49 protein-coding genes and 1 pseudogene (1 of these 50 running past the window's edge) are annotated in these 57671 nt (G+C 55.8%); 34 read left to right on the plus strand and 16 right to left on the minus strand.

From position 1 onward, the window contains the following. The 4 genes from WCS52_15920 to WCS52_15935 all read left to right on the plus strand — a co-directional run. A partial coding sequence (locus WCS52_15920; GenBank protein ID MEI6168669.1) for a hypothetical protein occupies positions 1–281 on the plus strand: 281 nt, incomplete at its 5' end. A gap of 83 nt (positions 282–364) precedes the next feature. Continuing rightward, positions 365–565: a hypothetical protein gene (locus tag WCS52_15925; GenBank protein MEI6168670.1), complete on the plus strand. Its 201-nt coding sequence runs from the start codon at positions 365–367 to the stop codon at positions 563–565. Beyond that, positions 565–1323, plus strand: a complete 759-nt coding sequence (locus WCS52_15930) for a PIG-L deacetylase family protein (protein ID MEI6168671.1) — start codon at positions 565–567, stop codon at positions 1321–1323. Before WCS52_15925 ends, WCS52_15930 begins: the two co-directional genes overlap by 1 nt. A 16-nt stretch (positions 1324–1339) precedes the next feature. After that, complete coding sequence (locus WCS52_15935; GenBank protein MEI6168672.1) at positions 1340–2383, plus strand: hypothetical protein; 1044 nt, start codon at positions 1340–1342, stop codon at positions 2381–2383. Between the two features lie 32 nt (positions 2384–2415). Here the strand turns inward: WCS52_15935 and WCS52_15940 are convergent, their stop codons facing one another. Continuing rightward, complete coding sequence (locus WCS52_15940) at positions 2416–3270, minus strand: AraC family transcriptional regulator (protein MEI6168673.1); 855 nt, start codon at positions 3268–3270, stop codon at positions 2416–2418. A 108-nt stretch (positions 3271–3378) separates the two neighbouring features. On the opposite strand from WCS52_15940, the gene WCS52_15945 reads away from it, so the two are divergent. Genes WCS52_15945 through WCS52_15955 form a run of 3 tightly spaced genes read left to right on the plus strand, consistent with a single transcriptional unit; the run spans position 3379 to position 6807 of the window. Next, the gene (locus WCS52_15945; protein ID MEI6168674.1) at positions 3379–4569 is read left to right on the plus strand and encodes an aminotransferase class I/II-fold pyridoxal phosphate-dependent enzyme; all 1191 of its coding nucleotides are present in this window, start codon (positions 3379–3381) and stop codon (positions 4567–4569) included. Between the two features lie 31 nt (positions 4570–4600). Then, on the plus strand, positions 4601–5644 hold the full coding sequence (locus WCS52_15950) for a TIM barrel protein (GenBank protein MEI6168675.1): 1044 nt from the start codon (positions 4601–4603) through the stop codon (positions 5642–5644). Continuing rightward, entirely contained in the window at positions 5641–6807 is a 1167-nt protein-coding gene (locus tag WCS52_15955; protein ID MEI6168676.1) for a Gfo/Idh/MocA family oxidoreductase, read from the plus strand. The genes WCS52_15950 and WCS52_15955 overlap by 4 nt, the downstream gene beginning before the upstream one ends. Here the strand turns inward: WCS52_15955 and WCS52_15960 are convergent. Then, positions 6773–8170: an AAA family ATPase gene (locus tag WCS52_15960; protein MEI6168677.1), complete on the minus strand. Its 1398-nt coding sequence runs from the start codon at positions 8168–8170 to the stop codon at positions 6773–6775. The genes WCS52_15955 and WCS52_15960 overlap by 35 nt on opposite strands. A gap of 70 nt (positions 8171–8240) precedes the next feature. Here WCS52_15960 and WCS52_15965 point away from each other — a divergent pair, with 70 nt between their 5' ends. Next, on the plus strand, positions 8241–8366 hold the full coding sequence (locus WCS52_15965; protein ID MEI6168678.1) for a hypothetical protein: 126 nt from the start codon (positions 8241–8243) through the stop codon (positions 8364–8366). Positions 8367–8369: 3 nt separating this feature from the next. Here WCS52_15965 and WCS52_15970 read toward each other — a convergent pair whose 3' ends face one another. The 8 genes from WCS52_15970 to WCS52_16005 all read right to left on the minus strand — a co-directional run bounded on the left by WCS52_15970 (position 8370) and on the right by WCS52_16005 (position 18316). Next, the gene (locus WCS52_15970; protein ID MEI6168679.1) at positions 8370–10595 is read right to left on the minus strand and encodes a protein kinase; all 2226 of its coding nucleotides are present in this window, start codon (positions 10593–10595) and stop codon (positions 8370–8372) included. A 28-nt stretch (positions 10596–10623) separates the two neighbouring features. Continuing rightward, positions 10624–10812 (minus strand): ferredoxin, encoded by a 189-nt coding sequence (locus tag WCS52_15975; protein MEI6168680.1) that lies wholly within the window; start codon positions 10810–10812, stop codon positions 10624–10626. A gap of 85 nt (positions 10813–10897) precedes the next feature. After that, the gene (locus WCS52_15980) at positions 10898–11431 is read right to left on the minus strand and encodes a YkgJ family cysteine cluster protein (protein ID MEI6168681.1); all 534 of its coding nucleotides are present in this window, start codon (positions 11429–11431) and stop codon (positions 10898–10900) included. A gap of 307 nt (positions 11432–11738) precedes the next feature. Then, entirely contained in the window at positions 11739–12365 is a 627-nt protein-coding gene (locus WCS52_15985) for an exonuclease domain-containing protein (GenBank protein ID MEI6168682.1), read from the minus strand. 115 nt (positions 12366–12480) lie between these two features. Further along, a complete protein-coding gene (locus tag WCS52_15990) occupies positions 12481–15684 on the minus strand; it encodes an SNF2-related protein (GenBank protein ID MEI6168683.1) in 3204 nt (1067 codons plus the stop codon). A 48-nt stretch (positions 15685–15732) separates the two neighbouring features. Further along, the gene (gene prmA, locus WCS52_15995; GenBank protein ID MEI6168684.1) at positions 15733–16647 is read right to left on the minus strand and encodes a 50S ribosomal protein L11 methyltransferase; all 915 of its coding nucleotides are present in this window, start codon (positions 16645–16647) and stop codon (positions 15733–15735) included. Further along, complete coding sequence (gene rnhC, locus WCS52_16000) at positions 16644–17663, minus strand: ribonuclease HIII (GenBank protein ID MEI6168685.1); 1020 nt, start codon at positions 17661–17663, stop codon at positions 16644–16646. Before rnhC ends, prmA begins: the two co-directional genes overlap by 4 nt. 260 nt (positions 17664–17923) lie before the next feature. Next, complete coding sequence (locus WCS52_16005) at positions 17924–18316, minus strand: hypothetical protein (GenBank protein MEI6168686.1); 393 nt, start codon at positions 18314–18316, stop codon at positions 17924–17926. 381 nt (positions 18317–18697) lie between these two features. Here WCS52_16005 and WCS52_16010 point away from each other — a divergent pair, with 381 nt between their 5' ends. Then, positions 18698–19249 (plus strand): four helix bundle protein, encoded by a 552-nt coding sequence (locus tag WCS52_16010; protein ID MEI6168687.1) that lies wholly within the window; start codon positions 18698–18700, stop codon positions 19247–19249. A gap of 12 nt (positions 19250–19261) precedes the next feature. Here WCS52_16010 and pyk read toward each other — a convergent pair whose 3' ends face one another. Continuing rightward, the gene (gene pyk / locus WCS52_16015; GenBank protein MEI6168688.1) at positions 19262–20692 is read right to left on the minus strand and encodes a pyruvate kinase; all 1431 of its coding nucleotides are present in this window, start codon (positions 20690–20692) and stop codon (positions 19262–19264) included. Between the two features lie 57 nt (positions 20693–20749). After that, positions 20750–21622: a radical SAM/SPASM domain-containing protein gene (locus tag WCS52_16020; protein ID MEI6168689.1), complete on the minus strand. Its 873-nt coding sequence runs from the start codon at positions 21620–21622 to the stop codon at positions 20750–20752. Positions 21623–21715: 93 nt separating this feature from the next. Between WCS52_16020 and WCS52_16025 the strand changes: the two genes are divergently transcribed. Beyond that, positions 21716–23050, plus strand: coding sequence for a dehydrogenase (locus WCS52_16025; GenBank protein MEI6168690.1), 1335 nt, complete (start codon positions 21716–21718; stop codon positions 23048–23050). 28 nt (positions 23051–23078) lie between these two features. On the opposite strand, the gene WCS52_16030 is transcribed toward WCS52_16025, so the two are convergent. Continuing rightward, positions 23079–24356, minus strand: a complete 1278-nt coding sequence (locus tag WCS52_16030) for an Nramp family divalent metal transporter (protein MEI6168691.1) — start codon at positions 24354–24356, stop codon at positions 23079–23081. 192 nt (positions 24357–24548) lie between these two features. On the opposite strand from WCS52_16030, the gene pheS reads away from it, so the two are divergent. From pheS to dtd, 3 genes are read left to right on the plus strand one after another with little or no spacing between them, the layout of a single operon-like run. After that, positions 24549–25568, plus strand: coding sequence for a phenylalanine--tRNA ligase subunit alpha (gene pheS / locus WCS52_16035; protein ID MEI6168692.1), 1020 nt, complete (start codon positions 24549–24551; stop codon positions 25566–25568). Between the two features lie 11 nt (positions 25569–25579). Further along, positions 25580–28015: a phenylalanine--tRNA ligase subunit beta gene (gene pheT / locus WCS52_16040; protein ID MEI6168693.1), complete on the plus strand. Its 2436-nt coding sequence runs from the start codon at positions 25580–25582 to the stop codon at positions 28013–28015. Then, entirely contained in the window at positions 28012–28473 is a 462-nt protein-coding gene (dtd, locus tag WCS52_16045; protein ID MEI6168694.1) for a D-aminoacyl-tRNA deacylase, read from the plus strand. The genes pheT and dtd overlap by 4 nt, the downstream gene beginning before the upstream one ends. Before the next feature lie 341 nt (positions 28474–28814). Here the strand turns inward: dtd and WCS52_16050 are convergent, their stop codons facing one another. Then, positions 28815–30197, minus strand: a complete 1383-nt coding sequence (locus tag WCS52_16050; GenBank protein MEI6168695.1) for a LacI family DNA-binding transcriptional regulator — start codon at positions 30195–30197, stop codon at positions 28815–28817. 294 nt (positions 30198–30491) lie between these two features. Between WCS52_16050 and WCS52_16055 the strand changes: the two genes are divergently transcribed. From WCS52_16055 to WCS52_16130, 16 genes and pseudogenes are all read left to right on the plus strand, one after another. After that, a complete protein-coding gene (locus WCS52_16055) occupies positions 30492–31268 on the plus strand; it encodes a hypothetical protein (GenBank protein MEI6168696.1) in 777 nt (258 codons plus the stop codon). Between the two features lie 3 nt (positions 31269–31271). Next, positions 31272–31784, plus strand: a complete 513-nt coding sequence (locus tag WCS52_16060; GenBank protein ID MEI6168697.1) for a hypothetical protein — start codon at positions 31272–31274, stop codon at positions 31782–31784. 168 nt (positions 31785–31952) lie between these two features. Continuing rightward, positions 31953–32165: a hypothetical protein gene (locus tag WCS52_16065; GenBank protein ID MEI6168698.1), complete on the plus strand. Its 213-nt coding sequence runs from the start codon at positions 31953–31955 to the stop codon at positions 32163–32165. Further along, a complete protein-coding gene (locus tag WCS52_16070) occupies positions 32162–33448 on the plus strand; it encodes a DUF2130 domain-containing protein (protein ID MEI6168699.1) in 1287 nt (428 codons plus the stop codon). Before WCS52_16065 ends, WCS52_16070 begins: the two co-directional genes overlap by 4 nt. A gap of 19 nt (positions 33449–33467) precedes the next feature. Then, positions 33468–34508: an SIR2 family protein gene (locus tag WCS52_16075; GenBank protein MEI6168700.1), complete on the plus strand. Its 1041-nt coding sequence runs from the start codon at positions 33468–33470 to the stop codon at positions 34506–34508. 1 nt (position 34509) lies between these two features. Next, positions 34510–36279, plus strand: coding sequence for an ATP-binding protein (locus WCS52_16080; protein ID MEI6168701.1), 1770 nt, complete (start codon positions 34510–34512; stop codon positions 36277–36279). Positions 36280–36310: 31 nt separating this feature from the next. Further along, complete coding sequence (locus tag WCS52_16085; protein MEI6168702.1) at positions 36311–37933, plus strand: site-specific DNA-methyltransferase; 1623 nt, start codon at positions 36311–36313, stop codon at positions 37931–37933. Continuing rightward, on the plus strand, positions 37930–39132 hold the full coding sequence (locus WCS52_16090) for a PDDEXK nuclease domain-containing protein (protein MEI6168703.1): 1203 nt from the start codon (positions 37930–37932) through the stop codon (positions 39130–39132). The genes WCS52_16085 and WCS52_16090 overlap by 4 nt, the downstream gene beginning before the upstream one ends. Next, positions 39129–39431, plus strand: coding sequence for a hypothetical protein (locus WCS52_16095; protein ID MEI6168704.1), 303 nt, complete (start codon positions 39129–39131; stop codon positions 39429–39431). The genes WCS52_16090 and WCS52_16095 overlap by 4 nt, the downstream gene beginning before the upstream one ends. Next, positions 39431–39610, plus strand: a pseudogene (locus WCS52_16100) (hypothetical protein). Before WCS52_16095 ends, WCS52_16100 begins: the two are co-directional and overlap by 1 nt. 23 nt (positions 39611–39633) lie before the next feature. After that, the gene (locus WCS52_16105) at positions 39634–42312 is read left to right on the plus strand and encodes a DEAD/DEAH box helicase family protein (protein ID MEI6168705.1); all 2679 of its coding nucleotides are present in this window, start codon (positions 39634–39636) and stop codon (positions 42310–42312) included. Positions 42313–42394: 82 nt separating this feature from the next. Continuing rightward, positions 42395–43462, plus strand: coding sequence for a uroporphyrinogen decarboxylase family protein (locus WCS52_16110; protein ID MEI6168706.1), 1068 nt, complete (start codon positions 42395–42397; stop codon positions 43460–43462). A gap of 315 nt (positions 43463–43777) precedes the next feature. Continuing rightward, positions 43778–44506: a MotA/TolQ/ExbB proton channel family protein gene (locus tag WCS52_16115; GenBank protein ID MEI6168707.1), complete on the plus strand. Its 729-nt coding sequence runs from the start codon at positions 43778–43780 to the stop codon at positions 44504–44506. Beyond that, positions 44503–44928: a biopolymer transporter ExbD gene (locus WCS52_16120; GenBank protein ID MEI6168708.1), complete on the plus strand. Its 426-nt coding sequence runs from the start codon at positions 44503–44505 to the stop codon at positions 44926–44928. The genes WCS52_16115 and WCS52_16120 overlap by 4 nt, the downstream gene beginning before the upstream one ends. Before the next feature lie 143 nt (positions 44929–45071). Continuing rightward, positions 45072–47363 (plus strand): tetratricopeptide repeat protein, encoded by a 2292-nt coding sequence (locus WCS52_16125; protein MEI6168709.1) that lies wholly within the window; start codon positions 45072–45074, stop codon positions 47361–47363. A gap of 4 nt (positions 47364–47367) precedes the next feature. Beyond that, positions 47368–49185 carry a VWA domain-containing protein gene (locus WCS52_16130; protein MEI6168710.1) on the plus strand — a complete coding sequence of 606 codons (1818 nt, stop codon included), beginning with the start codon at positions 47368–47370 and terminating at the stop codon, positions 49183–49185. A gap of 105 nt (positions 49186–49290) precedes the next feature. Here the strand turns inward: WCS52_16130 and WCS52_16135 are convergent, their stop codons facing one another. Beyond that, positions 49291–50514, minus strand: a complete 1224-nt coding sequence (locus WCS52_16135) for an MFS transporter (GenBank protein ID MEI6168711.1) — start codon at positions 50512–50514, stop codon at positions 49291–49293. Positions 50515–50650: 136 nt separating this feature from the next. Here WCS52_16135 and alaS point away from each other — a divergent pair, with 136 nt between their 5' ends. Next, the gene (gene alaS, locus WCS52_16140) at positions 50651–53296 is read left to right on the plus strand and encodes an alanine--tRNA ligase (protein MEI6168712.1); all 2646 of its coding nucleotides are present in this window, start codon (positions 50651–50653) and stop codon (positions 53294–53296) included. A 30-nt stretch (positions 53297–53326) separates the two neighbouring features. After that, positions 53327–53701, plus strand: coding sequence for a hypothetical protein (locus WCS52_16145; protein ID MEI6168713.1), 375 nt, complete (start codon positions 53327–53329; stop codon positions 53699–53701). Here WCS52_16145 and WCS52_16150 read toward each other — a convergent pair. Continuing rightward, positions 53667–54812, minus strand: a complete 1146-nt coding sequence (locus WCS52_16150) for a uroporphyrinogen decarboxylase family protein (protein ID MEI6168714.1) — start codon at positions 54810–54812, stop codon at positions 53667–53669. The two genes, WCS52_16145 and WCS52_16150, sit on opposite strands and share 35 nt — an antisense overlap. Before the next feature lie 127 nt (positions 54813–54939). On the opposite strand from WCS52_16150, the gene WCS52_16155 reads away from it, so the two are divergent. The 3 genes in view from WCS52_16155 to murJ are tightly spaced (at most 35 nt apart) and all read left to right on the plus strand, a layout consistent with a single transcriptional unit that may run on beyond the window. After that, positions 54940–55758: an AraC family transcriptional regulator gene (locus WCS52_16155; protein MEI6168715.1), complete on the plus strand. Its 819-nt coding sequence runs from the start codon at positions 54940–54942 to the stop codon at positions 55756–55758. Positions 55759–55788: 30 nt separating this feature from the next. Further along, the gene (locus tag WCS52_16160; protein MEI6168716.1) at positions 55789–56376 is read left to right on the plus strand and encodes a MarC family protein; all 588 of its coding nucleotides are present in this window, start codon (positions 55789–55791) and stop codon (positions 56374–56376) included. A 35-nt stretch (positions 56377–56411) separates the two neighbouring features. Further along, positions 56412–57671, plus strand: the 5' portion of a protein-coding gene (gene murJ, locus WCS52_16165; GenBank protein ID MEI6168717.1) for a murein biosynthesis integral membrane protein MurJ. 339 nt of this gene lie beyond the right edge of the window; 1260 of the gene's 1599 nt are visible here — the first part of the coding sequence; its start codon is at positions 56412–56414; its stop codon lies off the right edge, out of view.

Here is a 57671-nt window from a genome sequence, read left to right on the forward strand (position 1 = left end):
GAGGCAAACTGCCTGTGCTTATCCAGACCACTGCCCCGGTGATGGTCGTTCCCCGTGTTAATGCGCAGGGCCATCTCGTCAGCGTTTTCTTGCTAAATGCCTGTATCGATGCTTCCCTCTCGCTGGAACTACGTCTGCGTGGCGCTGGTGCTGCGATAACGGCGCGCTGGCTTGTTCCGGAAGGAAGAAAGGAGCATCTTACTTTGGTAAAAAGTGGAGGTGACAAACTCTTGAAGACCCCGCCGATGGCGGCTTGGTCAGTGGCCTGTGTGGCACTATGATGAATATCGCGAAATATGACAAGAATATGGAAGTCAAACCGGCCGTTCATAACGGCGCGCAGGATCGTGAACAATGCAAGACCATGCAGCGGAAACTTGTTGCCAGGCTTCAGAAAGCAGGAGATCGGCATATTTACTTTTTGGATGGGTCGTGCCTGCTTGGCAAGGATTTTTGGGAATGTTCCGTTGATGGTGTTCATCCAACCGATTTGGGGTTCTTTCGGATAGCTACCGGAATTGAGTGGGCGATCAAACGGATACTTCAGTCAAGGAAGGTGGCGTGATGAAAAAAGTTTTGGCATTTGGTTGTCATCCGGATGACATTGAATTCATGGCCGCCGGTACGCTGGCGCTATTGGCGGAGCGGGGCTATGAAGTTCATCTGGCCACCATGACAGGGGGTGAGGTCGGTTCCCCGACGCTTTCCCGCGAGGCGATCAAAGCGAAGCGCCTGGGGGAGGCGGCGGCCGCCGCCAAGGTGTTGAACGGGAAATATCATTATGCCGGTGGTTGCGATCTGGAGGTTGAGTACAACGCCTTCTATCGCCGGGCGGCCACGAAGATCATGCGCGAAGTCGATCCCGAGATTGTTTTCACGCTACCGCCAACGGATTACATGGCGGATCATGAGCTGACTTCACGGCTGGTCCGGAACGCGGCCTATATCGCGCCTGTTCCACTTTATGATTGCGGGACTGCGGCGCCCCCCACGGCCCGTGCCCCGCACCTCTATTACTGGAATGCCATCGGTCTCAAAGATATTTTCGGGCGCCCGCTACCGATGAGTCTAGGTGTTGATATCACCTCGGTCGTGGGCATGAAGGAGAAAATGCTGGCCTGCCACGAATCACAGCGTGAATGGCTGGCGGCGCTGGGGTGGGACTCCTACTTGAAGGTGATGCAGAACTGGTCACGCGAGCAGGGTTGTTTGATCGGTTGCGAATTCGGGGAGTGTTTTATCCAGCATCGCGGCGCCGGCTTCCCCCAGGACAACCGTCTGGTGGAAGTGTTGGGCGACCTTTGTTTCACTTGCAAAGCCTGAACAGGGGACGCCTGCCATGCAGATACGTAATATCATCTTCAAGGGCCGCCGGGGTTGGGAATTGGATAATGACACACTTCAACTGGTGATCCTTCAAGGGGGCGGCCATCTGGCTTCCCTGATCGTCAAGAATGGACTCCGGGTGAATCCGTTCTGGGAACCCATTTGGAAGGGGATAGACCCCTGGGGTTACAGGAAGCGCGATACGAAACGGTTTGGGAACAAGATGCTGGCCACCATCGCCGGACACAATGTTTGTGTGGGGTGGTTCGGTTCAGCGTCCCCGGAGGAAGAGCGTCAAGGGTTGGGAGCGCATGGCGAAGCCACGGTGGCACGCTGGCGTGTCATTCGAAAATCTGTGACCCGAACCGGGCTTTCCCTGGTGATTGAATGTGACCTGCCGGTCTTCCTGATGCGGTTGAGGCGGACAATCCGAATGGCCAAAGGACAAACCCGCGTCGCGGTGCGTGAGGTCCTGATCAACCGGTCTCGTCGTGACCAACCTTTTACCCTGTGCGAACATGTCACGTTCGGGCCACCATTCCTGAAGAAAGGGGTGACGCGGTTCGATATGTCGGCGACCCGGGGGCATACCTATCCCGGTTATTTTGACAAGCCGCCCCGCTTGAAATCGGACACGGCCTTTACCTGGCCGATGGGCCCTGGGGTGGATGGCAAACTGGTGGATTTGCGGGTCATGGATCGCGCCAGGAAGAGAAATGCGGATTTCTCCACCCAACTCATGGATCCTGCGGAGGAGAAAGCTTGGTTCAGTGCGTGTAATCCCGAACTTGGCTTGATGGTGACGTATCGGTGGAAGCGCGACGATTTCCCGTGGGTGGGGAACTGGGAAGAAAATTTTGCGAAGACCTATCCCCCATGGGAGGGGAAGACATTGACACGGGGGATGGAATTTACCAATACACCCTTTCCGGATGGCTTCAGGAAGGCGTTAGAGCGAGGGAAGATGCATGGGGTTCCGACATACCGTTGGATCTCCGCCCGGGGACGGGTCACCATGGGTTTTGAGATTATGATTAAACAGGACGGCCAAGCCTGATTCACTGAGGATAAGCATTCATGCCAAAACTTCTAGATGTTTTTCTGCGCTTTCATCCAGCGGAGAAACGTTGAGAGATGGGTAAACCCGAGCGCTTCTGATATCTCGGTTTTTGTGCGCCGTTCCTGAAGCATGGCGGTTACTTTCTGAAGTCGACAGTCATTTACATACTTGTGGAAAGTCTGGCCGGTTTCACGTTTAAACAATTTCAGGAAGTGGTGCTTGCTGTAGCCAGCTAAACGCGCGGCTTCGGAGAGCGGGACATCGCGCCCCGCCGTTTTCGCAACGTGATGGCGAATCGTCTTGATGACCTGACTTTGGAAATTTGATTCAGCATGGCCGTCACTGTTTTCATACCCGTATTCAACGATACGTAAGAGCAAAGATGCGAGAGCGGCAAGCAATTGCGCGCGCCGGACTGTCGCGTGTGAAGTGGCGTTCGCCAGTTTATCCCATGTGCTGGTCAAGAGGCAGGCGGCAGGATCTCCGCTGAGAACGAGTGAACTCACCAGGTTGTGTATTTTCCCCTCCCGGGTTAACAGGATTTTCGCGACCACGTCATGTTCAAAAAGCGATAGCCACAAATGGAGCATTTCCGGGCAGGAGGCTGGATAATAATTGTCATGCGATTCGTAGGAGTTGAAAAGAAAAACCGAGCCAGGCTGGCAGGGATAGATTTTGCCTTTGTAGCCATAGACCCCATTCCCTTTCAAGCTGAATAGAATCTCACGGGCGGGGTGGCTCTCAGTATGGTTACGCAGCCATTTCAGGTGAGTAGGCTGGTGGACGAAGTCCACTTCTTCGTCGAATAATGAACTAACTATCCGCCAGTTTGTTTGATTCAGGATGACAGCCAGGGAAGGGGCATCAAATAACTCATTATTCATAAAGGGAACTCCAGTAAATCGCGATAAATGTTTAGTATTCGCAATTCCTGTCTATTGTCAATATTGGCTATGCGGAGGACAATGGCATTCAACTATAGGAGATCAATTATGTATCGTGCTGGACAAAAAGAAATTGATGAGGTGTCTAAGGTTATTTTATCCAAACAGTGGTTCCGGGTTGGGGACGTCACTGCGGGCCATTTGCAGGAAGTTCAGCGTTTTGAACAGGAGTGGGCTGCGAAAATGGGTGTCCCCTATGCCCTGCTCATGAGTGGTGGCGGTACGGCGGGTTTGGTGTGCGCCTTGGCGGGACTTGGCATTGGGCCGGGTGACGAGGTGATTGTGCCCGCGTATACCTGGTTGGCGACTGCCACTTCGGTACTGACGGTTGGCGCTATTCCGGTGCTGGCAGAAGTGGATGAAACCCTGGGGCTCGATCCCGCCGACTTTGAGCGAAAGATAGGGCCTCATGTCAAGGCGGTCATTCCCGTCCACATGAGTGGTCGACCTGCTAATTTGGAGGCCATCCTGGCAATTGCCCGGAAGCGAGGGATTAAAGTGATTGAAGATTCCTGCCAGATGGATGGCGGTTCCTATAAGGGGCGGCGGACAGGGACATGGGGAGATGCCGGGGTCTATAGTTTTAACTTTTTCAAAATTATTTCGGCCGGTGGTGAAGGCGGATGCTTGGTGACGAATGACCGGCGTGTTTATGAACGCGCCTTGATCTATCATGATTCCGGCGCGGTGTTCCGCCCGAAAGCGGGAGAACTGAGCGAACCAATTTTTGTGGCCCAACAATATCGTGCGGATGAGGTTATGGGGGCCATTGCGCGTGTGCAGCTGGAACGTATGGATGGGATCATTGCTGACCTGCGCCGGAACCGTAAGGCGCTCGTCGGTGCTGTGGAGCTCCAGAACAAGGTGACGGTGGCTCCTAGCAATGACCAGGAAGGTGATTGTGGGGTGATGTTGACCCTCCAGTTCAAGGATGAGGCGATGGCTCGTACCTTTGCCTCTGCGCTAGGGGTGGGGGGGCTGGTGCTGATCGATCATCATAAGCACGTTTACACCAATTGGGGCCCATTGCGTGAAAAACGCAGTTCCCACCACCCGGATATGAATCCATTCTTTTTCCCCAAGAACATAGGGTTAAGGGCTGATTATAGCGATACGGCCTGTCCGCGCACGTTGGACATACTGCGCCGGACGGTATATGTGTCCGTCGATCCGGATTGGACTGACGAACAAGTTACAGCGAAATACGAAGCAATAAAGAGAGCAACTCAGGCTCTTTAATTTCTAAAAACAAACAGAAAGGGTGGGTTTTATGCAGGGAACTTTCAGATTTTCGTTCGGGCCGTGGAACATTCATGAAGGCGCGGATCCGTTTGGCCCGCAGGTGCGCGGCAGTTTGCCGTTTGCCAAAAAACTGGACTACTATAAGAAACTCGGGTTTGACGGGGTTCAATTCCACGATGACGATGTAGTGCCAAACATGAACGAGCTGACGCCTGCCGCCATCATCACCGAGGCAGGCAAAGTCAAGACGCTGCTCGACCAGCATGGTCTTGTACCCGAGTTTGTCGCCCCCCGGTTATGGGAGGATGCGCGGACAACGGATGGGGGATACACCTCCAACAGTGCCGCAGAGCGCCAGTTTGCCCTCGACCGATCCCTGCGCACAATTGATATCGCCCGGGCCCTAGGCACGAAGAACATCGTCCTCTGGCTCGCCCGGGAAGGAACCTACATCCGGGAATCCAAGGATTCCGTCACCTCCGCCTTGCGCATTGCCGAGGCGGTTCAGAAAATGCTCGACTATGATAAGACCATTCGCGTGATGATCGAGTCGAAGCCCAATGAGCCCATGGATCATACCTATATCCCGACCATTGGCCATGCGATCGGACTTGGGTTGCTAACGAATGATCCCGCCCGGGTCGGTTGCCTGATTGAGAGTGCCCACGCCATCCTGGCCGGGCTCGATCCTTCCGATGAAATGGGCTATGCGCTGGCACATAAGAAGTTGTGGAGCGTTCACCTGAACGACCAGAACGGCTTGAAGTTTGACCAGGACAAGACCTTTGGGTCGGTCGATTTACGCCGCGCCTTCAATCAGGTTCGTATCCTCGACCGCCATGGGTTCGGGAATAACGGCGAGTGGGTCGGTCTGGATGTCAAGGCGATGCGAACCCAGAAAGTTCCCGCCGTCAGCCATCTGTCCAATAGCCGGGAGATCTTCATGAATCTGCTTGAGGTGTCGCGCTCACTGGACGAGAAGCAGATCGAGGCCTTAATTGCAGAGCGGGATTATGAAGGGTTGGACCTGCTGATTATGCAGTCCCTGCTTGGGAAAAGAGGCCGGAAATGATTAACGTCGGGGTGATTGGAACCGGTTATATCGGCCCGATCCATCTGGAGGCCCTGCGCCGGGTGGAAGGGGTCCGGATCAAGTCGGTCTGCGACATTAATCTGGAATTGGCCCGGCAGGCTGCCCGGAAATACGACATTCCTAATGCCTATGATAACCCCGAGAGTATCTTGAATGACGCCGGGATCGACGTCATCCATAATTGCACGCCGAACAAGTTCCATTACCCCATCAATAAGCTGGCATTGGAACGGGGTAAGCATGTGCTGTCGGAGAAACCGTTGGCCATGAACCTCTCTGAAGCGGCGGAATTGGTGGAGCTCGCGGAGAAGAAGGGGTTGGTGAATGGCGTCAATTTCTGTTACCGCTACTATCCCGTGGTTCAGGAAATGGCGGTCAGGGTGAGGCGTGGTGACCTGGGGACCGTGCGGATGGTCAGCGGCTCCTATTATCAGGACTGGCTCTCCCGTGCGATCGATTATTCCTGGCGTCTGGAACGCTCTGAAAGCGGGGACTCGAACATCACGGCCGATCTGGGCAGTCATTGGTTTGATCTGGTCCAGTTCGTTACCGGACTTTCCGTGGAACAGGTAATGGCCGATTTCGCCTCGATCATTCCCAAGCGGCAAAAGCCCCGCAAACAGGTGTTGGCCTTTGCCCAGGCGGCTGATTCGGCAACTGAAGAAGTTAACGTCGAATTGGAAGACTACTCGGCCACCTTGTTCCGTCTTTCGAATGGGGCACCGGGTTCGTTTTCCACCTGTGAGGCCTGTGCCGGCCGCAAATCGGACACGGAGTTCCAGATTTATGGCAGCGAATGTTCCATGGCCTGGAACCATAAACATTCGACGGAACTGTGGATTGGCCACCGGGAAAAGCCCAACGAGATCCTGACCGAAGCGCCAGCCTTGCTGGACAAAAGTATCGCGCGGTACGCGACACTGCCGGGCGGGCATCCGCTGGGGTATCACGATGCGGAAGTGAATCTCTTCAGGGATTTCTACAATGCCGTTAAAGGCGATCCGCTGGTGTCGCCTGTTTCCCGTCCGGATTTCAAGACCGGCTATGACGAGATGAAAATATTGGCGGCCCTAGTCGAGAGCAATCGGACGCGGCAGTGGAAGAAGATCAACTCTCGGATGTCGGCAAACACAGGGGTTTAAGGAAATCAACATTAGCATAGTCAAGTTTCTCAATGAGATAGAAGGGGAGATTAAGGATCTGACTGTTGTAAGTTCTCCCGTCCGGCATTTTGCCGAGAGCCTTAACCAGCGAAGGCCTTTCCGAGCAGATCTTGATCGCGAAATGGAGGCCTTTTTCAATAGTGAATTGATGGAGGGAGCGAAGGTTACCAGTCTTCCCGGCTTTCACTTCAACGGGAATGATTTGAGATCCAAGGGCAATCACATAATCCACCTCGGCATTGGATGAAGGTTTTTCACGCAGCCAGTAGTGAAGTTCCGGCTGCTTGTACAACTCCTGTCTATACAGAAGCTGCTGCCCGACAAACTGTTCGCAGATCTGCCCCGAGTTCACCATCATGAGCGCCGCCGCGCTTTTGATGTCGGTCATGGACAGTCCGCACGCGCTCAGTAACAGGCCGACATCAAGAAAAAGAGGTTTGAACGTATTTCTATCGGTCTCGGCCCCCAGCGGAATGCCATTGCATGAAGAATGATATACCAGGTGGCATACCCGGGCCAACGCCAGCATCTGCAGGGCGCGAGACAGGTCCCTGGCCCGGATGTCCCGGGAGATGTTTACATACTTGACCTTTCGTCCGACAAGGTTCGGGAGTGCTTCATAGACCGTGAGGAGGTGTTGTAGATTGACCCTCTCGCCGTATTTGCTGAAATCATCCTTGTAGGTGGCGAGGATGGTGTTCTTGATAAAGTCGCATTCCCGATATGATTGGCGTTGTGCAAAAGCGCTTACGCTCTCGGGCATTCCTCCCACCACGATATAGGAGACCAGCAAATCGGAAAATTTGTTGTGTAAGGGTTCCGGGATGTCGTCTCCGATTTTGAATCCTTTGATAAAGGCGCAGGACTGTTCATGTCCTGTGGCGAGGAGAAATTCGGAGAAACTCATCGGGCCGAGATGCAGATATTCAATTCTGCCCACCGGCATGGAGAAGTCATGCTGTTCCAGAGTGAAATCCAGGAGTGAACCAGCGGCGATGACGTGAAGGGCGGGGAGTTTCTCGTAGAAATATCGAAACTTTGCGAGCAGATGGGGGGCTGCTTGAATTTCATCAATGAACAGAAGGGTGTTTTCCGGCTCAAGTGTTGTTTCAAAGTGGAGTTCGAGCAGACGCAGAGTTTCCATTGGATCTGGCTTGTCAAAGTATGGGACAACGCGCAGGTCTTCATCGAGATTGACTTCGACGAACGTCTTAAATTCAAGTTTTGCAAAGTCCCTGACCAGATGAGACTTGCCGACCTGGCGTGCGCCGCGAATGATAAGAGGCTTTCGATTGCTCCTTGTCTTCCATTCTTTCAGGTATTCCATGGCATAACGATACATCGTAGGCCTCCTTTAATTGGCGTAAATATATCGCAATACCGTATCCAATGCAATTGAAAAGGTTTATACTATGGATAATAAAAGCATTGTAGTGGTTATTATTATGGGTAATAATATTTCGCTCTGTTTCAACCCGGTGCATGTAGCTCTGGGGGCCAAAGAAGCCATTTGGGGACAGGAGAAAAAAGACGGGTGATGGCTACCGTGTCTCGAAAATGGTGGGATCCCAGTGGTTGGCGTATTGCTCCAAAGGGACTTTAAATAACGTGTGGGCCTGCAGCCAGTAAACGGGCTGATAAATGGTGCGCAGCGTGTCCCGGGTGGTGACTGACGCAGGGGGGCCGCTCAGCATCAAGTGGAATACGGGGCCGATGCTGAACACATAGAGGGTGGCGGCGACCGCGGTGCCGATCGCCCATACCCTGGCCGTGCGGTGCCGCTGGTCCTTCCGGATCTGGCCGAGGAGGCGGCGTGCGGGGAGTGAGTCCTGTTTGAACCGGTCGAGTACGTCCCGAGTGGTGCGTTCGGCCGATTTCAAGTCACCCTTTCTCAGGGCATCTTCAGCTCGTGTCAGAAGCCTGTCCATCTGTTCGTTCTGGCGTTTGGCTTTTTCCGCCAGGGCATCGGCGGGTGACGGGTCTGTGGAGAGCCCATTCAGTTCTGCACAGATTTTAAGGCATCCGTCATAGTCCTGAGCTTGCAGTGCCAGTGTGGCCGACTGGACGAGGCGTTCGATGGATTGGCGAATGCGGTCCAGTTCCGATTTCAATTGGCTGATATCGGAGGCGAGGGCGGTGACGGCCTTGGCGTAGGAGCCCGGTTCAACGTCCGGTTGACGGCTGTCGTGGATCAGTGCCCCTTTGAGTGAGGGAAACTGGGATTCCAATTGGCCGAGGGAGAGGAGCCGGTTTTCAATATCCGTGAGCTGGGTCCGCGCCTGGCCGGGCTGTTTCTCAATGATCATCTGCCGGGTCTGCTCCAGCTCCGTTCTGAGCGCGATAATCTTGCGCTCGGCGATACGCCAAGGGAGTTCGCCGCGCAGGTCCCTGTATTCGGGCCCATCATCGAGTACGCCGTATTCATTAAGGCGTTCTCGTACTTCTTCGTAATTCTGCTGGTCGAGACTTGTGGTGATGGCCTGGGTCAATTCATCCTTGCGTTTGAGCGCCCAGGTGGCGGTTTCACCTAATTCAAGGATTTCTTTTAGTAATTCCTTGCCTTTGGCGCCTCGGGGCTGGAACCGGTTGGCCGCCTCCACGGCGTCCTGGATACGCGCGAAATCCTTCTGGCGCCGGTAGTCGCGTAACCGGCTGATCAGGGCCCGCATATCCTCGAAGGCCTTGATGTCGGTGGAGCATTGGCCGCAGAAACGGACGCCTACCCGGCTTTCGCCGGCGCATTCCGGGCAACTTTCCAGGCCATCCCAGTTGCAGTGGGTGCAATACCGGCTGTCCACCGGGTTAAGGGCGTTGCACCATTTGCAGCGCCACATGCCGGGATCGGTGAGGGGCGACAGGAAATCGCCCGCCGACTGGGCCAGGACGTCGGCAAAGTCCTTGGCAGAGGGCCAGCGTTGGGCGGGATCCTGCTCCATCGCCTTCAGGATAATGGGACGCAGGCAATCCGGCACCCGGCTGTCCCGGAAGAAACGGGGGTTTTCGCCCGTCAGGCAGAAATACAGGATACCGCCGAGGCTGTAGACATCGGACCGTTCGTCCGCGATGGCCGGATTGGTTTCCTGCTCGGGGGCCGAGTAGCCGAGGGAGAGCATGCGGGTACTGGTCATTGTCAGTTTGGCGGCCTCGGAGGTCGTCTGGCGGGCGATGCCGAAATCCACGATGCGGGGTTCGCCGTGGTCATCGAGGAGGACATTGGAGGGTTTAAGGTCGCGGTGAATGACGCCGCGGCGATGGGCATATTCGATGGCGGTGCAGAGCTTTTTGACGAGGATGACGGAGACGCGCAGGGAGAGGGGGGCTTCGTTCTGTTCCAGTTTCTGCTCCAGATTAAGGGAGAGGGGCGGCCAGTCGGGGGCGGGCGGTTTGCCCGGACCGGCCACGTATTCCATGACAATCTGGGGATCGGGGCGGGTGATGTCGAAATCGTACAGTTTGACAATGTAGATGTGATTGAGGGAGGCGATCAGCTGCGCCTCACGGAGGAAGCGGTCACGCATGGAGCCATCGGTCAGGAAGGCTGGACTGAGTCGCTTGATGGCGACGAAGCGTCCGAGTTTGATATCTTTGGCTAGGAAGACCGTGCTCATCCCGCCCCGCCCGATCTCGCTGAGGATCTGGTAAGGGGCGATCTCGCGGGGTGGAACAGGGGTACCGGAGACGGTGTGGCTCAGGTCAAGGAGGGTAGGAGTGTCCCTGCCTGCGGGAGGGGGGCGCGGGGGGGCGGTATCGAGTTGGGTTGAGCTCACTCCGGTTTCCATTTTAAGGGGGTGGGGGCTATTCCTGAATCGTGATGGCCGTCACCGGACACGATTCGGCGGCTTCCCGGCAGGAGGAGGCGGCTTCAATCGGAACACTCGTCCCTTTCACGATGGCGATGTCGCCATCCATTTCAAAAACCTCGGGACAGACGGTGGCGCAAAGCCCACATCCAATACACGTGGTGGCATCTATAATAGCTTTCATGGGGAAATCTCCTGTTGAATTTTACGTACCAGTATCTTTGGCTCGCAGGCGGTGATCTGTCAAGTCGGACTTGACCCCAGTGATTTCATTGCGCCGCAGGACGGATGCGGCGGGCGAGGGTGTTTTTGAGGGCTTCGTAGGTGTTGAACACGATTGGACAGCAATCGTAGTTTTCAACGGATTGGCGGACCCTGAAAACGAAGCCACGCCGGTGAAGATGCGGGTAGGACCGGCAATCGCGGGGCCGGACCTCATAGACCGAGCAGTGGTTCTTTTTGAGAAAGGGACACGGCCGTTTTTGGAAGATCAGAACTTGCTTTTTATTCTGTACCAGGGTGCTGAGGTAACGGGAGGTGAATGCCGTCAAGGTCAGGCCGAGATGACGGGCTAGCCGTTTGGCATCGGCCATCGTCACGGTGGGATTGAGTTTGCGGCAGCAATTGGCGCAATCGGTGCAGTCCACTTTCCGGGAAACCTCCCCGTAGGCCTTTTCAACGGCCTGATCAATGGCTTTGATGGAGAAGGGGAGCTCCCTGACATACATTCGGAAATCGTCATTTTCCTCCTGCCTGAGTTTCCCCAACCGCTTGATCGTTTTAAGGTCAGTAATCATTTTCATATTCGAATACTTATCCGCATTCAAAGAGGTTTTACCACCCGCTTCGCTAGAGGTCACAGAGACACAGAGAATACGAAGAAAATGTGGCGGGATTTTTAATTCTGGACTACCAGAATGAAAAATCCCGCCACGGTTCCTTGGAGCAATACAAAGAGAAAGAGGAGGTTTTGGATAACTCCTCCCTCTCTACTAATTCCTTCAAGAAACCGTGGCGTTTATTTTGGCCATGTGTACACGCATGGCCGGAATAAACGCCACATTTGCGTTTTCTTCTCTGTGCCTCTGTGACCTCTAGCGAAGCGGGTGGTTAATTCTTTCTTTCTGGTTTCAAAAAATTTTGTCGGTAGAAATTCAGTTCGGCAATGGAGCACATGACGTCATAGAGGGCATCGTGGCGTTTGGCCTGCTTGGGCAGGGTCCAGCCGGGCAGATAGTCCTGCATTAGATCAATGTTTTCCTTCGCGAACTCCGGGCCGAGTTTGGCGTCCAACCAGAGGATTTTAAGGGAGCTGACGTCAAGAATCCGGTAATGAAGCCGCGACAGGAATTGAGGCAGAACGCGCTGGGCGAACCACCAGTCCGCATGGATGGTATTACCTGCCAGAATGGGGCGGTCTTTGAGCTTTGCCGCCATGGGGCCCACCAGGGCGTCAATCGTGGCGGCCAGGAGCCGGTCAACGTCCGCTACGGTAGGGGCGGTTTCTGAGCGGGCCTGGGCGACAATCTCCGGGCATTCTTTGGCGACAAAATCGCTGACCGGTGTTCCCGGGGGGAGCCGGACGGCCGTGACAAGATCCTGTTCCGGCGCGGCGATCCGCCGCCCCTGCATATCGGTGATGACCATGGCGACTTGCAGCAGGTGCGCCTGCTCCAGTTCCAAAGTTGAATACTCGGTGTCAAACCAGACGAGAGTGGGTCCTGTTGTTGTGCTCATAAGTTCCTTTGTTTCGTAATCGTAATCTTAATCCTAATCTTAATCAATCTGCGCTGTACTGGCTATGAGCGTTAATCAATAGAGATTATGATTAAGATTACGATTAAGATAAAAATTACAGGGTCAGGAGATCCTGGATATCGGTCCAGGTCATGGAGGTGAAGGCGGTTTCACCGGTGGCCAGGGTGGCATCGATAATGGCTTTTTTCCGGCGCTGTAATTCGAGCACCTTTTCTTCGACAGTGCCCTTGGTAATCAGCTTAACGCTATAAACGGTGCGTTTCTGGCCGATACGATGGGCCCGATCAGTGGCCTGGTTTTCCACAGCGGGATTCCACCAGGGGTCGAAATGGATCACCATGTCGGCTCCGGTCAGGTTCAGTCCCACGCCACCGGCCTTCAGACTGATCAGGAATACCGGGATCTTATGGTCGGTATTGAACTTGTGCACCACGCTCATGCGGTCTTTGGTGGCGCCATCCAGGTAGCAATAGGGGATTTGCTTATGATCCATCTGGGCGCGCAGAATGGTGAGCATGGAAACGAACTGGCTGAAGACCAACACGCGGTGTCCGCCATCCAGCGCCTCATCCAACAATTCGAAGAATAGATCCATTTTGGCCGACGGGGCCTCGACCTTGAGCCCCTCCATTTTGAGCAGGTCGAGGTGGCAGCAGACCTGGCGCAAGCGCAGCAGGGTCTTGAGCACTTCCATTCGCGATTTCTGGAAGCCCTGTTTGGCCACCAGATCAGTCAGCTTGTTGCGTGAGCTGTCAATCAACTGCTTGTAGACGGCCTTCTGGTCGGCACTGAGCGTACAAGAGGCGATGCGCTCAATGCGTGGGGGCAGATCCTTGGCCACGTCGACTTTCAGGCGGCGCATGAGAAAGGGCTGGAGCTTGCGGCGGAGCCGGGCCTGGGCGGCCTCTCCCTCCGGTCCGCCCCCGGCAATCGGCAGTTCGCAGTTATGCCGGAAACTGTCATGACTGCCCAGGTAATGCGGCATCAGGAAATCCATGATGGACCACAAATCCGACACGCTGTTCTCGATGGGCGTTCCGGTGAGCACCACCTTATGGAAAGCCTTCATCTCCTTGGCCACAATGGCGTTTTGCGTGGACCGGTTTTTGATGTGCTGGGCTTCATCCAGCACCAGCACCCCGAATTCATGTTCCAGATAATGCTCTGAATCACGGCGGAGCAAGGCATAGGAGGTGACCACCAGATTGGCGCGCGGGAGTTCCGCCCATTTGGCATGCCGGTCGCTGCCGGACAGGGTGAGCACCTTCAGGGAGGGGACAAAGCGCTGGGCTTCTTCCGCCCAGTTGCCCACGAGGCTGGTGGGGCACACAATCAGGCAGGGCTTGCCGCGGACGGCCGGATGATAGCGTTCCATCTGAAGCCAGACCAGGGTCTGGAGGGTTTTGCCCAAGCCCATTTCATCGGCCAGAATCCCCCCAAAGGTGTTGGTCTCGAGGAAGCGCAGCCAGCTGACCCCCTCCTTCTGGTACGGGCGGAGAATGGCATCCAGACCGGGCGGGATCTCGGCAGGTTCATAGGCGATGCCCTGGGATTGCCGTTCCGCCTGATTCCGCCAGGCCAGCGGGGCCTCCACGTCGACCCCATCGAGGGCGTCCAGTGAGTTTTTCACATACGAGGCGTAAACAGACGGCATGCGGAAGACGCCCGGCTGGGAGCTTTCGCCACTGGAGCAATCCCGGAAGACCTCGATCATGCCCTCGATCGCCTCGGCATCCAGCATGATGGTCCGGCCACTGTGGTCGACAAAGGAGTCGCCCTTGCGCAGGGCGCGCTGAATTTCGGCGGAGGTCAGGCGATTGCCGGTGCCGTCTTCAAAATCAAACCCGACCTCAAACCAGCCGGACTGTTCATCCTTGTAATTAATATGCACGACCGGCGTGGCAAATTCGGCCTCTTCCATGAAGCCGCCGACCCGGCCCTCCAGTTCGACCTTCCAGCCTTTACGGCGGAGGGCAGGGACATGACTGCCGAGGAAGTTCAAGACTTCCCGGCACCCGACCACGGGGGTGAAGGCGTCGCCGACTTCCCCCACAAAGCCGTAGGGGGCCAGGAACTCGGTGGCCTTTCGTTCGGCCTCCAGGTTCCGGACCAGATAGCGCAGAAAGTCGTTCGGATCGGGAATGGCAAAATGCCCCTGGGGATCTTTTTTGACGGACACCAGTTTGTAACCGTTATATTCGGCATAGAGGGTGCCGGCGAGAGAGGCCGGGCTTCCCTTGATGACGAAGCGGAATTTCGGCTGGGCTGGCTCAATGGGAAAGAGATCCAGCGACAGGTCGCTTTCCACCCTCATGAAGCCCGATAACATCGGTAACTCCGCCTGCATGAAGCGGGGGACGGAGGTGCGGGGAATGATGACCGGTTCCACATAAATGGAGCGGATGGGGTCTGGCAGGACCTGTTCCAACGGCCAGAAATGGTTGGCCCCGAAGACCCAGCCATGCCGGCCCGCCACCACATACAGGGGGATTTCGGTGGCCTGGCGGAAGGGAATCTCCGTGTGAAGCATCAGGATCAGCTCCCCGTTATCATGATCGAGATCGAGATGCAGGAAGGAGGTCAGTTTCGTGGCGGCCACCGTGATCGGCAAGGGATTCTGTTCCTCTTCAATCTGGAGGCCTTGCAGGAGTTGCAACAGGGAAACGAAATCCTGGGGTCTGAGATCAATCTCGCTTTTGGCCGGACCTTCGCAGATGTCCTCGAGCACGAAGAGCACCGACTCATCCTTCTGGTTGAGGCCAAGACTCGTGGCCGCGGGAATGTCGCTGAGAGGAATGACCTGCTCGCCGATCAGGGCATCGCACCGGATCGGGATCCGATGGTTCAGCACCTCGCGACGCCAGCCGCTCTTGAGGGTCAGCCGGATATGCGCGTCCATACTGCCCGCGGTCCCATTGCGGGTGCGTTTGACATAAGCCGCCTCATTGAACCGTGCAATGCGCTCTGCGCGGCGGAGTTCCTCCAGCCGCTTGGCCTCAAGTTCAGGGTTATTGGAGCGCCGGATCAGTTCCAGGCACAACGCCACCACATGGGCGCAGATGATGCCCCGCTCCTTGCTGTCACGGCAGGGGCAGTGATTTTCGGCCGAGCCATCCTGCAGGATGCGTACCGAGGTCTTCAAGGGGCGGTTGCTCCACAGGACCGTGCCGGTGACGAACGGCTCTTCATAGGCCACATCCTGGACCAGGCCACGCTCCGTCAGCGCCTTGGCTTCCTGAAAGACGCGCAAGCCCGCCCAGTTAACCAGGATTTTATGTGTGACAGGTGCGCGGGTCATGGGGAGTGAAGAGTTGCGAGTTAAGAGTTACGAGTTGAAAGTTGAGCGTTAAACGGGGGGAGTTCGTTTCATGCTTAGGGTGGTCCATTCGCCCCGTTGAATGTGTTCTACAAGTGTCATGTGTTGAGTTTCGAAGGCGGCCTGGACATCTGCGGCCTGGGGATTGAGAATGCCTGACAGAATGATGCGGGACCCCGGGGCGGGGGCTAAAAAGGAGACGAGGACTGCGGCGTTGGCAATCAGTACCGGGGCGAGAATATTGGCCACCACGATGTCGCAGGCGCCTTCCAGCCCCGCCTCGGCCACGTCCCCCGTCATAAACCGGATCTGATCGGCCACTCCGTTCAGTTCGGCGTTTTCCCGGGCGATGCGGACGGCCAGCGGATCATTGTCCAGGGCGGTCAGCCGGGTGTAGGCCAGTTTGGCGGCGGCAATGGTCAGGATGCCCGATCCGCACCCCAGATCGGCGAACGTCGCCCCGGGATGGGTGGCGGCCAGTTGGTCGATCATTTCCAGACAGCCGCGGGTGGTGCCGTGCTGGCCGGTGCCGAAGCTCATGCCGGGATCGATTTCAACCACGATATCGCCCGGAGGCGCGGGACAGGGCTCCCAGGAGGGTTTGATCCAGATCCGGTCCGAGACTTTTTCGGTATGGAAAAATTTCTTCCAGGCCTCCGCCCAGTCTTCTACGGGGAGCTCGCGAATCGAGCAGGTCAGGGGATCCTGGCCCTTGTGAGATTGAAGAAACGCGGTCATGGCGTCCAGGCGATGAGCGGCTTCGGCTTGGGTGGCGCAGAAATATTCGATAATGGCCAGATCCCGGTCGGCATCAAACCAGGCGGTACATTGATCATCCCCGCCCTCGACCGAGTAATCATCGTAAAGTTCGGCAAGCCGGCCGGAGGTTTCCAGTCGGGCGACATAGAGGAGGGGGAACGAGGGCTTGGAGGCGGGGCTTGTCATTCTGGATTCTGACTCCTGGATTCTGACTTCTTCTTTTGAAACCGGTTGTAGGGTTTGGATTGCGCCGCGCCATCGGCCCCGAGCACGGCGCGGGTTTCATTCACCCGGGCCAGCACGCTGTCGGTCGTTTTGAAATGGCACTTGGCCGTATCCAATAGCACTTTTGGGGAATGTTTCTTAATCAGCTCCACCGCAGCCACTTGCACCAGATCAGAGGCCCCTTTCGGGAGTTTGACCCCGTATTGTTCGCCGAGGCGTTGAATGCCCAGCACAAAGGCCTCCCGGGCCAGGATGGAGGCGGCGGCGACGGCCAGATCCGCTTCCGCCCGGTGCATCTGAACCAGTTCGATTTTTTTACCCTTGTTCATCAGGGCGCGCAGGACCACTTCCTTGCTGCCGAACTGATCCGAGATCGCGCGCGGGCAGGTGGGGATTTTTTCCAGCATGTTTTCGATGGCGCGGGCATGGCCCCAGGCCAGCATGGCATTGACGCTGCGCATTTTGGCATAAAGTTGGTTGTATTTGCCCGGTCCGATATGGATCAGCGTAAAGCGATCCCCGAGCAGTTTGCGGATTTCACGGGCCAACTCCAGGATACGCTTGTCGGTGGAGATTTTCTTGCTGTCCTTGACGCCGAGCTCGCGCATTTTCTCAATGATCGGTTGGTCGGTATAGGCGCTGGCAATGACCATGGGGCCGAAGAAATCGCCTTTTCCGCTTTCATCCACACCGATATGCGGGGCGAGGGCCTCAGGGTTGAGCACATCCTCATAGCCGACCTGGGCGGTCATCAATACAAAGGGTTCGAGGGTAAAGGTGACGAAATCCTGGGCACCCTTGCCCTGGACGCACACTTTGCCAGACGTATAGAGCACAATCCGGCAATGGTCCCCGTCCACGGCGATAATGGAATAGGGGACGGTGGCCCGCTTAAAATTACCCCCTTCAAGGAGCATAATCAGGGCGGCCTGCTGGATCTCAGACAACTCAAATGTGAATGAATTTCGTGGTTCCATAAACGTTCAGTTATACCGATGATCACCCAATAAACAAAGTAAATTTTCAGAATTTCGTCACCAAGACATATAAACAGAAATGCATATTATATGACGTAAAATGAGAAAAGATGAAAAGGGAGACATATGTGAAGGCGGGGGAGTTCAGGCTAAATATACCATTACATCGGTCAAGACCGTAGTAAGGCTAGTTGGATAGTTGAACAGGGGTGAAGGGGTATTGACCGAAGGCTAATGGGGCTCATTAATCACAATTGTGGCTATTTCTTCGAATTAGTCCAACTTGCTATTAATTTTTCAGGATGTTCCTTTCCTTCCTGATATTCAACAGTAATACTAGTTGCCCCTTTGGTAATTGTAAATTTGTCCTCATCAACTTTTAGTACCGTGAGACTGTCCCATTTTGTGTCTGACTTCAGCCCCCAACAGTCATTAGGCGTGACTTCGCCCTCCCCGTCTTTGTCTTTTGTTATAATCTTTGCCCCGTCAACTTTTAGAAAGGCGTTGTCATACATCCCTTGTCCCTTGGCGTTCCAACTCAGTGCGTCTTGCCTAGTGAGTGTGGCGGTTCCTTCAAAGGGCGTAATAAGTTGAAATGACGACACATTGGCAGGAATTAGGTGAAGCAGAATTAATAAAGCGATTCCGTACATTGGTTATTCCTTATCCTAATAGTTAGCGGTTGTTCAGGCAACCTATCAAGGGGTGTTAGAATACCGCAAGCCCAAACCCTGAAATTCAATGCAAAAATATAATTAAGTTTTTCAATTTGTGGATATTGGCGTAAGGCGATGGATATTAATGCCTTATGCTATTTCGTAACCATGACATATAAGTGTTCAATTATATCAAATTTATCGGGTGAGGCAAAAGAAAATAGTACGGGTACGCCTGCGGATACGCTGAGGCGATATGAGATATGAGATTTCAGACTTGAGATAGGGGAAAGGGTGATATAGATTTAATCATTGATAGTAAATAACTAATACTATTTAATCTGTCAAATCCGAGATCTCAAATGAAAGAGGAGGAGCGTGAGATATAAAAATTTCGAAGAGGTGCCGGTCTGGCAGGCAGGGATTGAGCTGACCGCGCAGGTATTCAGGCTGACGGATGACAAGGATTTCCGTTTTAAAGGCGATATTGCCAACCAGATTCAGCGAGCCGCCCTGTCAGTGCCTAACAATATCGCCGAGGGGTTTGAGCGGGGTACCACCCCTGAGCTGATCACGTTTCTCTATTACGCCAAGGGGTCTGCGGGCGAAGTCCGGTCCATTTGCCATGTGATTGATCATCTTCCCTATTTCAACCATCTGAAATCTCAAATCTCAGATTTGAAATCTTTATCAACCTCCGTCTCCCGGCAACTTTCAGCCTGGGCGACTTCCCTGCAGGAAGGGGACATTAGAGGACCTCGCTATCTCACCGAACAATCGAAAGAAAGTTACCAGCAAAAACAACGCGCCTCTGCATTTACAGAGAAACTCAAACGTGACCAGGAGTCGCTGCTAGTGCGGTTAAAGGCGCAGCGAGACAGGGCCCCGTTGAGTGATGGCGGCCTTATTCCGCGCGAACCGGGGCTGTGAATGGCGTCCCGCTCAGGGACCGGACACATCCAGGAACTCAATGCGGTGGTTGTCGCCCGAGGTGAGCGTGGAGGGACCTGCGACCAGCATGGCCAGATGCCCGGGAATCTTGTTTTCACGGAGGCACTGCCGGGCAAAGTGGTTCCAGTTCCCGGGGATCACGTCCAGCTGAACCGGGTACACGCCGTAGGAGAAAACCAACCCCTGGCAGACCTCCGCCTCCTGGCTCAGGGCGGCAATCCACACCGTCGGATTGAACCGCGAGAGGGTCCGTGCGGTTCTGCCGGTCCGGGTGAGGACGAAGACGCCCGCACAGGGCACGGTCTCCATGGCGTGTTCCACGACCGCCGCCAGCGCTTCGGCCGCCGTGGTTGAGGGGAGCAGGCGGGACATGGCCTTGAGATCGTCGTGCCGGGCGGTCGGGCGATGGGTCTCCGTGTAGGTGGCAATCGCGGCCAGCATTGCTACCGATTCTTCCGGATACTTGCCCATGGCCGACTCACCGGAGAGCATGATGCAGTCGGTGCCGTCCAGAATGGCGTTGGCCACGTCGGTGGCTTCGGCACGGGTGGGCAGGCGGCTGGACACCATGGATTCCAGCATCTGGGTGGCGGTGATGACCGGTTTGCCGGCGAGGCTGGCTTTCGCGATAAGCTCCTTCTGCAGGATGGCCATTTCCTCAATCGGCACTTCCACGCCCAGGTCGCCCCGCGCCACCATGATGCCGTCCGTGGCTTTCAGGATCTCGTCGAAATTCTTCAGGGCATCCATCCGCTCGATTTTGGCAATGATGAAGGGCCGCTTGCCCAGGGCGCTGGCGGCGGCGCGCACGGCGTCAATATCCGCCGCGGTTTCCACAAACGACTGGCTGATGGCGTCCACGCCATGTTTAAGCGCGAATTCCAGACAGGCCCGATCATGATCCGTGAACGCACTGATGCCCAGGTCAATACCCGGAAGGTTCAGCCCTTTTTTGGAACGCAATTCACCGCCGACCGACACCTTGCAATGGACGTCGTTGCCCGTCACGCGTTCGACAATCAGCTGGATCAGGCCATCGTTGAGGAAGAGCCGGTTGCCCGGCTTCACGACGCGGGGGAGGGGCTCGAAGCTCATCGAGACGCGCTGCGCGGTACCCACGATGTCATCGCTCGTCAGCGTGAAATCGGCGCCGGGGCGGAGCAGGATCGGTTCCGGCGCGATCTGGCCGACGCGCATCTTGGGCCCGGGCAGGTCCGCCATGATCGCCACGCGGCGGCCGGTGGCCCGTTCCGCGGCGCGGATGCGGGTGATCCGGTCGGCATGACCGGTAAAGTCGCCGTGCGAGAAGTTCAGCCGTGCGATATTCATGCCCGCACGGATCAGGCGTTCAAGCATCTCAGGGGATTCGGAGGCGGGTCCGATGGTGGCAACGATCTTGGTTTTAAAATCCGGTAATGACATGAGTTGCTCCTATGTTTCAATGATTGATCCAGGGCGCATCTTTAATCGGTGTGGGATTTAACGTCGATCTTTTTCGAACCGGAGCCGGTAGGCGCAGCGGCGGCAGAGTGGTTCCGTGACATGCCCCTTCGCAAACCCCTCCCGCATGGCGCAGGCTCTTGGACTCGCCAGGATTTCAGCAAGGGTGTGGGATTCCAGATTTCCCAGGGCGGTCACCCCGTTATGGTCCAGACAGCACGGGACAACCGTGCCATCCACGAGGACCGCAAGTTGGTCCTTGAGCCCCGGGCAGCGCCCGTGGGGGCCGAGATCCGGCGCCGTGAGACTCGGCCATTCAAAGCGTTCCGCGGTATTGATGTAGAGGGAGTTTGAAATTCTCAATGACCCTTTGACTTGCAGCATCCGGACCAGGCCGGCAGGGGGGCCTTTGCAGAGGCCCGAGGCACAGAGCGCGGTCAGGAACGAAAGGGTGGCCTCAGAGTCCAGGCTGTGTTCGCGATTCCACAGGCGCAGGCTGATGACCGGGTGCGGCGTGCGGGTCGAAATAAAGTCGATGATATGGTCGATATACCTGGCGAAGGGCTGCCCCGTTGTCGCATCGAGACTGTGGAGTGAGATGCTGATTTGCTGGACAGCGGGAGAAGCGAGCAGGAGGGGGGCATGGCGGGGGAGGAGGGTGCCGTTGGTGACGAGGTTTACCCGGGCGTGGTGGGTGGCGCAGAGGGCGAGGATTGAACTGAAATCAGGATGATGAAGCGGTTCACCCATGACGTGGAGGTGTAATACCCCCGAGATTGGGGCCAGCAGGGCGATGTAGCGTTCGGCCCGGGCCAGCGGGAGGTGTTCAACCGCACGTGTGGTCCCGGGGCAGAACTCACAGGCCAGGTTACAGCCGGTGGTGATTTCGAGGTAGGTTTTTCGGAATTTCAATGCAGAAGCCATTTGTTCGGGTATAGTACAGGTCGGATCAGGGTCAATAAAGTTTAAACGGGAGCCGTCTTGGAATTCAGCAAAAACAGAGTCATGGGAGAACGGCCTGTGATCATCGGCTTTGGCCCGGCGGGTATGTTTGCCGCGCTCGAGTTGCTGGCGTGTGGACATAAACCGCTGATCTTTGAGCGGGGGAAGAGGATTGAAGAGCGCGATGGGGATGTTCAGGGATTTATCAGGGATAGGATGCTGGATCCTGAATCCAATATCCAGTTTGGAGAAGGCGGCGCCGGTTCCTATTCAGATGGAAAGCTGTTTTCACGGATCAATAATTCAGCCCACGCCAACAAGGTGTTGGATACGTTTATCAAGTTTGGCGCCCCCGAAGAGATCAAGCACAGCCGCAAGCCCCATTTGGGGACAGATGTCTTGTGCCGGATCGTCCGCAACATCCGGGCCTATGTCCTGGAGCGGGGCGGTGAGATTCATTACGCCTCGAGACTGACGGATCTGGTGGTGTCAGAGGGCTCCGTTGCGGGGGTCGTCATTAATGGGGAACATGACTACCTCGCCTCGCACCTCTATCTGGCGATCGGGCATTCCGCACGTGATACCTTTACGATGCTTCATGAAAAAGGGGTGGCCCTTGAGCAGAAGCCGATATCGGTCGGGGTGCGGATCGAACATCCGGCCGAGCTGATCAATCGGATCAGATACGATGAGACCGGCGGAGAGGCGTCCGCCCCGGGGGCGGCCACGTATTCTTTCAACCATACCAACCGGAAAACCGGACGAGGGGCCTATACGTTCTGTATGTGCCCCGGCGGTGAAATCGTCAATGCGTCCTCGGAGGCTGGCCTGCTGGTGTTAAACGGCATGAGTTACTCCCGCAGGGCCTCGGCCTTCTCAAACTCGGCGCTTGTGGTGAGCTGCCACACGGATGACTATCCCTCGGCACATCCCCTGGCGGGGATTGAGTTCCAGCGGGGCATTGAGCGGAAGGCGTTTGAAGCGGGGGGCGGGGGATGGAACGCCCCTGCACAGAACCTGGTGGATTTCCTGGGAGGTAAGGCCTCGGCCGGATTAAATCGGAATTCGTTTAAGATGGGCGTAACCCCTGTGGACTTGAATGCCATTTTTCCGGAATTCGTCGGAACGGAGCTACGGTGCGCCTTCAGTAAGTGGCATGAGAATTACCCATTATTTGTTTCAGAGCAGGCCATCCTGCTGGCGGCCGAAACACGCACTTCTTCGCCGGTGCGCATTACCCGCAATGAAAAAGGGGAGTCCGTGAATATGGGAAAGCTCTACCCGATCGGCGAGGGGTCCGGCTATACCGGCGGCATCACGAGTTCCGCGATCGATGCCATTAAAGCCGTGGAACGCACGATGTCAAATGAAGGGCGCCGCTCTGTCGGCGCCGCGTGAAGAGGTTTTGACAGAGCAAAACCCTCCATCAATTCCTGAAGGTGTTCCAGAGCAGAATCAGGTTGAGCACAATGACCACGCCGGCGATGGCCCAGAGCAGGATTTTGCCGCGCGGCGTGTTGGCGTGGGTGCCCATGACCTTGCGGGATGAGGTGAGATAGATTTGCAGCACGATGGTGAAGGGGAGCTGGATGCTCAGCAGCACCTGGGAGAGGATCAGGGCCTGGAAGCTGTTGGTGACAAACAGGATGGCCAGAAATGCGACGCCCAGGGTGATAGCGACGCCGATCCGGGAGGTCCGGGTGTGGATATCATAATGCTTGTTGAAAATGCCCGCATAGATGGAGCCACCGGCCATGCCGGCGGTCACGCTGGCGGTCAGACCGGCACAGAGGAGTGCAACGGCGAAGAGGGTGGCGGCCAGGGGGCCGTTCCCACCCAGGATCGGGCGCAGCATGTCCTGGGCCTGTTCCAGCGAGGTGACCGGGATCCGGGCTTTAAAGAACGTGGCCGCCGCCAGGAGAATCATGGCACTGTTGATCAGCCAGCCGACAATCATGGAGAACAGGGTGTCGAGCCATTCGTACTTAAGATGACTGGCAATGGCGCTTTCCCCTTGAATATTCCATTGCCGGCTCTGGATCACTTCGGAATGCAGGAACAGGTTGTGCGGCATCACCACCGCCCCGAGCACGCCCATGACAATTAAAATCGAGCCGGGCGGGAGGGCCGGGCTGACCCACCCCTTGGCCGCTGCCACCCAGTGCGTATCAATCAGGAACATCTCGGCGATAAAGGCCAGGCCAATCAGGGAGACAAACCCGACAATGAGTTTTTCAAGCCGGCGATAGGAATTCCAGATGAGGAGCCCGAGCGAAACAACGGTAGTGAGGGAGGCCCCTATTTTGAAGGGCAGATGGAATAACATCTGAAGCGCAATCGCTCCGCCGAGAATTTCGGCAAAGGCAGTGGCCACGGCCGCGATGACTGCCGAACCCAGTACGGGACGGGAAAGCCAGGGGGGAAGATGCTGGGTGGCGGACTCGGCCAGACAGGAGCCGGTGACGATTCCGAGATGGGCGGCATTGTGCTGAAGCAGGATCAGCATGAGGGTGCTGACCGTGATGACCCAGAGGAGCAGATATCCGAACTGGGCGCCCGCCGCCACATTGGTGGCCCAGTTTCCCGGATCAATGAAGCCTACGGTGACCAGCATTCCCGGTCCGAGAAAACGCAACGCATTGAGAGCGCCTGAGTAGGCTTTCTTTTGCTGAAGATGTTCGTGAAGTTGTCTGAATGGATTCATTGAAAGGCGTAGCTATATCAGATCATCAGCGGCCTGTCGACCTCGTGGAGAGTGGTTTTGACGGAGCAAAACCCTCCAGTGAAGGAAAGCTGAAATGGGGGGCGTCTTCTACTCTCGACACCTAATAATGGTTTCGGTAGTTTGTGGGACTTTTATGGCGTTGGATGGGCGTTTTTTCGAAACGGGGCTACTATGAATGCACAGGATATTGTTGCGCTGAAGGAGCAGGGACTGGTGGAAGCCAGAGCGGCTGCCTCTTTGACTGATGTCGATGCCGTCCGGGTTAAATACCTGGGTCGTAAGGGGTTGCTGCCCGGGATCATGGAGGGACTCAAGTCCGTTCCGCCCGAAGAGCGCCCGGAAGTGGGGCGTCGCGCCAATGAACTGAAGCAGGAACTCGGGCAGGCATTGGATGAGGTGAAGGCCACCCTCGGTGCGGCCTCGAAGGCCGCTGGCCAGAAACAGTTTGATGTCACCCTGCCTGGCGCCTGGAAAACCCTGGGATCGCGCCACCCCGTTACGCAGGTGATTGAAGAGGCCATCCGGATCTTCAGTATACTCGGGTTTACGGTCGCCGACGGGCCAGACATGGAGACGGAGTACCATAACTTCGACGCCCTGAATACCCCCGCCGATCATCCGTCGCGTGATACGCAGGATACATTCTGGCTGGATAAGAAGACCCTGCTGCGGACACAGACGTCGCCGGTTCAGATTCGCGTGATGGAAAGCTGTAAGCCGCCGATCCGCATTATTGCGCCCGGCCGTTGCTACCGGCGCGATACCACAGACGCCACGCACAGCGCGAACTTCCATCAGATCGAAGGACTCTATGTGGATAAAAAAGTCTCCATGGCGGACCTGAAGGGGGATATTACCTTTTTCGCCCACCAGATGATGGGACCCAATGTCAAGGTGCGGTTCCGTCCGCATTTCTTTCCTTTTACTGAGCCCAGTGTGGAATATGATTTCTCCTGTCATGTGTGTGGCGGGCAGGGCTGCCGGGTCTGTAAAAACAGCGGGTGGATAGAAATCTCGGGGGCCGGCATGGTGAACCCGAAAGTGTTCAATATCGTGGGCTATGACCCCGAGGCCGTCACCGGCTATGCGTTCGGCATGGGCGTGGAGCGCATCGCCATGATCAAGTTCGGCATTGAAGACATCCGGCTCCTGTATGACAACGATGTCCGCTTCTTATCTCAATTTTCTTAAGGAATACGACCATGAAACTTCCATTGAGCTGGTTAAAAGAGTATGTGGATTTTGATTTAACCCCCAAAGAACTGGCGTCGCTGCTGACGTTTTCCGGGACTGAAGTCGAGGGGATCAAGACCATTGGCGGTGATTTTACGGGCCTGGTGGTCGGCGAGGTATTGAGCGTGGAGCGGCATCCGAATGCCGATCGGTTGACCGTCTGTCAGGTGAACGACGGCACGAGCATTTTGACGGTGGTCTGTGGAGCGCCGAATGTGGCGGCCGGGATCAAGGTGCCGCTGGCGACCATTGGCGTCACCCTGCCCGGCGGACTGAAGATCAAAAAAGCCAAGGTCCGCGGGATCGAATCGTTCGGGATGCTTTGCGCCGCTGACGAGTTGGGCCTGTCGGAAGACCACAGCGGACTGATGATCCTGCCGGCTGACGTCAAGACGGGGACGCCGTTTTCCGAGATTGCCGGCCCGCCTGAGACGGTTCTGGAACTCGAAGTGACTCCCAACCGTCCCGATTGCCTGAGCCTGATCGGGATGGCGCGCGAGGTGGCCACGTTGCTGGGCAAGCCGTTGAAGATTCCGGTGCCGGTGGTGAAGGAGTCGGCGACGCCGGTGGAAAGCCTGGCCGCAGTGACCCTTGAGGATGCGGTCGGCTGTCCCCGTTACACCGCTCGGGTGGTGCAGGGGATTACGATTGCCCCCAGTCCGCAATGGATGCAGAAACGGTTGACGGCGGCGGGGATACGCCCCATTAACAATGTCGTCGACATCACCAACTATGTCATGCTGGAAAGCGGTCAGCCGCTCCATGCGTTTGACTACGAATTGCTGGAAGGCCGGAAGATTGTGGTGCGTCGCGCCCGGGCCGCAGAAACGATGAGCACCCTGGATGGGGCGGCGCGCGAGCTCACGCCGGAGATGCTGCTGATTGCCGATGCGAAGCGGCCGGTGGCCGTGGCCGGGGTTATGGGTGGAGCGGGGAGCGAGATCCGCGACGTCACGAAGACGGTGCTCCTGGAAAGCGCCTATTTCAAACCGTCCGATGTCCGCAAGACCTCCAAGAAGATGGGGCTCTCCTCCGAATCCTCCTACCGCTTTGAACGCGGGGTGGATGTCGAAAACCTGGAGTGGGTGAGTCAACGGGCGGCCCAGCTGATGTGCGAGCTGGCTGGCGGCGTGGCGGCCAGGGGCGTGATTGATGTCTTCCCCGCCAAGCCGGCGCACGGACAGGTCACCCTCCGGTTTGAACGTGTCAGGGATCTGCTGGGCATTGAGATTACCGATGAGAAAGTCATGTCCATCTTCACGGCACTCGGCTTCGGGATTGTGTCCAAGGAGGCCGCCCGCTGTGTGGTCGATGTGCCGGCGTTCCGGGTCGATGTGGCGCAGGAGGCCGACCTGATTGAGGAAGTCGCCCGGATTTACGGGCTGGATAAAATTCCTTCGCCTTCGCCTGTGGCCAAAATTGTGCCCGGAGTGGACGACAGGGCAACCCGTGCGGGGCTGGCCCTGCGCGAGAATCTGGTCGGGCTGGGACTGGCCGAGACCATGAACTACAGCTTTCTTTCGGAGAAGCTGCTGGACCTGGTGGGGTATGGTGAGGCATCAAAGCGGGTCGTATTGCCGAACCCGATCAGTGCGGATCATACGATCCTGCGCGATTCGTTCATCCCCCAGATGATCGAGACGCTTGGAAAAAACCGGGCGCGCCAGGCCCGTGAAGCGGCGTTGTTCGAGATGGGACGGGTCTTCTTCAAGGATGCCGAAGGCCGGAATGCGGAGAGCGATCGTGTGTGTATCGGCCTGATGGGGCCGGTGGGCCGGACCGGAATGGCGAAGTCACAGCCGGTGAAGGACGAAGACATGTTCCAGTGGATCAAGGGGGTCCTGGAATCGCTCGGCCGGGCCCAGCATGTGGCCGCAGTGGCCCGTGGCGGCTTATGCCGGCTGGATATTGCGCTGAAGCCCTTGTCGAGTCCCTGCTTTGAAGAAGGCCGTGCCGTTACCGTGTGGCTGGCGGGTGCCTGTGTGGGGGTGATGGGGCTGGTCAGCGAGCGCCTGCGCAATGAATGGCGCATGGCGGATCCCGTGGCGGTGCTTGAACTTGAGATTGCGCCCTTGCTGAAGGACGTCTTGCGGGTTCCGGTGTCACATGGCATCGGCTCCTTCCCCGGTGTGGATCGGGATGTGGCCATGGTGGTGGAGGATGGCGTTTCGCATGAAGCCATCCTGAACTCCATCTGGACGGCCGCCCCGCCGGAGCTGGTTGATATTCAGCTTTTTGATGTCTATCGAGGGGAGACTCTCGGCAAGGGGCGCAAGAGTATGGCCTATTCGATGACCTATCGTTCCATGGACAAAACCCTGACGGATGAGGTGGCTAACGCCTTCCATGACAAGGTAAAGGCGGCCTTGCGCAAAGATGTGGCGGCTGATATCCGCGAGGGATGAAAGCATTGATCCAAAGGGTAAGCCGGGCTCGGGTGACGGTGGCGGGGACAGAAACCGGGGCCATCGGGAAGGGGTATGCCATTCTGCTCGGGGTCCGGCTTCAGGACGGGGAGGCGGATGCCATTTTCCTGGCAGAAAAAACCGCCAGCCTGCGCATCTTTCCGGATGCTCAGGACAAGATGAATCTGGCCCTGAGTGATGTGGACGGTGCCGCCCTGGTGGTTTCACAATTCACGCTCTATGCCGATACCCGCAAGGGGAATCGTCCCAGTTTTATCCAAGCCGCCGCTCCAGTGGAGGCCGAACGCCTTTATGAACAGTATGTCAGCCAGCTCCGCCGCATTCTAGGTCACGCCAAGGTGGCCACCGGGGTGTTCCGTGCTGATATGAGCCTTGAGATCGTGAACGATGGCCCGGTGACGATCGAGTTGTGTTCGGATTCAAGAATCCAGAATTAAAGATATGCGCACGGGATTTTCCATTTGAGATGCCGCTTTGCGGCGTATCACCGCGTGGCGGCCAGCCTTTCCCTCGAGACCGTGGTTTTTGACACCCCCGCCGCTTTGGCAACGACCAATATTGAAACGGAAGAGCTCATGAACAACCAATATATTTATGGTTGTTCATTGAGTCAACGGATTTTGTTTTGTTGCCGGAAAGGCCCACATACGTGTGCGCCCGCGGGCCTTCCCTTCCGGCTGTTTCCCGGATTCCATCGCGCCAACCGGCGGCTTGGCGCGGGAAAAGCGTCATCCCAAAAGGCCCACGCGTACGTAGGCGCGGGCCTTTCGAGGGGAGATCAGCTGGCGGAAGCCGCCGTGTCCACCGGGATCTCAATGGGAGGCCCCGGATCCGACACCGGGTCTGGTTCCGGCGCTTGAGGCGGTGGTGTGATGATCTCCGCTTCCGGCACAGACACCGGCTCTGGCGGCGCGACCACTGGAGTCGCCCCCTCGGCTTCCGGCATTAATGGAGGGCGGTGCTCTGTCACCGCCGTGTCCACCGGGATCTCAATGGGCGGCCCTGGATCCGACACCGGCCCTGGCTCAGGCGCTTGAGGCGGTGGCGTGATCTCCGCCTCCGGCACAGACACCGGCTCAGGTGGCGCGACCACAGGAGTCGCCCCCTCGGATTCCGGCATTAATGGAGGGCGGGGCTCTGTCACCGCCGTGTCCACAGGGATCTCAATGGGAGGTCCTGGATCCGACACCGGGCTTGGCTCAGGCGCTTGGGGAGGTGGCGAGATGATCTCCACTTCAGGCACAGACACCGGCTCAGGCGGCGCGACCAAAGGAGCCGCCACTTCGGCTTCGGGCATTAATGGAGGGCGGGGCTCTGTCACCGCCGTGTCCACAGGGATCTCAATGGGAGGTCCTGGATCCGACACCGGGCTTGGCTCAGGCGCTTGGGGAGGTGGCGAGATGATCTCCACTTCAGGCACAGACACCGGCTCAGGCGGCGCGACCAAAGGAGCCGCCACTTCGGCTTCGGGCATTAATGGAGGGCGGGGCTCTGTCACCGCCGTGTCAGTGGACGGATTATTTGGAGTCGCTTCCATTGTGACCGGCGCCGACGGAGCGGCGCCCTCCATTGATGGAAGCTTGGGCACTGCCGCCTGCGGCGGACCCACTGCCTTCAACATCGCCACTCCCGCGCCCTGCCATAGGACGATGACCGGGAGCTTTTCCGCCATCGCTGCCGACACGGCGGGATAGAGGGTGGGGCAGCAGAGAATTCCGGCGGTGTCGGCATTGAGAAGCCGGGCCGTTCGCTCACGGGCGGCCGTGGGATCTACTGGAACGATGATCACCGCCAGCCGGTAATCCGCCGTTTCCAGGACCGACTCAATGCCGGGGATCAGTCCAAGGGTCGCGGCCGTGCTATCGGTGGAGAGGACGACGCCAATCTGCTTCGGCGCCCTCATTTCTGTCATCTGAGATTTTCCATCTGAAATGCCGCGTTGCGGCGTGACACTGCGAGGCGGCCGGCCTTTCCCGAGCGCAATGTCCCTGGCCACCGGATCCGGTTGGTAGCCCAACTGGCGGGCGACAGCGCGGACCCGTGCCTGCGTGGCAAGGCCAATCCTGAACCGGTCCAGCCGCCCATTCATCACCCGCGAGACCGTGGTTTTTGACACCCCCGCCGCTTTGGCAACGACCAATATTGAAACGGATGAACTCATGAACAACCAACATAGTAGAGGTTGTTCATTGCATCAACGGATTTTGGTTTATTCGCAAAATTCTCCTATTAACCTTGGTCGCCGCCCCCTCACCCCAACCCTCTCCCTCGAGGGGAGAGGGAGAAAATCTTGCGCAAAATCTATTCCCTCGCCCCTTGGGGGAGAGGGCTAGGGTGAGGGGTTTTGTTGCCGAAAAGGCCCATGCACGTGTGCGCCCGCGGGTCTTTCAGTCCGTCCGTCTTCCGGATTGCCGACCCCATCAAGGTTGTCGTATAGTACATTCATAGGTGGACAATGAGCATAGAAACAACAATCGAATTTGTGATTCATGGGAAAACAGAGGGAAGAGAGATTACCCCCGTTTCTATTGGTCTGTCGCAATTCAATGAATTCAATCGCCAGGTCGAATCCTTCATTGGTGGTGGTCAGCGGCTTAAGCTTGATGAAGTCCATGTGCAAATCGATACGGGATCGTACATTTTACGGACATTGGTGCCGGTGCTTATCTTATCTAGTCTTGAACCGGATTTGAAGCTGATGGCAAGACAGGATGTGCTAGGAGAAATCGATCCGAAGAGGGCAGAAGTGATTCAGAAATGGCAGGCCAGGGCGAAAAACAACCCGGATCTGAGTTTTGAAGTGCGCCCCGAAGGGGGCTCCATTCCCGCGATCCGAGTGAGTTGGGAGACAGACTATCGGGTAGGCGAAATCGTGCCCTGGGTTGCCGTTGAGAAATATTTATTTGGTGAGGTCGTGGATATGGGGGGGATGCAAAAGGCAAATATCCATCTGCGGCTCGTACATGGTGGTAAGCCCATTCTGGTGGGGACGTCCCAGGGATATCTTCGTGAACAGTTGGAAAACCGGCTCTATCACAAGGCCCTGTTGCATGTCAGTGCAGAACAGCATTTTCAGACTGGTGAAATGCGCAACATTCGACTGATTTCGTTCATGGATTATCAGCCGACGTATAACGAGGAAGCCCTTAATCGTTTCGCGGCGGAGGGCACTAAAGTATGGGCTGACGTACCTGATGCGGCAAAATGGGTGCGGGAAGTAAGGGGAGGATAACTTATGGCCGCCGGTGTTCTTCTTGATACGAGTTTCCTCATCACACTCGCCGATAAGAGTCGGGATCATTATGAATCTGCACGACTTTACTGGCGGTATTTTTTAGAGAATGATATCCCGATTTTCCTTTCAACTATAGTGGTCTCCGAGTTTTGCATCAAACAGGAGATTCCGCCGGATTTGCTCCGCTGTTGTGTAGTGTTGCCGTTCAACTGGGATCATGCGCAAAGGGCGGCAAAACTTGACTGGAAAAGACTTCGCCCAGAAGGAGTGATGCGCGATGCACTCAAGGATGATATTAAGATCATTGCGCAAGCAGAAGTCGTAGAGGCCGATTTCGCTATTACGGATGACAGTGCTTCATTTTATCGCTATGGTAAAACCTTCAAGGATGCGGGCGATGTGCGGTTTAAGGCCATTAAGTTAGAAGACGGATTCGATCGATCATTTTTTGATCCCAATGGGCAGCGTGATTTCACGGATGAGTTAGCTGAGGAGATCGAAGACCAGTTGTAGCCTCTCCTAGTCAACCAGCTGCGCACTGCTCCCGGCTTACTGCCCACTGATTACCCGCTTTATATTGTTTTTGAACGTTATCACAATTCCGCTCGCCAGCCTACGGTGAAGGGGCTACATTTCAGCTGTTTGTCTGGTGGTTGTTTTGACTGTCTCACTGGGAGCCGCATGAAACGTTCGTTATTCGATCCTGATGGCTTTTATCTTGGAATTTCATCCATGTGCCATATTTTCACTATATTACTCTTGCGGATGGCCACCAAATGCTTTATTTTTTCGACCAACACACGCGCCGTGCCTCTCGTTCGCAAGGATGATGCACATCAAGGGCGCGTTTTTTTATTTTCCAGCAATGACGGGCATCAAGAGGAAATGATATGACCAACGCGGAACCCACCATTATCTGCCCGAAGTGTAAAACCGAGATCAAGCTTACCGAATCCCTGGCGGCACCACTGGTCGAATCCATCCGCCTCGACTACGAGAAGAGGCTGACGCAGAAGGATGCCGACATGGTCAAACGTGAGACCACCCTGCGCGAACGCGAGGCGGCCATGGCGAAGGACCGGGAGACGCTTGATGATCAGGTGGCTGATAAGCTCAAACTGGAGCGGGCGCGTATCAGTGCCGAGGAATCCAAGAAGGCCCGGGCGGCCTTGGCAAATGATCTTGATCAAAAGGCGCGTGAACTTGTTGAACTCCAGGACGTTCTGAAAAGCCGCGACCTGAAGTTGGCCGAGGCACAGAACGCGCAGGCGGAATTGATCCGGAAACAGCGCGAACTGGATGATGCCAAGCGGGAGATGGAACTGACCATCGAGAAGCGCGTGCAGGGGAGCCTATCCACAACCCGCGATCAGGCGAGGAAAGAGGCCGAGGAATCGCTCAAATTCAAGGTTATGGAAAAGGAACAGACCATTTCTTCGATGCAGAAACAGATTGAAGACCTGAAGCGTCGCGCGGAACAGGGGTCTCAACAATTACAGGGCGAGGTCCAGGAACTGGAACTTGAAGCACTGCTCCGGGTAAAGTTTCCGCGTGACACGATTGAACCGGTGGCCAAAGGGGAACATGGCGGTGACGTGATCCAGCGCGTGCTGGGTCCGCTGGGCCAGACCTGCGGCACAATCCTGTGGGAATCGAAGCGGACAAAAAACTGGAGCGATGGGTGGTTGGTCAAATTGCGCGAAGACCAGCGTGCGGCCAAGGCCGAGATTGCCGTACTGGTCACCCAAGTTCTGCCCAAAGAAGTCGAATCCTTTGATTTAGTCGATGGGGTGTGGGTTATCCAACCCAAGGTCGCCATACCGGTTGCGATCATGCTGCGCCAATCCCTGGTGGAATTGTCTATGGCGCGACAGGCTTCAGAAGGCCAGCAGACAAAAATGGAAATGATTTATTCGTATCTGACCGGCCCGCGCTTCCGTCTGCGTGTTCAAGCCATCGTGGAGTCCTTCTCGAATATGAAGGAAGACCTTGATAAGGAAAAGAAGGTCATTACTAAGCAGTGGGCAAAACGTGACGAGCAGATCGAGCGGGTCATGCAAGCCACTGTCGGGATGTATGGCGATATGCAGGGAATTGCAGGCAAGACCTTGCAGGAGATTGAGGGGCTGGAGATGAAGGCGCTGGAAGTGGCAACAACAATGCCAAGCAATGCGTAACCATTAGACTGGATAATCTATGGCTTTAGATATATCAGATTTTAAAAAACAAATTCAGGATCATCTCCAAGAAGGTTTGCTACTCGTTGTGGGGACTGGCTTGTCAATCGCTGCGGGGATCCCAGGGATGAGGCCTTTAGCAGAACACCTAAAAGTCGAGATCCCCAAAACAATCGCTCACGCCCCCGACTCTGCCTGGGAACAGGTGGTAACGGCTCTTGATGCCGGTGATCCTCTTGAAACTGCAATGGGTAAAGTCATGTTACAGCCAACAACTGTAGAAGCCATAGTTGCAGCAACAGCTGTAATGATCTCAACTTATGAGCAAAAAGTCTTCGAAAGTGTGCTAAGGGGCAGCACAGTTCTTCCGTTTACTGTTTTTGTAAAACACCTTTTCAAGGCTGGGAATAAGTTTCACCTCATAACATCGAATTACGATCGCTTGATTGAGTTGGCAACGGAGGTGGCAGGAGTTGGCGTAGATTGTCGTTTCTTCGGTTACTTATATGGTCGAACAGATCCGAAACGCTCCTCGGATGCGCACAGGGAATCTTATGTTGCTGCGAAACATTCTTGTTTTCGCCCTCTGCCCAGCTTATGCATACATAAGCCCCATGGGAGTTTGGATTGGTTCGAAGTGAATGGAAAAATTGTCAGATGCCCAATTAATATGGGAAGAACACCCATCATCATAACTCCAGGCGCGAGTAAGTACCGGGAAAGTTTCCGGTGGGCATTTGATGACCAGCGCGCCGCGGGAAACCGTGCCGCAACAAACGCTACCCGGTTGATGTTTGTCGGATACGGGTTTAATGATGACCACTTAGAGCAGTACCTTTGCCCTGGTTTTCGGCTAACAAAACCTAGCATTATTGTGACAAGGGACCTTTCACCCAATGCCCTGAAAGTAATTTCGAATAGCAAAGATACTGACGTTACAGCTTTGTGCGCTGTGTCAAATACCGATTTCCGCACTCGTATTGTCACCTCAAGCGGGGCGGAGCTGATCGTGGATGAATGTCTCTGGGATTTGGATAATTTCAACAAAGGAATTTTATAATATGGCTACAGCAATAATGTCGTTCGAATTAATTGCGCCCATCGGACGGGTCATGTCAGTCGATACTATGCGTGTGTTTATCCATGTTGACGACCATGATTTGCTCAAAAAAGTAATGGTTGGCAACCTCATTGCTATCCAAGGGGCGACTGGTCATCAGTATTTAATTTCTATTGTAGAGCGTATTACTCGGCTCCCTGCTGACATTATGGAAGCTAGTGAAGCTGCAGATGATGATACCGCACCTAGTAAAGAAGAATTGCAGGACACAATTCGAGCCGTGCTTGTGGGAACTTATCGCTCCAAGGAAGGTGCATCCGGTCCTTCTTTTAAGCGTGGAGCTGATTCCTGTCCGCAGATTGACCAACCTTGCCATTTAATTCAGGGAACGAATCTGACAGCTTTTATGGGGGTTCTCGCGCAGGATGTTGCTGCGGATAAAGCCCTTCGGCTAGGGTGTTTCGCGCTTGATACAACTGCGGTAGCAATAGCTGACGGAGATAGATTCTTTCAACGTCACGCAGCAATTCTTGGCAGCACTGGTAGCGGTAAAAGTTACGCTGTCGCTTCAATTCTCGAAAGAGCGAATACGCTCAATCATCCTAACATAATTTTGCTCGATATGCACGGCGAGTATGCATCTCTAGCAAAGGGGCAAAATAATGGCTATGCAGATTACTTTAGAATTGCCGGGCCGGGAGACCTAGTCAAACCAAAGCCGGAAAGTCTTTTCCTACCATACTGGATTCTAAATAGGGAGGAAATGTTGTCAATGCTTCTAGATCGAAGTGATGACAACGCTCCTAATCAAGCGATGCGCTTTACCAATCATGTTTTGGACAAGAAACGGTCATTCCTTGAGTTGAATAAACTAAAAGAGGTAATGTCGTCATTCACCGTGGACTCGCCTATTCCTTATGATTTGAAGGCACTTATTGATGCACTTCGAGAGGATGATCAAGCAATGACCGTTGGGAGTTCTGGACGTGACAAGCAGGGGACTTGGCACGGCAAACTCACTAGGTTCATCAGTAGGCTGGACTCTAAGATAGCAGACCGCCGATACGGGTTTCTTTTTAGACCCCCTGTTGAAGCTGGGAATTATGAATGGCTTCAGCAGTTGGTAGTAAAATTCTTATCCACTAAACAGGCTGATACATCAGGCATCAAAGTCATTGATTTCTCCGAAGTTCCTGCGGACATACTTCCTACCGTTGTTAGCGTTTTTGCTCGCCTACTCTATGATGTCCAGTTTTGGATGCAGTCGAATTCTCGTACGCCAGTATGTCTTGTCTGCGACGAGGCTCATTTGTACTTGCCTGTAAGAGCGGATGCAGACGCGGCTACAAAACGTGCGCTGGATACCTTTGAGCGAATCGCAAAAGAAGGTCGAAAATATGGATTTGCACTACTTGTTGTAAGTCAACGACCATCCGATGTCAGCAAAACAATTCTTAGTCAGTGCAACAACTTCATCGCGTTGAGACTGACTAATGAACAGGATCAGGCCGCAGTTAAATCTGTAATGCCAGATAGTATGGCTGGGATTGCAGACGTATTGCCACTACTAGATATTGGTGAGGCGATTGTTCTCGGTGACTCCGTGCTACTTCCATCCCGAATAAAACTCGATATGCCTATTGCCAGGCCTTTGAGTTTGACTAAAAATTTCTGGCGTGAATGGTCGGTCAGGTCTTCTGATGCTAATGCTATTAAGGTAGCAGTTGAAAATCTACGACGTCAGACGAGGACTGCAGAAGAAGCTATATAAAAAAGCAGAACTCTCAAATAGTTATGTATCTATGATTACGCGAAAACCAAAACTCGAACTTACCTGGATCGGGAAGGAAACCCGGCCCCAACTGGAGCCGCGCATCTTGCTTGAAGATCCGGCGAAGTCGCATCATGCGGCGCATAGGGTTACGGATAACGATCTTTTTGATAACCGCCTTATCTTTGGGGACAATCTTCTCGCCCTTAAAGCGCTTGAACACGAGTTTGCGGGCAAGATTAAGTGTATTTTTATCGATCCACCCTACAACACTGGCAGTGCATTCACTCATTATGATGATGGAATCGAGCATTCGCTCTGGCTTACATTGATGCGTGATCGGCTAGAATTGTTGCGTTCTTTGCTCAGTAACGATGGTTCAATTTGGATCACACTTGACGATAATGAGGCTCATTATTGCAAAGTGTTGTGTGACGAAGTGTTTGGTCGTCAGAATTTTGTGGCTACAGTGATTTGGAGAAAAAACTATGCGCCGAAGTCGAGCGCAAGACATTTTTCGGTCGATCAGGATTATGTCCTTGTTTATGCCAAAAACGGGGAAATATGGAAGCCGAACCCTATGCCAAGGTCGGAAAAGCAAGATAAGGCCTACAAAAACCCCGATAACGACCCGCGAGGCCTTTGGCGTCCCAACAATCTGGCGGCGAGGAACTTTTATAGTAAAGGCACGTACACCATTAAATGCCCAAGTGGTAGAGTTATTCTGGGCCCACCGTCTGGATCTTATTGGAGAGTATCAGAAGAGAAATTTTGGGATATGAATAAGCAGGGACGAATTTGGTGGGGGAAAGAAGGTAACAATGTTCCTGCTCCAAAAATCTACCTGACAGAAGTCAAGCAAGGGGTTGTGCCGCAAACATACTGGGGATATGAAGAAGTAGGCCACACTCAGGACGCCAAAAAAGAAATCGTAACGCTTTTCGGAGGTGATGTGTTCAGCACACCCAAACCAGAGAAACTTATGCAAAGGATCGTTGGATTGGCTTCGAATCCTTGCGACATGATCCTCGATTCGTTCGCTGGCTCCGGTACGACCGGTGCGGTAGCCCACAAGATGGGACGGCGCTGGATCATGGTTGAATTAGGTGAGCATTGTCACACCCACATCATTCCCCGGCTCAAGAAGGTGATTGATGGTGAGGATCCCGGCGGCATCACGGAGGCGGTAGGGTGGAAAGGTGGCGGTGGATTCCGCTATTACCGGCTGGCGCCGTCGTTGCTGGAAAAGGACAAGTGGGGGCAGTGGGTCATTAGCAAGGAGTTCAATGCCGCCATGCTGGCCGAGGCCGCCTGTAAACTGGAAGGGTTCACCTATGCGCCCAGTGACACGGTCTATTGGCAGCATGGGCACTCCACGGAGCGGGATTTCATCTATGTCACCACTCAGCATCTGACTTCGGATCAGTTGTCTCAATTAAGTGACGAAGTGGGACCGGAGCGGTCCTTGCTTGTCCTTTGCGCCGCCTTCCGTATCCCCAAGGGCGGGACGGAGCATTATTCCAACCTGACGGTTAAAAAGATCCCCAAACAGGTCCTATCCCGCTGCGAATGGGGGCATGATGATTATAGCCTCAAGGTCGAGAACCTGCCTAAGGCGCCTAAGAAGCCAGGGCAGCAGGAGTTAGAGTTATGAGTAAAATGATGAAAAAGGGAGCCTCTCTTTATGAGCGTGTACGGCAGATTCTAGAGTCTGCCAAGGCAACTGCTGCCAGATCTGTCAATTCGACCCAGGTTCTGGCGAACTGGTTGATTGGGCGGGAAATTGTGGAGGAAGAGCAGAAGGGGAAAGTCCGCGCAGACTATGGAGATGCCTTACTCCAAGACTTGTCATCCCGTTTGACTCGGAATCGTGAAAGAGGTTGGTCTGTTCGACAACTTGAATATGCCCGTTCGTTTTATCTGATATATGGGGATTTGTTGGGTGGCCCAAATTCGAACGCAGTGCGTTCGATTTCTGGCGGTACTGAGAATTCGAACGCACTGCGTTCGAATTCAGCGCGGCAACTCAGTACGATTATTTACGCACCTCGTAAAGAATCTTGGAATCCCGGAAGACTGCATTCCACCCTGTCCTGGACTCATTATCGGACATTACTTCGTGTTGATAAGCCGGAGGCAAGGGCGTTCTACGAGATCGAGTCGATTGAGAACAATTGGTCAGCACGTGAACTTGAGCGGCAGATATGTAGTTTGCTCTACGAACGGTTGGCTTTGAGTCGTGATAAGAAGGGGTTGATGCGTTTGGCCACAAAAGGCCAGGAGATCCAAAAGCCGGGTGACATTTTCAAGGATCCGGTGGTGATCGAGTTTACCGGACTTCCGGAATCCCCAAAATTAGTTGAATCCGATCTGGAAACGGCACTGATCAACAATCTTCAGTCTTTTCTGCTCGAACTTGGCAAGGGCTTTGCCTTTGTGGCACGGCAGGAGCGGCTGACCTTGGACGGCGACCACTTCTACATCGATCTGGTCTTTTACCACACCATTCTGAAGTGCTACGTCATCATTGACCTCAAGACCGGCAAATTGACCCATCAGGACCTTGGTCAACTCCAGCTCTATGTGAACTATTACGACCGTGAAAAATGTACAGTGGGGGATAATCCGACACTGGGGCTGATCCTGTGCGCCGACAAGAATGACGCCGTAGTCCGTTACACCCTGGGTGATGACCAACAGAAGATTTTCGCCAGTAAATATAAACTCTATGTGCCGTCTGAAGCGGAACTTCGGGCGGAAATCAAACGTGAGGTCAAGATGTTACGATCTCCAACTGTTTCCAAAATGGAAAAGGTTCAGAAAGATTGCCTGAAAAAAGGGACTGAATCATGAAACCCCAAGTCACCCCGGGGTTATCAGGAAATGGCTCAATCGTTGGGGCGGGATCCAAACGGGCAGCAACTAAGTCGGTTTTGGATAAGGATTCAGTTGGTTCCATTTTGGAACATACTGAGCTTATTTGGGAGTTATTTCAGGTTACTGTTCCGACTGTAAATGAGCATCTAAAAGGGATTTATGATGATGGTGAACTTGATTCTTCGGCAACTATTCGGAAATTCCGAATAGTTCGAACGGTGCGTAGAGAATCATGTAATCACACGAGCCAGCATCCTGAAGCGGTGGAATTATAATGGCTGTAAAAGTTCATATAGCGCGTGAAACTCCCGCCTCGGCATCGAGCCTTGATCAGTCGCAAGTGGTTCTCTATCAGGATGCTGACGGCAAGGTGACTGTAATCTTTGATTCTGGTGAATTGGTCGAAAATTCAGTTATTTCCATTTTGGAAACAACTGCCGCTGACGGGAAGAATTGCCTGAAAGGAGGGGCTGAATCATGAGACCCCAAGTGAATGCCATTGCCGGCCGCCTAAGCCTTCGCCAACCCCAGCGCCGCTCTCTGGAAATCCTTGACCGCATTACCGAGATTATCCCGCCCAAAAAGGGGGGTGATGTCGCCGCGGCGTTGGAGGTTATAAAATCCGAGTTTCCGACCGTTACCGATTTCGAGCGCGATTTCCCATCCGTCTGTTTTGCGCTGGCCACGGGCGTGGGTAAGACGCGGCTGATGGGGGCCTTTATCAGTTATCTCCACCTGGCACATGGCATCAATAATTTCTTTGTCATGGCGCCCAATCTGACGATCTATAACAAGCTCATCACGGACTTTACCCCGAATACCTCGAAATATGTGTTCAAGGGGATTGCCGAATTCGCTACCGACGCCCCGGAGATCATTACGGGTGACAATTATGAGGCGAAGGCGGGAACACTCTTCGATCAGATGCTTCGCTGCAAGATCAACATCTTCAATATCTCCAAGATCAACTCGGAGGTGCGGGGCGGGAAATCGCCGCGTATCAAGCGGCTCTCGGAATATATCGGGGAGAGTTATTTCGAATATCTGGCCAGTCTTCCCGATCTGGTGCTCATCATGGATGAATCGCACCGCTACCGCGCCAGTGCCGGGGTGCGGGCGATTAATGACTTGAAGCCGGTCATTGGCTTGGAATTGACGGCGACCCCGTTTGTGGAAACGGCCAAAGGCGCCATCCCCTTCAAGAACGTCATTCTGGACTATCCCCTCGGGAAGGCGATGGCGGATGGCTTTGTCAAGGAACCCGCCGTGGTCACTCGCAAGAATTTCAATCCTGCCGGCATGACGCCGGAGGCGATCGAGCTAATGAAACTCCAGGATGGCGTGCGCTTGCATGAGCAGGTCAAGGTCGAACTGGAAACCTATGCCCGTGAAAGTGGCAAAGAAATCGTGAAGCCGTTCGTTCTGGTCATTGCCCGTGACACAACCCATGCCAAGCAACTGATCGACTTGATTCAATCGGAAAAGTTCTTTGAAGGCCGCTACAAAACCAAGGTCATTCAGGTTGATTCCAGTAAAACCGGTGCGGAAGAGGACGAGATGGTGGAACGGTTGCTGAGGGTGGAACATACCGATGAGCCGACCGAGATCGTGATTCACGTCAATATGCTCAAAGAGGGCTGGGACGTGACCAATCTCTACACCATTATCCCGCTGCGGGCCGCCAATGCCCGGATCCTGATTGAACAATCGATTGGACGTGGCTTGCGCCTGCCTTACGGACGGCGTACCGGGGTCAATACGGTGGATCGCTTGAACATTATTGCGCATGATAAGTTCCAGGAGATTGTGGATGAGGCCAAGAAGCCGGACTCGCCAGTGCGCATGCAGCAGGTAATTCTGGAGCCGGAGCAGTTGGGCGAGAAAACCGTGACCGTGGTCTCCCAGTCCCAATTGGCGAGCCAACTGGGGTTGCAACCTGAACAGACGACCACAAGCACGCTGGTGCCGAAGGCGGCCGAGCCGCCTGTTTTCAAGACACCGGAAGACCAGAAGGTGGCGCAACTGGCCTATCAGGCCATACGCAAACTGGAAAATCAGCCTCAGGTTTTGCCGGGCGTTTCTTATTTATCTAAAAAAGAGGTTCAAGCGGCGGTCGTGAGGGAGGTGGCCAGTCTGTATCGGCCGACTCAGCTCGAAATCGAGGGCGTAACAGCCAAGCCGGACATTGCGGCCATTGTGGCCAAAACCAGCGAGTTGGTGATCCAGCAGACCATTGATATCCCGCGCATCCTGGTCGTGCCGACGGGCAAAGTTCAATCGGGCTTCAAACCGTTTACCCTCAAACTCGATACGCTCAACTATCCGCCGGTATCCGAGGAGCTCTGGGCCAAACACCTGCGCACGGACCAGGTGGATGTCATTGCCACAGGCAAAGGCGGCCTTGATGAACTGCGGCTGGAAGATTATGTCGTGAGTGGCTTGGTTGATTTTGACGATGTCTCCTACGACGCCCACGCGGATTTGCTCTACGCCCTGGCAGAGCAAGTGGTGAAACATCTGATTGGCTACCTGAAAACCGAGCAGGAGACCCGTAAGGTGCTCAGTTGCCATCAACGCGAAATCGCCCGTTATGTTCACGCCCAGATGCAGGAGCATTATTGGGAAAAGGCGACCGGCTACGAGGTGAAAGTCAGCAAGGGGTTCTCCGAGTTGAAGCCGAGCGCCTACACGGCGTCTGCGGCCGACCCCGTTCTCGACTATCGGCAGCCGCCTATCGATAAGAGCAATATGTCGAAGTACCTTTTCGGCGGGTTTGCGCGTTGCCTTTACCCGGTCCAGAAATTTCAGGCGGACCAGGAACGCAAGTTATCCATCATTTTGGAACGGGAAGCCTCGCGGTGGTTTAAGCCTGCCAAGGGCCAGTTCCAGATCTACTATAAGTCAGGGGCAGATCATTGCGAATACCAGCCGGATTTTGTGGCCGAGACGGAGTCCGTGATCTATATGTTGGAACCCAAACGCCGCACGGAAATGACAGCCCCGGACGTCATGGCCAAAATGGAGGCGGCGGTGAAATGGTGCAAGCAGGCCAGTGATCATGCTCAAACCTATAAGGGGAAGCCCTGGAAATATGCCCTCATCCCGCACGATGTGATTGCTGAAAATGTGACACTCGAATGGCTTGCGAAAGCATGACCCCTTGCGAAGGTCCGATTCACAAGCGTTGTAATTTTTTGTAATGCAATAAGTATGCAAATTAACTTAAAGGAAACGAAAAATGCCGAAATCATGGTGGAACGGGCCGGTTAAAGCGGAGCCAAACTTCAACAATCTCCTTAAGGTCCTGAGGCGGGAGAAACCGGATCGGCCAACGCTGTTTGAGTTTTACCTGAATGGACGGATCGATCGGTTTGTCCTTTCAGGTAAATCCGAAGGGGATGATCAATACTCCGGAATTACCTATGGCGAAATGCGCCGATGGATGGCGGCCTTTCATGCCATCGGGTATGACTATTCAACCGTGGCCATCCCCGGGTTTACCTTTCCCTTGAAAGTGCAGGATCACAAGGCGACCCTTTCCGCCAACGATGGGGTGATGATTACGGATCGACAATCGTTCAATGACTATGCCTGGCCGGATCCGGATCTGGCTGACTATGCGATTCTTGACGCCCTGGGAAACGACATGCCGAAAGGCATGAAGTTGTTGGTTTGCGGCCCCGGCGGGGTGCTCGAAAATGCCAATTTTATCCTTGGCTTTGAAAACATGTGCTATCTCATCGCCGATGACGAGAAGCTGGTGGAGGATGTATTCGAGTTCATCGGAACGCGCCTGGTCCAATATTATACCAAGGCCCTCGAATCCAAGCATGTCGGCGCGATCATCAGCAACGACGACTGGGGCTTTAAGAGCCAGACAATGCTGTCCCCGGAAAACATGCGTAAATTCGTTTTCCCCTGGCACAAGCAGATTGTCGAGGCGGCCCACAAGGCAGGGAAACCTGTCATCCTGCACTCCTGCGGGAATCTGAAGGATGTCATGGATGATATTATTGATGACATGAAATACGATGGGAAACATTCCTATGAAGATACGATTCTTCCCGTGGAGCAGGCGTATGATCAGTATGGAGACCGAATCGCCATCATGGGGGGAATCGATCTGGACTTTGTAGTCCGCTCAACTCCTGAAGAGGTCTATCAGCGGTCGCGGGCCATGCTCGAGAGAGCCTCCTCGCGCGGTGGTTATGCGCTGGGGACGGGTAACAGCGTGCCGGAGTATGTTCCCCATGACAACTATCTGGCCATGATCAGTGCCGCGACATCGGATCGTGCGCAGTCATAACGTTAGTCATCAGGCCGCCGTTTATGAAAAGTCCTGCCCCTGGCCAGGGTCTTTTGTTTTGGCCCTTTTGGCACTGGTTTCGACAGAGCGAAACCCTCCATTAAGAATTGAAATCATGAAAATATCAGGTGTTTTCACAATGGAGGGATGCGCTCCGTCGCATCCGGAGAGCCGAAATAAGCCAAAACAAAAGACCCTGTGCCCCTGGCGTTTTCATCAAGATTAAACTTGATGCCTGAAAGTCTCGCCGTTAGCCTCTTCGTTAGATGCTTTTTATTTCCGGCACTGCCGGGTTAGGAGAATAGAGACATGCGCATGAATATAAAATGGATGACGAGCTTGATGCTGGCAGTGACGGCAACCACGGGGCTGGCCGAGACGACGGCGGGCAACGGGGATCTCATGGCCCAGAAGGTATCCCTGATGGAGATGCTGAGCCGCGGGGGCGTGGTGATGGTGGCCCTCGGGGTGATGTCCATTGTGGGGCTGGCCCTGGTGATCTACTTTTTCTTCATTTTGCGGCGCAGTCAGGTGGTGCCGCAGATGCTGAAGGATGATGTGCTGGATAAGCTGGAAGCCGGGGAACTGGCGGATGCCCGGTCAGCCTGCGGCTATAAGCCCTGCGCCTTCTCCGAGGTGGCGGTCGCCGCCATCGACTATGCGCGTACCGGTGACATCTCACCGGCGCTGATGAAGGATGTTGTGGAATCCGAGGGCGGGCGGCAGGCGCTCATCATCCAGGGGCAGACCCAATACCTGTTTGACCTGGCGGTGCTCTCGCCGATGGTCGGTTTGCTGGGTACGGTCTTCGGCATGATCCATGCCTTTAATGCCGTGGCGCTGGACTTGACCAAAGCCAAGCCCATGCTGTTGGCGGCGGGGGTGGGCGAGGCGTTGATTGCCACGGCGGCGGGCTTGATTGTCGGTATTCCGGCGATGGCCTTTTATGCGTATTTCCGGAACCGCTCGGCCCGGATCATTGCCGAGCTTGAGGTGTCTTCCGGCCAGGTGGTGAACATCCTGTTGAGCAAGAGGGGTAAATGAACTTCCGGGGACGGCATCAACCTAATCCCATCGCCTTTCAGATAGCGCCGATGGTCGACTTTTTGCTGGTACTGCTCTGTTACTCCATCATGAGTCAGATCTTTACGCAGTGGGAAGCCGAGTTGGATGTCAAGTTGCCTACGGCCTCTTCTGCCAAGATTGAACAACGCCTGCCGGGCGAAATCATCCTGAATGTGATGAAAAATGGCACCACGGTGGTCAATGGCCGGAAATTGAATGATCCGGAACTCTCGGCCTTGTTGAAGCGACTGGTCGTGCTCTTCCCCGGTCAGCCGGTGTTGCTGCGGGCCGACAGTGAGACCGCCTATCAACACGTGATCCACGTTCTGGATCTCTGCCGGCAGGCTGACATCTGGAATGTCTCGTTTGCCACCGGGTTGGTTGAAAAGAAGGGCGAGTAGTGATGGTAAACCCAACAATGGAGCAAGTCTTCCCGCAGCCAAGACGGCTCACCGGGACGGTTCGCCCTACCCAATCTCAAGCCACTCTGGTTGTTACTCAGGTAGGGCGAGGCGTCCCTGCCGAGCCGTCTGGAGTGGTTGGTATGCGGTCACGGCGGTCCTTGTGTGCGGTGCTTTGCTGTGTGTTCGTATGGAGCACCTTGCATGTGTTGGCCCTCAATGAGGTGGAACAGTTGCAATTTGCCGATGGCCTCTATTCCCGTGGCATGTGGGAAACGGCCCTGAAAGAGTATCAGTCCTATCTCACGCAGAATCCGCACACTGGCTCCAATGATGTGGTGACCTACCGGATGGGGGAATGTTACCGGTCACTGGGCCGGCTCCCCGAGGCGGATCAGGCGTATCAGCGCGTATTTGAAGAGTTTCCCGCCGGTGAGTTCCATTACCGGGCGGGCTTGCGCCGGGCTGAGCTTATGGAACAGGGCGGTAAGCCCGATGATCAGATTCAGTTGCTCAAGACCATGCTGAAGGGGAGCCCGATGCCCGAGATGGGCGCGGCCTGCCAGTTTGCGCTGGGGGTGGCGCTCGAGAAGCAGGGCAAGCTGGATGAGGCGGCCAAAGCGTATGATGCGGTGTTGACGCAGTATGCCGGGACCCAGTTGATTCCCTATGCGGCCCTGGCCCTGGCGGGGCTTGACCGTCGTGGGGAGGGGAAGCGGGCGGCCCTGCTTTATGGCCTGGCGGCGGCGGCACCGGGTTCCCCGCGGATGGGCGCCGAGGCCCTGTTCCAGCTGGGTGACTTCTGTTACTCCCGCAAGGACTATGACGGGGCCGCTCAGGCCTATGACAAACTGGCGACGCTGTATCCCAAGGATGAGCGGGTCGCCCAATCGCGCCTTCAGCAGGCCTGGTCCCTATACAATGCCCGGCGCTATGCGGAAGCCTTGACCGTTTGTGAAGAGGTCCCTAAGACCCCGGAATGGCTCTATCTCAAGGCGAATTGCCTGCGGCAGGTCATGAAAAACGAGGAGGCGGCCAGCACCTATGCCGAACTGCTGAAGAGCAATCCCGCGGGCGATATGGCGGCGACGGCGGCGTATGAGCGGGCCCTGACCTTATTCAAACTCGGGCGTTTTCAGGCGGCATTCGACCAGGCCAAGGGGCTGATTGCGGTGGACCGCGTGAAGCGGGATGTCTGCTGGCTTTTGGCGGAATCCAGCGCGGCGCTCAATGATGAGGCGGGTGCCGTGCAGTACTACCGGATGCTGTTGGATCAATACCCGGATTCCCCGCTGGCAGGGGATGCCTTGTACCGGCTGGCTCATCTGCTGCAGAAGAAGGGGGATTACTTGCAGGCGGCGGAGTTGTTTGGCCGCTTGGCCGCGGATTTCCCGAAACATGAATTGGTGGCCCAGGCGATCTTTGCCCAGGCGTCCTGTCTGGGGACGGCGAAGAAGCCGGAGCAGGCCGTGGCGGCGTATGCCCGGTTGCTGGAAAAATACCCACAAAGCCGCTTTGTTGAAGACGCCCTTTATCAGAAGGCGATCAGTGAGACCTATTTGCGGCGGGATGCCCAGTCGATGGAAACCTGGCGCGAGCTGCTTTCAAAGTTTCCGGCCACGAAATATGTGGCCGATGCCCGTTTCTGGAGTGGCGTCCTATTGGAGGAGTCCGGCAAACTCGAGGAATCCGAAATCGCCTTTCGACAGGTGTTGACCGTGACGCCGCCTCCGTCCGACGACTTGCGGCTGCGGGCCAGTTTCCGGTTGGCGTTGGTCTTGCAGCGGCGGGAAAAGCCCGACGAGGCCGCCCCCCTGCTTCAGGACTTGATTGCCACCCCGATGCGCGAAAAATTCCCGGCCGAGCTGCTGGAATGGCTGGGTGAGTACCAGCTGAAAAAACAGGACTATGCCAAGGCGGCCCAGGTGACGGAGTTATTGCTGGCTCAGGCCAAAACGGAAAACTGGAAGCAGACGGCCTGGTGTCTCAAGGGCAAAGTCCTGATGGGGCAGGGGAAGAACGAGGAGGCCCGGCAGGCGTTTGAGCGGGTGACGGGTGTGGATTTCAAGAGTCAGGCATTGGCTGAGGCGTGGCTTAAACTGGGTGAATTGAGCCTGTTGGCCAATGAGGCGGATAAGGCGAAGCGGGCGTTTGAGGAATCGGCCACATTGGCGGCCACCGACACCCTGCTGGCGATCCGTGTCCAGGCTTATGCGGGAATTGGCAAGGCCTTGAAGGTGCGGGGTGATCATGCCGGGGCCGCGCGTCATTTCCTGAGTGTGGCAGTATTGTTCGATGATCCTGTTCTAGTTCCGGAATGTCTTTACGAGGCGGCTTCGGAGTTTTCGGCGGCGGGTCGTGGGGATGACGCTGCGAAAGCCCGCAAGGAGCTGCTCGAACGTTACCCTGATAGCGATTGGGCCAAAAAGAAATAAAGTTATGAGCACGTCTCCCCGACCACTTAATTTCAGGAAAAAGAAAGAGCCATTGGGTGCTCTGGAGATGATCCGGCAGATGCGCCGCCGCAATCTCCTCTGGTATGGGCTGGCCATATTGGTCTCACTCCTCCTGCATGTGGCTGTCATTCTCATGCTGCCCGGCTTCAGCGTCTATAAGATGGCGGACCGGCCCGCTTTCGAAAGGCAGATTTCCCTGAAATTGGAAGAGGTCAAGTTGGCGCCGGAGCCGCCGGATGTCGACCGGCGTCCGCCGAAATTCAAGCCGGATGCCGCCCGTGGCGAAGTGGCCGGGGAGGTCGGGGCCGAGGCGACCACGATCCGCCGTGCGCAGGATGAGTCTGCGGTCGAACCCCGCCAAGTAGGGGCCGGGGTATTGATCGGCGAGCAGCGGAACCTGGCTGAGCCCATGCCGGTGGACCGGCCCATCTGGGAGCCGCGCCAGGAAATCCTGAGTATCAATCAGAAAATGGTCAGGGACGAAGCCGCCTTGCGGAAGCCGCGCCGGTATATGGAGACGGTGCCCCGCAGTCAGGCCGGGCTCGATATCTCCGCACCTGCGAGCCGGGAGGCTCTGGAAAGCGGGTTAGTCTCCACCGGGGCGTATTATCTGGTGGATGATCCTTCCAAGTTCACCTGGGGCCGTAATGTGCCGGCTGGATCGGGCCCCGGCGGGGCTCCGCGGGATGTGCCACCGCCCAAAAAGATCACCGAGGAGGAACCCCGGAAACTCATTGAGGAGAAGCAGGCCCGCGTGAATATCCTCAAGGCGCTGGAGAAGCACCTCAAGGCGGATGTGTTTGTCTACCGCTCTCCCAAGGGCACCTCTTATGATTACTGCCGGATTGAAATCAAGCGCCGGACCACGGATCTGCTGCCTGTTCTGGGAAAAGATCTGCTGTTGGTTCAGGACGGGTCGGCCAGCATCACCGAGCAGAAGCTTCATTTTTGCCGGGAGGGACTGCTCAAGGCGCTGGACCTGTTGGCCCCGGGCGACCGCTTCAATGTGGTGGAGTTCCGTGACACCCTCGTCAAATGTTTCGACACCTGGGCCACGGTGAATCCTGATACCCTGCAGCAGGCCCGGGAGTTCATCGGGCGGATGGAGTCTGTCGGCAATACCGATATCTTTGACGCGCTCAAGGACCTGCTCCAGTTTCCCCGCAAGCCCGGCCGGCCCGTGATCATGGTGGTGGCCAGCGATGGGGACGCGACCACGGGGATCACGGACCACACCCGCATTATCGAAGCTTTCAGTCAGGCCAACCACGGCGAGGTGTCGGTATTCACGCTCGGTACGTTTCCGGGGGTGAATGCCTATCTGCTGGACCTGCTGAGTTATCGCAACCGCGGGGATACATTTATTGTGAAGACCGGGCGTTGGGATATCCCGTCGGTATTTGAGAGTCGCGTCCGTGAGGTGAGCCGGCCGGTGCTGTCCGATGTGCGGTTCCGGTTTGCGGGCCAGACCTATTGCGAGGCCTATCCGTTGCTGACCGCGAATCTGTATCTCGACCGGCCTCTGGTGATTTACGGGCGTTTTATCAAGGGAACGCGGCGGCTGGTGTTCCAGGCCACGGGGCAGGCGGATGATATCCAATGCGATATGGTCTTTGATCTGGATCTTGAAAAGGCGATGACGGGGGATGCGGGGGTACGGACCAGTTGGGCCTGGCAGCGGGCCTATTACCTGATCGGCGAACATACCCGTACGAAACAGCCCGGAATCATCTCGGAACTGGGCCGCCTGGGAAAGACCTTTAATATCAAGGTCCCTTACATGACTGAACTTCAGCAGTAATCGGACACCCCTCACCCTAGCCCTCTCCCTCAAGGGGCGAGGGAATAGATTGTGCGCCATGTTTTCTCCCTCTCCCCTCGAGGGAGAGGGTTGGGGTGAGGGGTGTTAATCTTGCTGCAACGGATGTCGGTGATGAACGAACCGTTGCAGGATCAGGATCACAAGAATCATGGCGGCGCCTGAGGCGTAGAGGGTGCCGAACCCGAACCGGTCCGCCATGAATCCCCCCAGAACGGCGCCCAGCATACTGCATATCCCGACGACACTCTCATTGATGGCCACATACTGCGAACTCCGTTCAGGATGAATGAGGGCGTGAAATACCAGGTAGAAGAAGAAACTGCCCGTGTAGATCCCGAACAAAATGGCGCCCACACTGAGGATCAGATGGGACTGGCCGTACCCGAAGATGAGTGCGCCTGCAATGCCCAGACAGCCGAAGGCACCCACGGCCATGGGCCGGTACATCCAGAACCGGCTCCGGCACAGCGCTAGTCCCGTCACCGCCTGCGCCGCACTCACCAGGAAAAAGAGGAGCCCCTGAAAGCTTTGGGTCAGATGCAGGCAGGTTTCACTCCGGACAGGAAATACGGCGCGGAGGAAGGTGAGGACGATGACGCCCACACCGGCACTGACCCAGCCTAGCCAGGCGAGGTCGGGCTGATGGGAATAGTCCACTGGGATGGCTTCGGCAGGGCGCGGCGTCTCGCCGGGTCGGCTGGGCGCCGCCGGCTGCGATTGGGCGAGATCTCTCAGGAAGTAAACCGCGATTCCGGTTAAGGCGGACAGGCTTGAGGCGAAATAGCAGGCATATTTCCAGCCGGAATTTCCCCCGCCGGGGGTGGACGAGCCGAATTCCATCAGGATGCCTGAGATAAACGGCCCCATGGCAAAGCCCATGCTCCAGGCGAAGGTGTAAAGCCCTGTGGAGTAGGTAATGGGCTTGTTATTGGCCCCATCTACCGCCTTCATGAATACCTGAAAGGGCAGGAAGAATAAGGCCGTTGCAATGCCCGCCAACGCCATCAGGACGTAAATCCCCACTACGCCGGGAATCAGGGTGAAGAGAAAGCTGATCAGGGCCAGCCCCCCCATGGAGGCGACCATCAGCCGGGAGGCATTGGCCGCCGTGACAAACCTGCCAAGAATCGGGCAGGCGACCAGATAGACCAGACTCCAGGTCGTCACCGTATTGGCGACGACGACGGCACTGGCCCCCTGCTGGGACAGGCGGACGGCATTGATGAACATAAACTGCGCCACCATCATGTCGGCAATGGCCGGCAACAGGTAAATAATGAGAGATAATCGCTGTCTTGAAATTTGCATGCGCGGGAACCTAACACAGGACTGCATCAGGAGAAAGTCCGAACTTAGTTTTGACTCTTGAATCAGAACGGGGGGTGTTATAGCCTCTGGGCCGATTTTAGTGATGTGTATGGGTGAATTGAAAAGGATAGTGCTTATGACGAAATCGGAAATGACGGCGGCGGAAATCAGGCAATCGTTTATGGACTTCTACAAGTCCAAACAGCATCAGATTGTTCCCAGTTCACCGGTGGTGTTGCAGGCGGATCCGACCCTACTGTTCGTTAACGCCGGGATGAATCAGTTCAAGGAGATTTTCCTGGGCGCCCGCGTCAGCCAGTATGGACGGGTGGCCAACAGTCAGAAGTGCATCCGGGTCAGTGGAAAGCATAATGATCTGGAAGAGGTCGGCCACGACACCTATCACCACACCTTTTTCGAGATGCTGGGGAACTGGTCGTTCGGCGATTACTACAAGCGGGAATCCATCGCCTGGGGCTGGGAACTGCTCACCAAGGTGTGGGGGCTCCCCAAGAACCGGTTGTGGGCCACGGTCTATAAGGATGATGAAGAGGCGATCGCCATCTGGAAAGAGGTCACGGATATCGATCCCACCCACATCCTGAAATTTGCCGAGAAGGATAACTTCTGGGAAATGGGCGAGACAGGTCCCTGCGGGCCCTGCTCTGAAATCCATTTCGACCGCACCGTCAATGGCTGTACCCCGGACATGATCAATGCCGGGCTGCAGGAAGTGATCGAAATCTGGAATCATGTGTTCATGCAGTATAACCGCCGTCAGGACGGGTCCCTCGAGGAACTCCCCGCCAAGCACGTCGATACCGGCATGGGGTTGGAGCGTGTGGTCTCGGTGATTCAAGGCAAGACGTCCAATTACGACACCGATATTTTCCAGCCGGTGATCCAGAAGATGGTTCAATTGAGCGGGTATACCTATGAGGGCCCGGGCGGGGTCGCGATGCGGGTGATTGCCGATCACCTTCGGACCCTGGCCTTCGCCATTGGCGACGGGGTGCTCCCCTCCAATGACGGGCGGGGTTACGTGTTGCGTCGCCTGTTGCGCCGTGCCGTGCGCTATGGACGCAAGATCGGGTTTACCCGGCCCTTCATGACAGCGCTTCTGCCAACATTAGAAGAGGCAATGGGCGCCCAGTACCCTGAACTGGTGCAGCATCGTAAGGAAATTGCCCGGGCGATCCTCGCGGAAGAGGAGAGCTTCTCGGTCACGCTTGACCGCGGTCTATCCCTGTTCGATGAAGTGGCCGCCTCGGTGATTGCCACGAAAAACACGGTGTTTCCCGGAGACGCGGCGTTCAAGCTTTATGATACCTATGGGTTCCCTCTGGACCTGACCGTGGTCATGGCGAAGGAAAAAGGGCTGGAAGTTGACGAAAAGCGGTTTGCCACACTGATGGACGAGCAGCGCAAACGGGCCCGGGATGCCCGTAAGGCGGCCACAGCGGATGCGGATGTGGATCTGGTCTCCGATCTGGTGGCAAGCGGAATCAAGACAAAGTTTACCGGCTACACCCAACTTTCAGGAACAGCCCCTGTGCTGAAGCTGTTGGGCAAGGATGCCGCTGGTGTCAGCGCGGTGGTGGAGGTGTTGAGTGAGGGGCAGGAAGGGTCACTCCTTCTGGCGGAAACCCCGTTCTACCCGGAAAAGGGCGGCCAGGTGGGCGATCGCGGGACCATTACCGGACCCGAGGGCGAGTTTGAGGTGACGGATACCCGGCAGCCCACCGAAGGGATCGTCCTGCATGTCGGTCGGGTGACCCGCGGGAAAATGGCGGCCGGCTCGATGGTGTCCGCCACGATTGATTCAGAACGCCGGGCGGCGACGGCCCGCCACCATACGGCCACCCATTTGCTGCAATTCGCCTTGAAGGAGATTGTGGGCGGCAGCATCAAGCAGGCCGGCTCCATGGTTTCACCTGAACGGCTGCGGTTCGACTTCAATTATTTCCAGGCCTTGACCCCGGCTGAACTGGCGGCCGTGGAACGCCGCGTCAATGAGTTGGTTCTCGCCAATGCGGCGGTCAACGTCAGCGAGATGGCGCTCAAGGATGTGCCCGGCTCGGGGATTGTCGCCATCTTTGATGAGAAATACGGCGACACGGTGCGGGTGGTGAATGTCGGGGGATACAGTCGTGAACTGTGCGGGGGAACCCATGTGACGGCTACGGGGACGATCGGTTTGTTCCGGATCGTATCGGAATGTTCCATCGCCTCCGGGGTCCGCCGGATTGAAGCGGTGACCGGCCTGCCGGCCTATGACGTGATGTGTGCCGACCGTTCACTGCTGGAAGGTCTGGCCAAGCGGTTCAGTGTCTCGCCGGCTGAAATTACGGGGCGTGTGGAGGCGTTGGCTGACCAGGTGAAGACCCTCGACAAGCAGATCAAAGACAATGAAAACGCGGCGGCGATGCAGAAGCTGGGCGGGGTTCTGGCGGCGGCCACCGAGGTCAAAGGCATGAAACTGATGGCCGTGGCCGTTGGGGAAGTATCGGCCGATGCCCTTAAGAATCTGGCCGATGCGGCGCTGGCCCAGGCGGGCTCCGCGGTGGTGGTGCTGGGGGCTTCGAGTGAGGGGAAGGCCCAGTTCATTGTGGTCGTGAGCCCGGACCTGGTGAAAAAAGGCGTTCATGCCGGCAAGATCATCAAGGAAGTGGCCAAGATCGCGGGTGGTGGCGGCGGTGGCCAGCCAGCCATGGCACGGGCCGGCGGCAAGGATGTGAGCAAGATCGCCGAGGCGGTCGCGAAGGCCAGGGAACTGTTGTGAGATGTGAAACGTGAGACGTGAGGAGTGCGCATGAGTGTGGAAATCATCTGCACTGCCTGCGGGCAGGAAAGTCTGCTCAAGCGGGTGCCGAAGTTTGACGGGTTCAAGAAGGTGGGGGAGCGCCTGACCTGCGCGTCCTGTGGGCATGAATATGCCGACGAGGCGGAGGTGCCCTTCACGCAACGGCGCAAGCCGAAGGTGTTTGACGCCAGTGATGCCCCCCGGGTCGTCAAGGTGTTTGATGAAGCCGAAGCGGAACGTCTCTGCCGGCACTGCCAGCACTATGTGGTGAACCCGTTCGTTCAGCGCTGCAGCCGGCACGGCAAGGTCGTGGAAGCCACCGACACCTGCCGTGATTTTGAGAAGAAAATCAGTACGATTTCATCCCGAACATCTGTTCCTTGAGATCCAGATAATAGAGATAATATTCCGGTTTCACATTGGGCGGACAGCGGTGATCGCAGAAGGGGATATAGCCGCCCCGTTCAACGAGTGGCACCAGTGTTTTCATATAAGCCTTGATGGCCTCCGGGCCTTTGGCCATCTCGATCTTATCGAATCCGCCCATGATGCGCAGATCCTTGCCGTATTCGGCCAGCAACTCCGACGGATGGGCACAGCCATTGACCTCAAAGGGGAACAGGCAGTTGATGCCGCCTTCCATGATATATTTCAGGATGGGGCGCACATCGCCATCGCAGTCAACCCACCAGAGTTTGATTCCCGCCGCCTGTAGCCGTTTGGAGATCCGTTTGTAACGCGGCATCACCACGTCCCGGAAGAAATCCACTGAGACGATCGGACCATTCTTGAAACAGATATCCTCCCACCCCTCGGCAAAATCGAAGTCGATGTGGGGGAGCATCTGGTCGAGGGCGTGTTCCACCAGCTGGCAGGAGGTCTCCACCATGTCCTCAACCATTTCCGGGTAGTCAAACCCGGCATAGGCCAAACCTTCAAAGGTCAGCATGTCCCGGATTTTACCGATCATGGAACCGCAATTCACCCCCAGTGGATAGTCGCGGGTGGTCGGGTGCTGCTGCTGAATCTTTTTGATGTCAATGATTCGGGTCGGATCATCGAGGCGGAACCGCTCCTCCTTGCAGCGCTTCCAGTCATCCGGGGTGACGATGGAGGCCTTGATGTAGTGGGGAATGGAGGAGCCCTGATTGGTTTTGGGGACTTCCGCGAGAAGCCCATCGCCATTCATGAGGATTCGGGAGGTGGCGGTCTCTTCAACCACCTGGTAGGGAAACGGTGGACTCATCCAGACGTTGCCCCTGGCCACGGCATACCGGTCAAAGTTGAAAAACAAATCGGCTTCGTCGTTGTTCTTGATGTTGTTCTTCGAGAACAGATCCCACTCGGTGAAGTTTTCCTCCCAATAGCCGAACTCCATATTGAAGCAGCGGTCAATGGGCCGGTACTGCATCTGGTTGTTGAAACGCTGACGATCGGTCAGGGTTCCCTTCCATTTGGGACGACAGGGGGTGATCACTTTCGGGGATGCGGTCATGAGTATTTTCCTTTTGCTTTGATTTCGGGCCTGAATAAAAGTAACTTTTTAAAACAGAAGGTCCATTTACTATGGGCCATTATTCATTGCATGAATAAGAAACGCAATGGATGGGGATGGGGTTTTCATGGACAAGAGTAAGAAACCAGTTCAATTGACGGTGAATGAACTCCGGCCGGTTGTCTCCGTTGCCAACTACCAGGAGGTCAGCCGCGGGCAAGCCTGGGGGGAACGGCAAATTCCAGACTTCGAGTTGATATTGATTGTGGAGGGGCGGTTTTCCTATGAGACACGAACCGAGCCGCCCCTTATCCTGAACGCGGGGGATGTGCTGCTGATTCCGCCGCTGGTATGGCATACCGTCAGACGGCTGGATGAGCCTGCGCATGCGGTGTTCAGTTGCATTCATGGGGAGTTGATTCCGGGAGCGAAATGGGCCCGGGGTGATTATCAGTTTTTCCCTGAGCCCCAGCGGGTGACCCGGACGGGGGGAGATGCCGCGATCCATGATCTGTTCATGAGGTGCCGGACGGTATATGAGGGGTATGATAAATACCGGTCGGTATTGCTTGAAACCATTCTCAAGGAACTCTGGGTGCGTTTAGCGGGATTCTGGAGCGGGAGTCAATCGGGGGATTGCTCCGGGCGGATGAAAGGGATGGTGGCCCATCTCCGGGCGCATCTCGACCAGAAGATCACCCGGCGCAGTCTGGCGCGTGAATTTGGCATTACGCCGGAACATGTGAATGCGCTTTTCAAGAAACAGTTGGGGGTGACGCCCACCCAGTTCATCCACCGGGAACGGATGCAGTTGGCGTATCGTTACTTGAGGGATGAGGGGGCAAGCGTTAAGGAAGTGGCGGCAAGGGTGGGATTTGAGGATCCCTTCTATTTTTCACGGGTTTTCAAGCGCGTGATGCACCGGACGCCGGCCTCTGTGGGGTAGGACCGGATCGATTGAAGAAAGGGGAATGCTATGAATCATTTCTGGCTATGTTTTGTCCCGTTGTTTGTCGCCGTGGATGCGGTGGGTGTGCTCCCGATGTTCCTGGCCCTGACCGAGGGGATTGAGCCGCAGAAACTCCGGCGGGTGATCTGGCAGTCGTTGATCACAGGCTCCCTGGTAGCCATTGTGTTTGTCATGATCGGCAAGGCGGTATTTCAGTTGCTGGGGATCAGTCCTTCCGATTTCATGGTCGCCGGGGGCCTCCTGCTTTTCGCCATTTCCCTGCGGGATATCCTGGTGACCAACAAGCATCCCGACCCGGAGGATCCGGAAAGTCTGGGCGCCGTTCCGGTCGGCGTTCCCCTGATTGTGGGGCCGGCGGTACTCACGACGATTCTGCTACTGGTGGATCAGTTCGGGATTATCCCGACGATCACCGCCGCCATTGTGAATATTTGTCTGGCGGGTCTGGTGTTCCGCTTTGCCGGAATGATCAGTCGCCTGCTGGGGCGTGCCGGAACCAAAGCGGTCTCCAAACTGGCCAGCCTGCTGCTTGCCGCGATCGCCGTGATGATGGTGCGAAAGGGCATCATACAGTATCTTGCCTTCCTCCCTTGACGGGGTGGGGGGTCCGCCTGTTTAATGGCGCGCTTATGACTGATCGCCGAAAAGCTGCCGGTATTGTCGGCCTTGCCGTGATGGGCTCCCGTATTCTGGGACTCGTCCGCGAGGTCGTGATTGCCGGAATGTTCAATGCCGGGAAATGCCTGGACTCTTTCCTCGCCGCCTTCCAGATCCCCAATTTGCTGCGCGACTTGTTCGCTGAGGGCGCGTTATCCACCGCCTTCACCACGGTGTTTACCAAGACGCTGCATAAAGAAGGCGAGCGGCCTGCGTGGCATCTGGCCAGCCTGCTCTTCAGCGCCTTGATTGTGCTGATGGGGGTGATTTGCATTCTGGGCATCATCGCCAGCCCGTTGCTGGTGCAGATCACCAACTTCGGATTTCATCAGGTGCCTGGTAAGTTTGAGTTGACCGTCCGGCTGACGCGGATCCTGTTTCCTTTCATCATGCTGGTGTCTCTGGCCTCGGTAGTTATGGGGATCCTGAATGCCCGGTTTATTTTCGGGCTTCCGGCCTCGGCGTCCACCGTGTTTAACCTGGTGTCCGTCATCAGCAGTGTCCTGTTCGCCTACCTGTTCGACCCCCAGGCGGACTGGCGGCATCCCGTCTTCACGGAACGTGCGCTCTATGGGGTGACTCTGGGCGTGCTCTTGGGCGGGTTGGCTCAGTTGGGGATGCAGTTGCCATCCTTGTTTAAACTGGGCTTCCGGTTCAAGTGGGAATTGAATCTGAGCGACCCGCGGCTGAGGCAAGTCTGGGCCCTGGCCTGGCCGAGTATGATTGCGGGCGCGGCCGTCCAGGTGAATGTGCTGGTGAACGGGATGTTTGCCTCGGAGATTGATGGTGCGCGCTCCTGGCTGAATTGCGCCTTTCGCATGATGCAGTTTCCCATTGGCATCTTTGGTGTGGCGATTGCCACGGTGACCTTGCCAGCGGTGGCCCGGTTGCATGCCAGGGGCGAGATGGCGGAGGCGGGCAAAACGATTGAGGAAGCGCTCCGGCTGGCGCTGTTCCTGACACTTCCCGCGGCGATGGGGCTGGCGGTGCTGGCGCCGGAAATCATCCAGGTGATCTATCAGCATGGACATTTCTCCGCCGCCTCGACGGCCTCGACCGCGTCGGCCTTGCGGGCCTATGCGATCGGCCTGGCCGCCTATGCCGCCATCAAGGTGCTGACCCCCTGTTTCTACGCGCTGGATCGCCGCCGGACCCCGCTGAATGTCAGTCTGGTGGGGATTGGCCTCTGTATCATCCTGAACTTTATTCTGGTGAAGCGCTTCCATCTGGGA

The organism is bacterium (assembly GCA_037128595.1).
Taxonomy (GTDB): domain Bacteria; phylum Verrucomicrobiota; class Kiritimatiellia; order CAIKKV01; family CAITUY01; genus JAABPW01.

Coding starts and splice junctions, on each gene's coding strand:
- WCS52_15925 (MEI6168670.1), top strand. CDS start 365: ATGCAGCGGAAACTTGTTGCCAGGCTTCAGAAAGCAGGAGATCGGCAT.
- WCS52_15930 (MEI6168671.1), top strand. CDS start 565: ATGAAAAAAGTTTTGGCATTTGGTTGTCATCCGGATGACATTGAATTC.
- WCS52_15935 (MEI6168672.1), top strand. CDS start 1,340: ATGCAGATACGTAATATCATCTTCAAGGGCCGCCGGGGTTGGGAATTG.
- WCS52_15940 (MEI6168673.1), bottom strand. CDS start 3,270: ATGAATAATGAGTTATTTGATGCCCCTTCCCTGGCTGTCATCCTGAAT.
- WCS52_15945 (MEI6168674.1), top strand. CDS start 3,379: ATGTATCGTGCTGGACAAAAAGAAATTGATGAGGTGTCTAAGGTTATT.
- WCS52_15950 (MEI6168675.1), top strand. CDS start 4,601: ATGCAGGGAACTTTCAGATTTTCGTTCGGGCCGTGGAACATTCATGAA.
- WCS52_15955 (MEI6168676.1), top strand. CDS start 5,641: ATGATTAACGTCGGGGTGATTGGAACCGGTTATATCGGCCCGATCCAT.
- WCS52_15960 (MEI6168677.1), bottom strand. CDS start 8,170: ATGTATCGTTATGCCATGGAATACCTGAAAGAATGGAAGACAAGGAGC.
- WCS52_15965 (MEI6168678.1), top strand. CDS start 8,241: ATGGATAATAAAAGCATTGTAGTGGTTATTATTATGGGTAATAATATT.
- WCS52_15975 (MEI6168680.1), bottom strand. CDS start 10,812: ATGAAAGCTATTATAGATGCCACCACGTGTATTGGATGTGGGCTTTGC.
- WCS52_15980 (MEI6168681.1), bottom strand. CDS start 11,431: ATGAAAATGATTACTGACCTTAAAACGATCAAGCGGTTGGGGAAACTC.
- WCS52_15985 (MEI6168682.1), bottom strand. CDS start 12,365: ATGAGCACAACAACAGGACCCACTCTCGTCTGGTTTGACACCGAGTAT.
- WCS52_15990 (MEI6168683.1), bottom strand. CDS start 15,684: ATGACCCGCGCACCTGTCACACATAAAATCCTGGTTAACTGGGCGGGC.
- prmA (MEI6168684.1), bottom strand. CDS start 16,647: ATGACAAGCCCCGCCTCCAAGCCCTCGTTCCCCCTCCTCTATGTCGCC.
- rnhC (MEI6168685.1), bottom strand. CDS start 17,663: ATGGAACCACGAAATTCATTCACATTTGAGTTGTCTGAGATCCAGCAG.
- WCS52_16005 (MEI6168686.1), bottom strand. CDS start 18,316: ATGTACGGAATCGCTTTATTAATTCTGCTTCACCTAATTCCTGCCAAT.
- pyk (MEI6168688.1), bottom strand. CDS start 20,692: ATGTCATTACCGGATTTTAAAACCAAGATCGTTGCCACCATCGGACCC.
- WCS52_16025 (MEI6168690.1), top strand. CDS start 21,716: ATGGGAGAACGGCCTGTGATCATCGGCTTTGGCCCGGCGGGTATGTTT.
- WCS52_16030 (MEI6168691.1), bottom strand. CDS start 24,356: ATGAATCCATTCAGACAACTTCACGAACATCTTCAGCAAAAGAAAGCC.
- pheS (MEI6168692.1), top strand. CDS start 24,549: ATGAATGCACAGGATATTGTTGCGCTGAAGGAGCAGGGACTGGTGGAA.
- pheT (MEI6168693.1), top strand. CDS start 25,580: ATGAAACTTCCATTGAGCTGGTTAAAAGAGTATGTGGATTTTGATTTA.
- dtd (MEI6168694.1), top strand. CDS start 28,012: ATGAAAGCATTGATCCAAAGGGTAAGCCGGGCTCGGGTGACGGTGGCG.
- WCS52_16050 (MEI6168695.1), bottom strand. CDS start 30,197: ATGAGTTCATCCGTTTCAATATTGGTCGTTGCCAAAGCGGCGGGGGTG.
- WCS52_16055 (MEI6168696.1), top strand. CDS start 30,492: ATGAGCATAGAAACAACAATCGAATTTGTGATTCATGGGAAAACAGAG.
- WCS52_16060 (MEI6168697.1), top strand. CDS start 31,272: ATGGCCGCCGGTGTTCTTCTTGATACGAGTTTCCTCATCACACTCGCC.
- WCS52_16065 (MEI6168698.1), top strand. CDS start 31,953: ATGAAACGTTCGTTATTCGATCCTGATGGCTTTTATCTTGGAATTTCA.
- WCS52_16070 (MEI6168699.1), top strand. CDS start 32,162: ATGACCAACGCGGAACCCACCATTATCTGCCCGAAGTGTAAAACCGAG.
- WCS52_16075 (MEI6168700.1), top strand. CDS start 33,468: ATGGCTTTAGATATATCAGATTTTAAAAAACAAATTCAGGATCATCTC.
- WCS52_16080 (MEI6168701.1), top strand. CDS start 34,510: ATGGCTACAGCAATAATGTCGTTCGAATTAATTGCGCCCATCGGACGG.
- WCS52_16085 (MEI6168702.1), top strand. CDS start 36,311: ATGATTACGCGAAAACCAAAACTCGAACTTACCTGGATCGGGAAGGAA.
- WCS52_16090 (MEI6168703.1), top strand. CDS start 37,930: ATGAGTAAAATGATGAAAAAGGGAGCCTCTCTTTATGAGCGTGTACGG.
- WCS52_16095 (MEI6168704.1), top strand. CDS start 39,129: ATGAAACCCCAAGTCACCCCGGGGTTATCAGGAAATGGCTCAATCGTT.
- WCS52_16105 (MEI6168705.1), top strand. CDS start 39,634: ATGAGACCCCAAGTGAATGCCATTGCCGGCCGCCTAAGCCTTCGCCAA.
- WCS52_16110 (MEI6168706.1), top strand. CDS start 42,395: ATGCCGAAATCATGGTGGAACGGGCCGGTTAAAGCGGAGCCAAACTTC.
- WCS52_16115 (MEI6168707.1), top strand. CDS start 43,778: ATGAATATAAAATGGATGACGAGCTTGATGCTGGCAGTGACGGCAACC.
- WCS52_16120 (MEI6168708.1), top strand. CDS start 44,503: ATGAACTTCCGGGGACGGCATCAACCTAATCCCATCGCCTTTCAGATA.
- WCS52_16125 (MEI6168709.1), top strand. CDS start 45,072: ATGCGGTCACGGCGGTCCTTGTGTGCGGTGCTTTGCTGTGTGTTCGTA.
- WCS52_16130 (MEI6168710.1), top strand. CDS start 47,368: ATGAGCACGTCTCCCCGACCACTTAATTTCAGGAAAAAGAAAGAGCCA.
- WCS52_16135 (MEI6168711.1), bottom strand. CDS start 50,514: ATGCAAATTTCAAGACAGCGATTATCTCTCATTATTTACCTGTTGCCG.
- alaS (MEI6168712.1), top strand. CDS start 50,651: ATGACGAAATCGGAAATGACGGCGGCGGAAATCAGGCAATCGTTTATG.
- WCS52_16145 (MEI6168713.1), top strand. CDS start 53,327: ATGAGTGTGGAAATCATCTGCACTGCCTGCGGGCAGGAAAGTCTGCTC.
- WCS52_16150 (MEI6168714.1), bottom strand. CDS start 54,812: ATGACCGCATCCCCGAAAGTGATCACCCCCTGTCGTCCCAAATGGAAG.
- WCS52_16155 (MEI6168715.1), top strand. CDS start 54,940: ATGGACAAGAGTAAGAAACCAGTTCAATTGACGGTGAATGAACTCCGG.
- WCS52_16160 (MEI6168716.1), top strand. CDS start 55,789: ATGAATCATTTCTGGCTATGTTTTGTCCCGTTGTTTGTCGCCGTGGAT.